Raw genomic sequence first — 49,200 nt, forward strand, 5'->3', positions numbered from 1 at the left:
GACGGTGATCGTCTTGAGCTGGGCCACCCCGCCGCCGTTGAGCAGCGCGGACAGCGCGGAGAGCACTTCCTCGATCTCGGGGTTGCGGCCGCTGCGGGACAGCGGGATGCGGTCGCCGTCGCCCAGCCGCCCGATCGGCGCGGCGCCGGGCGGCGGCGACAGGGCCACGTACTTCTCGCCGAGGATGCTGGTCTGCCGCAGCTCGGCGACCGCGTTGGCGGGCAGCTTCACCGAGTCGGCGATCCGCAGCCGCACCCGGGCGTGCCAGCCGGCCAGCTCCACCTTCTCGACGGCGCCCACCGTGACGTCGTTGACCTTCACCGCCGACTGCGGCACCAGGTCCAGGACGTCCCGGAACTCGACCGTGACGTGATAGGCGTGGCCGTCCGCGGCGGCGCCGCCGGGCAGCGGGACGTCGTACCAGCCGTTGACCTCGCAGCCGGACAGCAGCAGCGCGCCGACCGCCGTCCACGCCGCCGTGCCGCCCTTGCGCAGCATGCTCATGCCCTCGCCCCCAGGATTCCGCCGAGCGTCCGGTCGACCGTGCCGGACGCCGCCGGTGCGGTCGGCACCTCCGGCAGGGACTTGAACAGCTTCTCCAGATCCCGGCAGTCGGGGTTCTTGCCGCCCTCGTCGCCGGTCGTCTTCAGCAGGGAGCACAGCAGGGCGGCCGGGTCCTGCGGATGGTCGGGGTTGTTGCGGGTGTCGAGGGTGCCGGCGGAGGGGTTGTAGGCGTTCTGCAGGTTGGACAGACCGGCCGGGGCCACCTCCAGCAGCTCCTCCAGCGCGGCGCGTTGGGTGACCAGCACCTTGGTGACCTTGCTCAGCCCCTTGACGTTCGACGTCAGCGACTTCTTGTTCTTCTTCACGAAGTCGGACACGTCACCGAGGGCCGCACCGAGGTTCTTCAGCGCCGCTGCCAGGTCCTCGCGCTCCCCGGCGAGCTGCTCCGCGACCTTGGCGAGGCTGGAGTTGAAGGACCGTACGTCCTTGTCGTCGGCGGCGAGCGCGGCGGTGAACACCTGGAGGTTCCGCACGGTGCCGAACAGGTCGCCCCGGCCGCCGGACAGTGTGGTGACCGCCTGGGAGAGGTCCTCGACCGTCTGGTGGAGGTTCTCGCCCTGGCCTTCGAGGTTGTCCGCGCTCACGCCGAGCAGCCGCGACAGGGAGCCGTCCTTGTTGGCGCCCTTCGGGCCGAGCGCCTCGGCCGTGGTGTGCAGGCTGTCGAAGATCCGGTCCAGCTCGACGGGCACGGCCGTGCGCGTCTCTGGGATGACGTCGCCGTCCCGCAGGACCGGGCCCCTGCCCCGGTACACCGGCAGCAGCTGCACGTAACGGTCGCTGACCACCGAGGAGTTGACGATCGCCGCCTTGGCGTCCGCCGGGACCTTGCGGCCCTCGTCGTACTCCAGCTCGACCCGCACCCGGCCGCCCTCCGGCACGATCTCCTTGACCTGCCCGATCCGCACGCCGAGGACCCGGACGTCCGAGCCGGGGTAGATGCCGACCGTGCGCGGGAAGTACGCCGTCACGCGCACGGGTTCCGGGCGCGGCCACAGCACGTACGTCAGGGCGGCGACGAGGGCGAGGGCGGTGACCACAGCCACGCGCTTCTTCACTGGGGAGTTCACCGGGATCCTCCCGTGCGCGGCACCACGGGAGTGGCGACCATGTTCTGGATGTAGCTGTCGAACCAGCGGCCGTTGCCAAGGGTGTTGGTGAAGACCCGGACATAGGGCGCGAGCAGCTTCACGCTGCGGTCCAGGCTCGCCTGGTTGCGTTCGAGCATCTTCACGAAGGTGTTGAGGTTCTTCAGCGCGGGACCGATCTCCTTGCGGTTGTCCTCCACGAGGCCGGAGAGCTCGATGCCGAGCGCGGCGGAGGTCTTCAGGAGCTTGTGGATCGCCTTGCGGCGCTTGCTGATCTCCTGGAACAGCTGGTTGCCGTCCTTCACCAGGGCGGAGAAGTCCGACGAGCGTTCGGCCAGCACCCCGGTGACCCCGTTGGCGTGGTCGAGGAGTTCACCGAGGGCCTTGTCGCGCGAGGCCACCGTCCGAGAGATCCGCGACAGGCCCTTGATGGAGGCGCGGACCTCGGCGGGCGAGTCCTGGAAGGTGGTCGACAGGGTGTCCAGCGCCTTCGCCAGCCGCTCGGTGTCGACCTCCTCCGTCGTGGTCGTCAGATCGCTGAACGCCTGCACGACGTCGTACGCCGGGACCGTCCGCCGCAGCGGGATCTCACTGCCGGGCTTCAACTGCCCCGGGCCCTTGGGGTGCAGGGCGAGGTACTTCGCGCCGAGGATCGTCTTCACCCGGATCGACGCGCCGGTCCGGGTGCCGAACTCCGGGTCGTCCTTGAGCTTGAAGGTCACCTTGACGTGGTCGCCGTCCAGGTCGACGGTCTCCACCTTGCCGACCTTGACCCCGGCGATCCGCACCTCGTCGCCCGGCTTGAGCCCGCCCGCCTCGGAGAAGGCCGCGCTGTACGTCTCTCCGCCGCCGATCACCGGCAGGTCGTCGGCGTTGAACGCGGCGACGGTCAGCAGCGCCAGGGTGGTGAGGCCGGCGGCGCCGACGACCACCGGATTGCGCTCGCGGAAGGGCTTCAGGCGGGGCAGCCGCACGGTCCTGGGAAGTCGCAGTCTCATCCGCCGCACCTCGCCCGCGCCACGTGCAGCTCCGGAGTGAGGACCTGCTTGGTCTTCGGCAGCACGATCCGGCCGTCGAAGTCGCACAGGTAGAAGTTGAACCACGAGCCGTAGGACGCCGTCCCCGTCAGCTCGTTGAGCTTGTTCGGCAGCCGCTTCAGCACGCCCTCCACGGTCTTCTCGTTGTCGTTCAGCGTTCCGGTGAGCTCTTTGAGCTCGGTGATGTCGTCCTTGAGCGGCGGACGGGCGTCCTTCAGCAGCCCCGAGGTCGCCTCCGTCAGGTCGCCGATGCTCACCAGCGACTCGCCCAGCGGCTTGCGGTCGGCGGACAGCCCGGAGATCACCCGCCGCAGCTGCTTGAGCAGCGCGGAGAAACGGCCGCTGCGCTTGTCGAGCGTCTCCAGCACGGTGTTGAGGTTCTTGATCACCGAGCCGATCAGCTCGTCGCGGTCGGCGAGCGTCGTGGTGAGGGACGCGGTGTGCGCGAGCAGGCTGTTGACCGTGCCGCCCTCGCCCTGCAGGGTCTTGATGATCGAGGTGGCCAGGCGGTTGACGTCGTTCGGGCTGAGCGCGGCGAACAACGGCTTGAAACCGTCCAGCAGGACGTTGAGGTCCAGCGCGGGCTGCGTCCGGGACAGCGGGATGGTGCCGCCGGGCCGCAGCCGGGTGCCGTCGCCCGCGCCCTCGGTGAGCGCGATGTAGCGCTGCCCGACCAGGTTCCGGTAGCGCACCACCGCGTGGGTGCTGGCCAGCAGCGGGCGGTCGGCGCCGACGGTGAAGGTGACCTCGGCCAGCGTCCGGTCCTTGATCCGGATGTCCTCGACCTGGCCGACCCGCACCCCGGCGACCCGGATGTCGTCGCCCTCCTCCAGGCCGGTGACGTCGCTGAACACCGCCCGGTAGGTCTCCTTGGGGGTGAAGGAGATGTTGACGATGGTGGCGGCGAGCAGGGCCGTCGCCAGGATCGTGACCAGCGCGAAGAGGCTGAACTTGACCAGCGGTGCCGCGGTCTGCAGGGCTCCTGATCTCCTCATGCGACGTTCACCGCCGTTCCCCGGGCCAGCGGACCGAACAGCAGGGTCGCCACCGGCGGGACCTCGTCCGCGGGCACGCCCAGGACCGGGGCCACGAGCGAGCCGACGGCCCGCTGTTCGGCCCCGGTGGCGGACACCGGTGGCGGCGGACTGCTGGAACTGCCGGACTTCGTCCCGTCGTTGAGCTTGGTGTGCGGTGCGGGCACCTGCGGATGGGGCAGACCCCGGCAGTTCGGGCCGGACCGCTCGCCGTAGCGGGGCTCCTCGCCGGGCTCGTACCCGGGCCGCTGTCGTACGACTTCCAGCGTGATCCGCATCTCGCCGCCCCGGAACGTCTCCTCGGCCGCCTTGTTCTGCCGGACCAGGCCGGCCAGCAGGCACGGGTACTCGGGGGAGTAGCGGGCGAACAGCTGCAGCGTGGGCCGGGAGACCCGGCCCAGCGTGATCAGCCGGTCGCCGTTGTCGTCGAGGTAGCCGCGGGCGGTGTCGGCGACGGTCGCGGTGCTGCGCAGGCCCGAGGCCAGCCGGTCCTTCTTCTCCACGAGGGTGCGGCTGGTGGTGACCGTGTTGCGCAGGATCCTCATCAGGTCGGGTGCCGCGTCGCCGTACATCTCGGCGACGTCCGCGAACCGCGAGATGTCCTCCTGCAGGGACGGCAGATGCGGGTTGAGGCGGCGCAGATAGTCCTCGACCCGGGTGAGGTTGGCGCCGATCCGGTCGCCCCGGCCCTCCAGCGCGGTGGCGAACGCCGACAGCGTGGCGTTGAGTTCACCGGGCTCGACGGTCCGCAGCAGCGGCAGCAGGTCGTTCATCAGCTGCTGCAGCTCCATGCCGACCTTCGTACGGTCCTGCGGGATGACGTCCCCGGCCCGGATGGGCCGGGCCGAGGAACGGGCGGGCGCCACCAGGTCGACGTACTTCTCGCCGAACAGCGTCTTGGGCAGCAGCCGCGCCCGCACGTCGGACGGGATGAACGCCGTGTACTCCGGCTTCAGCGCGAGGTCGAGCGTCGCCTTCGTCCCGTCGGCGTGCACCGCCCGCACTTCGCCGACCAGCAGCCCGCGCAGCTTGACGTCGGCGCGCGGATCGAGCTGGTTGCCGAGCCGGTCGGCCTGGAGCGTGACACGCACGACGGGGGTGAACGCCTGCTGGTAGACGGCCACGGCAAGGGACAGCAGCAGCGCGAGCACGGCGAGGAAGACGACACCGTACAGCCGTAGTCTGATGGTTCTCACCGGCCTCACCCCGCGATCCGCACGGTCGTGTTGGCGCCCCAGATCGCGAGGCTCAGGAAGAAGTCCAGGACGTTGATCGCCACGATCGAGGTGCGCACCGCACGGCCCACGGCGACGCCGACCCCGGCCGGTCCGCCGCTCGCGTGGTAGCCGTGGTAGCAGTGCACGAGGATGATCAGGACCGCGAAGACGATCACCTTGCCGAACGACCAGAGCACGTCGACCGGCGGCAGGTACTGGTGGAAGTAGTGGTCGTACGTGCCCGTCGACTGCCCGTAGTAGACGGTGGTGATGGTCCGGGCGGCGAGGTACGAGGACAGCAGCCCGACCACGTACAGCGGGATCACGGCGACGAACCCGGCGATCATCCGGGTGGTGACCAGGAACGGCAGTGAGGGGACGCCCATCACCTCCAGGGCGTCGGTCTCCTCGCTGATCCGCATCGCGCCGAGCTGCGCGGTGAACCCGGCGCCGACCGTCGCCGACAGGGCGAGCCCGGCCACCAGCGGCGCGATCTCCCGGGTGTTGAAGTACGCCGACAGGAACGCCACGAAGTTGGAGGTGCCGAGCTGGTTGAGGGCCGCGTAGCCCTGCAGGCCCACCTCGGTGCCGGTGAAGAACGACAGGAAGGCGATCACGCCGACCGTGCCGCCCACGACGGCCAGCGCGCCCCGGCCGAAGCTCACCTCGGCCAGCAGCCGCAGGACCTCCTTCTTGTAGCGGCGCAGGGTGCGGCCCGTCCACGCCAGCGAGCGGCCGTAGAAGGCGAGCTGGCTCCCCAGCTCCTCCAGACGAATGAGCAGCGCCATGCCTCAGCCCCTCTGCGGAACGACTTGGAAGTACACGGCGGTCATCACGAAGTTCGTCACGAACAGCAACATGAAGGTGATCACCACGGACTGGTTGACCGCGTCGCCCACGCCCTTGGGACCGCCTTTGGCGTTCAGTCCCTTGTACGAGGCGACGATCGCGGCGATCGCCCCGAACACCAGCGCCTTCAGCTCGGCCGCCCACAGGTCGGAGAGCTGGGCGAGGGTGGTGAAGGAGGCGAGGTAGGCGCCCGGGGTGCCGTTCTGCAGGACGACGTTGAAGAAGTAGCCGCCCGCCACACCGACGACCGACACCAGCCCGTTGAGCAGGACGGCCACCACCATGGAGGCCAGCACGCGCGGCACCACCAGCCGGTGGATCGGGTCGATGCCGAGCACCTGCATCGCGTCGATCTCGTCCCGGATCTTGCGCGCCCCGAGGTCCGCGCAGATCGCCGTACCGCCCGCCCCCGCGATCAGCAGCGCGGTGACGATCGGCGAGGCCTCCCGCAGCACCGCGAGCACGGACGCGGCACCCGAGAACGACTGCGCCCCCAGCTGCCGGGTCAGGCTGCCGATCTGCAGCGCGATGACCGCCCCGAAGGGGATCGACACGAGGGCCGTCGGCAGGATCGTCACGCTCGCGATGAACCACGCCTGCTGGATGAACTCCCTTATCTGAAAGGGGCGTCGGGGAATGGTCCGTACGACGTCCAGCGCCAGGGCGAACAGGTCGCCGGAGTGCCGCAGCGCGCCGGTGGGGGAGAGGCTCATGCGTCGGCCACCTCCTTCCGGTCCTGCGGGTCCTTCCGGTCCTTCCGGTCCTGCGAGTCCTTCCGGTCCTGCGCTTCCTTCTGGTGCAGTTCGGCCTCGCGTCTGGCGATCGCCTCCCAGCGGGGCGGGCGGGGGATGCCGGGGCCCGGCAGCAGGCGGGGAGTCAGCTCCTGACCGCCGGGGGTCTGCGGAGGGCCGTCACCGATCTGCGCGAGCTCCTGCTCGACCTGCGCGGCGTCCTTCTCCTCCGCCATGCCGATCGGGCCCTGCATCCGTCCGTTCAGGAACTGCCGTACGACCGGCTCGTCGCTGGTCAGCAACTGCTCCCGGGGCCCGAACATCACCAGCTCACGGCGGAACAGCAGCCCGATGTTGTCCGGCACCTGGCGGGCCGAGGCGATGTCGTGCGTGACGATCAGGAACGTCGCGTCGATCTGGGCGTTGAGGTCGACGATCAGCTGGTTGAGATAGGCGACGCGGACGGGATCGAGGCCCGAGTCGGGCTCGTCGAAGAGGATGATCTCCGGGTCCAGCACCAGGGCCCGGGCCAGCCCGGCCCGCTTGCGCATGCCGCCGGAGATCTCCCCGGGCAGCTTCCCCTCCGCGCCGATCAGCCCGACCATGTCCATCTTCTCCAGCACGATGCGCCGGATCTCGCTCTCGGACTTGCGGGTGTGCTCGCGCAGTGGGAAGGCGATGTTGTCGTACAGGTTCATCGAGCCGAACAGCGCGCCGTCCTGGAACAGCACGCCGAACAGTTTGCGCACCTCGTACAGGTCGTGCTCGCGCAGCTTCGTGATGTCCCGGCCCGCGACCTTGATCGAGCCGCGTTCCGGCTTGAGCAGCCCGACGAGCGTCTTGAGGAACACCGACTTGCCCGTCCCCGAGGGGCCGAGCATGACCGAGACCTCCCCGGCGGGCAGCGTCAGCGACACGTCCTGCCAGATGACCTGGTGACCGAAGGACTTGGTCAGCCCCTCCACACAGATCTCGACACCCATCCGGTTCACCCTTCGCCCGTGCATTCGCCCTGGTGAGCAGCTCCGACATCTGCTCTACGGGGAGGGGCGGGGCGTCCGTCGCGGCGAAGGCCGGATTTTTTCGGACGGGTTTGCGGTCGCGGCTACGGCAGCCGCGTGTCCGGCGTGCCCATGGTGGGTGCGGGCAGGGAGGCCGACGGTACCGCCGGGGTCTCCGGGGCCGCCGGAACCGGTGAGGTCGCGGGAACCTTCGGGACCGACGGGACAGCGGACCCGGCCGGCAGCTCCGGCACGGCCGGCAGCTCCGGCACATCGGGCACGTCGGGCACATCAGTGACGTCGGGCACGTCGGGCACCTGCGGCAGCCCGGGCTCCGACAGCACCGGAAGCGGCGACACCTCCGGGAGCGACGGCACGGACAGCGGCAGCAGCGAACCGTCGGCAGGGGACTTTGTCGCACCCGGGCGGCCGGGGACCGCCGACCCGGGCGAGGACCCGCGCGTCTCCGGAGCCCGCATCCGGCCGGTGGTGCCGTCCGTCCGGAGCACCTCCACGCCCCGCGACGTGGACGGCCGTGGCGTCGCCGGATCGTTTCCGCTGCCATCGAGCGCGTACGGCAGGACGAACCCCGCCACCGCCAGCGTGGCCGCCGTCGAGGCGGCCGCCACGGCCTGCGCCTTGCCGCCCGACCGCGGCCGTCCCCGCCCGAGCAGGAACAGCGCCAGCCCGAGCGTCCCGGCCAGTGAGTTCCGCAGCGTGCGCCGGGCCCGGGCCAGCAGCGACTCGACGGTCCGGTAACTGAGCCCCATCCGCACGGCCACCTGGCCGACGTCGAGGTCCTGCGACTTCAGCCGCAGCGCCTCCGCCTGCCGGGCGGGCAGCTCCCCGCTGCGCACCGCCAGCCACCTGGCCTCGGCCCGGTCGCACACCGCCTCCTCGACGGGCACCGGACCCGGTGCGACGAGCGTCGGGCTGGTGCGTACCTCGGCCTCCCGGTTGACCTGGCGGTACCGGTCCACGCACAGCCGCATGGTCACGGTCGTCAGCCAGGCCCCCAGGCGCTCGTCGTCCAGGTCCGGGCGCTCGGCGGCGCGCAGCATCGCCTCGTGCACCGCGTCCTCGGCGTCCTCCAGGCTCATCGACCGGCGCCGGGCCACCTTGAGCAGCTGCTCGCGGTGACTCCACATGCGCTGCCACCGCTCCTGCGCCGCGTGCGCCTCCGCGGCCACGCCCGTAGGCATGGCCGCGGCCACGCCCGTAGGCATGGCCGCGGCCACGCCCGAAGGCATGTCCGCGGCCACGCCCGAAGGCATGTCCGAAGGCATGTCCGTAGCCATGTCCGCAGGCATGTCCGTCGCCATGAGGGCCCCTTCGCGCTCACCCGCCGGTTGGTGCTCCGGCGGGGCGCGACATTACCGCCCGGTAGCCATGCTTGTGGAGGGGGCGGAGGCCATCGAGTCCACATCGTTGCCGGTCAGCGGTCCGCCGCTGGGCAGCAGGTCGTCGCCGGGCACGTCGACGCCGGTGCCGGGCGCAGGGAGCGCGGGCGGCTCCGTCTCTCGCGCCCCGCCCGTCGGACGGGACGGGGTGGGGGTGGGGGAGGCGGGCGCGGAAGGGGTCCGGGAGGGGGCGGCGGCGCTCGGGCGGGGGGACGGAGTCGGCGAGGGCTTCGCCGGCGCCGGCTTCGACGGCGAGGGCTTCGGACGCGCCGAGGCCCGCTCGGAGCTGTCCGGCACCACCCGGTGCCCGGTCAGGAAGTACGCGTACCAGGCCCGGACCGTGCGCAGATACGCCGCCGAGTGGTTGTAGCCGAGGATCGCCCGGTCCAGCTCGGCCGGGTCGGAGAGGTCCCGCCCGCCCGCGCACAGATAGCGCCCGGCGGCGAGTGCCGCGTCGAAGACGTTGTTCGGATCCGCGCGCCCGTCGCCGTTGCCGTCCGCGCCCCAGCGGGCCCAGGTCGACGGGATGAACTGCATCGGCCCGACCGCGCGGTCGTACACCGCGTCCCCGTCGTACGCGCCGCCGTCGGTGTCCCGGATGACGGCGAAGGCGCCGCCGTCCAGCCGCGGCCCGCGGATCGGCGTCACGGTCGTCCCGTCCGCGTCCACCCGGCCGCCCCGGGCCTGCCCGGACTCCACCTGGCCGATCGCGGCCAGCAGCTGCCACCGCAGCCGGCACCCGGGAGCGGTTCGGGCGAGCTCCTCCTCGGCCTGCCGATAGGCGGCGAACACGCTCGCCGGCAGCGCGGCCCCCGTCGGCACGGCGCCGTGTGCCCCGCCCGCTCCGGCCTCTTCACCTGCTTCGGTCCGCAGCGGTGGAAGGTCGGTGCGGTACGGGCTGTCGCCGGACACACTCGGCCCGCGCTCGGCGGGCACCTTCGGTACCGGCGCCGAGGCGCGTGCCGGGAGTGCCCCCGGCGCCTGTGACGCGGTCAGCGCCGCCATCGCGGCCGCCGTGATCGCCGTAGCCCTGACCCCTCGCGCTCTGTGCCCTGCCACGTTCGTGTCCCCTCCTCGTGGGCTGTTGTCATGAGCTCTACGGGGAGGGGGTGGGGGGTCCGTCGGGCGGGACGGAGAATTCCCGGAGAATCCGGAGAATCCGAGGAAGCGGCCGGAGCGGCGGCACGGGCGAGGTCCGCGGCCGGGTCCGTTAAGGTCTCCCCAAGCGGCCGCGCCGGTCCGGTCCCGATCGCGGACCTGGCGGCACGCGCGGGTCGGAGCAGATGCCATGGGGGCACAGTGCGACTGAAAGTGGAGTTCACGACCGAGCCCTTCGACCTCGATCAGGCGCCCGCGCACGCGCTGGTCGCCCGCGAGGTCATCGAGGCGGCCGAGCTGGACGCGGTGGACGTCGGCCCGTTCGGCAACACCGCCGAGGGGGCCGCCGACACGGTGCTCACCGCCGTGGACGCGCTGCTGCGCAAGTCCCTGGAGGCCGGCGCCACCCGGATCTCGCTGCAGATCAACGTGGTCGGGGAGGGCGAGCGGTGACCGGCACCGGCGACGAGCCGTTCATCGCGGCCGTGAAACCGCTGGTCGACGCGATCGGCGGGGAGATGCTCCCGCCGGACGAGGCCGGCCCCGACGACGTCGTGCTGACCTGGGAGGGCACCGACGCCGTCGCCGTACGCCTGCCGCAGCTCGCGGACTCCCTGGACCACATCCTCGCCGCCATGGAGCGCCAGAAGGGCAAGCCGCTGTCCGAGCTGGACCGCAAGGCCAAGCAGGAGGTCGTACGGACCCTGGAGGCACGCGGTGCCTTCTCCGTGCGGCACGGCGTGGAGACCGTGGCGAGCGCGCTCGGAGTCAGCCGCTTCACCGTCTACAACTACCTCAACCGGCAGAAAGAGACCTGAGCGGGACGGGGCCCCGGTCGGCAGCGCCAGAGCGTTCGCCGCTCCGGCGGCACGCCGACGGCCTCGGAATTTTCAACAAAGTGTTGACGAGGTGTCGCTGAAGGGCGTTAGCTACTGCCACGCCCGTTCAGCACGAAGGCCGTATCCGGCCACGGAGGCTCCCGTGACGTCCACTTCCACGCCGCCGGGCCTGGCCCGTTTCAACGCCCTCGAGGAGCACGCGGCCTACGCTGCCCTCCACGAGGCGTGCGCCGCCACGGCGTGGGCGAAGCGGCTGCTGGCCGCCCGCCCCTACGCGACCTGCGAGGACCTGTACGCCGCCAGCGACGCCGCCATGGCGGAGCTGACCGCCGAGGACCTCGCAGAGGCCATGGCCGGGCACCCGCCGATCGGCCGCCCGAAGCCCGGCGACCCCACCTCGGCCCGGGAGCAGCGTGGCATGGCCGGCGCCTCCGAGGAGCTCAAGGCGGAGATGCTGGAGTTGAACCTGGCCTACCAGGAGAAGTTCGGCCATGTGTTCCTGATCTGCGCCACCGGCAGGACCGGCGAGCAGATGCGCGACGCGGTCAGGGAACGGATCGGGAACTCGCCCGAGCGGGAGCGGGAGATCGTCCGCACCGAACTGGGCAAGATCAACCGTATTCGCCTGGCCCGACTGCTCGAAGAGGAAACCGCATGAGCACCAGCACCACCGCCTCCGTGTCCACCCACATCCTGGACACCAGCATCGGCCGCCCCGCCGAGGGCGTCGCCGTCCACCTCTCCGCCCGCGCGGGCCGGGAGGCGCACTGGCAGGCGCTCGGCGGCTCCGCGACCGACGCGGACGGGCGGTGCAAGGACCTCCCGGCCCTGCCGGAGGGGACCACCCACGTACGGCTCGACTTCGCCGTCGAACCGTACTTCGAGAAGTTCGCGAACAAGCAAGCCGATGCGCAGCAGGACGCCCCCGCGAATCGGGACAGCGGTGCCGCAGGAGTGTTCTTCCCGGAGGTGGCGATCACGTTCGCCGTCGTGCCCGGCGAGCACTACCACGTACCGCTGCTGCTCAACCCGTTCGGCTACTCCGTTTACCGAGGGAGCTAGCTAAATGCCCACCATTCTGGGACAGAACCAGTACGGCAAGGCCGAGAACCGAGTCGTCAAGATCACGCGGGACGGCGCCACCCACCACATCAAGGACCTGAACGTCTCGGTCGCCCTGTCCGGCGACATGGACGAGGTCCACTACTCCGGCTCCAACGCCAACGTCCTGCCGACCGACACCACCAAGAACACGGTGTACGCGTTCGCCAAGGAGTACGGCATCGAGTCCGCCGAGCAGTTCGGCATCCACCTCGCCCGCCACTTCGTGACGAGTCAGGAGCCGATCCACCGGGCCCGGATCCGCATCGAGGAGTACGCCTGGGAGCGGATCGAGACCTCCGACGCCAACTCCAAGTTCATCGGCGCCGACGAGGTCAAGCACTCCTTCGTACGGAAGGGCCAGGAGGTCCGGCTGACCCAGATCACCTACGACGGCTCGTCGTGGGAGGTCATCTCCGGTCTGAAGGACCTCGTCGTGATGAACTCGACGAACTCCGAGTTCTGGGGCTACGTCAAGGACAGGTACACGACGCTGAAGGAGGCCTACGACCGCATCCTGGCCACCCAGGTCTCCGGCCGCTGGCGGTTCAACTGGACCGACGACGAGCAGAAGATGCCCAACTGGGAGAAGTCCTACGAGCAGACCAGGAAGCACATGCTCCAGGCCTTCGCCGAGACCTACTCCCTGTCGTTGCAGCAGACGCTGTACCAGATGGGCGCGCGCATCATCAACCACCGCAGCGAGATCGACGAGGTCCGCTTCTCCCTCCCGAACAAGCACCACTTCCTGGTGGACCTGGAGCCGTTCGGACTGAAGAACGACAACGAGGTGTACTTCGCCGCCGACCGTCCCTACGGCCTGATCGAGGCGACGATCCTGCGGGACGGCTGCGAGGCGAGGATCCCGGTGGACCTCACCAACCTCTGATCCACCCCCTCCTTTCGGCACCCGTGGCCGGGGAACCGCTTCTCCGGCCACGGCACTCAAAACTCCCCAGGGTCCTGCCGTGCCCTCTCCACAGACGCGAAAAGGACGAACCATGGCAGCAGCCCAGCGCATCGTCATCGAGAACTGCGCGATCGCGACCGTCGACGCGAACGACACCGAGTACGCCTCCGGGTACGTCGTCCTCGCCGGCAACCGCATCGAGTCGCTCGGCGCGGGCACCGCCCCCGAGGGCCTGGAGAACGTCGTACGCCGTATCGACGCCACTGGGCACCTCGTGACCCCCGGACTGATCAACACCCACCACCACTTCTACCAGTGGATCACCCGGGGTCTGGCCACGGACCACAACCTCTTCAACTGGCTCGTGGCGCTGTACCCGGTGTGGGCGCGCATCGACGAGGAGATGGTGTACGCGGCGGCCCAGGGCTCGCTCGCGATGATGGCCCGCGGCGGCGTCACCACCGCCATGGACCACCACTACGTCTTCCCGCAGGGCTCCGGCGACCTGTCCGGCGCGATCATCCGCGCCGCCCGCGAGATGGGGGTGCGCTTCACCCTCGCCCGCGGCTCCATGGACCGCAGCGAGAAGGACGGCGGCCTGCCGCCGGACTTCGCCGTCGAGACCCTGGAGGGCGCGCTGGCCGCCACCGAGGAGACCGTCAAGCAGCACCACGACGCCTCCTTCGACGCGATGACCCAGGTCGCCGTCGCCCCCTGCTCCCCGTTCTCCGTCTCCACCGAACTGCTCCGGGACGGCGCCCAGCTGGCCCGCCGCCTCGGCGTACGGCTCCACACCCACGGTTCGGAGACCGTGGAGGAGGAGAAGTTCTGCCACGAACTGTTCGGCATGGGCCCGACCGACTACTTCGAGTCCACCGGCTGGCTCGGCGAGGACGTGTGGATGGCGCACTGCGTCCACATGAAGGACTCCGACATCGCCGCCTTCGCCCGCACCAGGACCGGCGTCGCCCACTGCCCGTCCTCCAACGCCCGTCTGGCCGCCGGTATCGCCCGCGTGCCGGACATGCTGAAGGCCGGCGTCCCGGTCGGCCTCGGCGTCGACGGCACCGCGTCCAACGAGTCCGGCGAACTCCACACCGAGCTGCGCAACGCCCTCCTCATCAACCGCCTCGGCGCCCACCGCGAGGCCGCCCTGAACGCCCGCCAGGCCCTGCGCCTCGGCACCTACGGCGGCGCCCAGGTCCTGGGCCGCGCGGCCGAGACCGGCTCCCTGGAACCGGGCAAGCTCGCCGACCTGGTGCTGTGGAAGCTGGACACACTGGCCCACTCCTCCATCGCCGACCCGGTGACCGCCCTGGTCTTCGGCGCGGCGGCCCCGGTCACCGCCTCCTTCGTGAACGGCCGCCAGATCGTGGAGAACGGCCAGCTGCTCACCGTCGACGAGGACGCGATCGCCCGCTCGACGCGGGACGAGGCACAGCGGCTGGCAAGGATCGCCGCGCAGGGCTGACGGGTTCGCAGATCTCCGGCCGGGAGGGACGGCTCCCGGCCGGTGGCCGTGGACCCGAGCGGGGTCCACGGCGGCCGTCTCCGGGGCGCGCGTGGACGCGTGCGCCCCGGAACGGTCCCGTCCGCATGTCGATGTCCGGTCCCGCACGACCACCCGCACCACCTCCCTGAAACCCACGGCAGCTTTCCGGCGCTGCCGTGTAACCGACCGGAGGAGAGCCGCCGTGGCCGACCACCCAGCCGTACACCCCGTCGACGAGAAACTCCCCGCCCTGAGGATGGCGACCACCGGCCTTCAGCACGTGGCCGCCATGTATGCGGGAGTCGTCGCCCCACCCCTGATCGTCGGCGCGGCCATCGGCCTCACCGGCACCGAACTGACCTTCCTCACCGGCGCCTGCCTGTTCACCGCGGGCCTGGCCACCTTCCTCCAGACCCTCGGCATCTGGAAGATCGGCGCCCGCCTGCCGTTCGTCAACGGCGTCACCTTCGCGGGCGTCGCCCCGATGACCGCGATCGTCGCCTCCACCGACGACAAGTCCGACGCGTTGCCGATCATCTTCGGCGCGGTCATCGTCGCGGGCGTTCTGGGTTTCCTTGCGTCTGGCGTCTTCTGCAAGGCGGTCCGCTTCTTCCCACCGGTCGTCACCGGCACGGTGATCACCCTCATCGGCGTCTCCCTCCTGCCGGTCGCGTTCGGCTGGGCCCAGGGCCCGAGCCCCTCGGCCGAGGACTACGGGGCACCGACCAACCTGGGCCTGGCGGCGGCGACCCTCGTCATCGTCCTGCTCCTGCGCCGCTTCACCCGCGGCTTCGTCAAGCAGATCGCCGTGCTGCTGGGCCTGGTCGCGGGCACGCTCCTCGCGATCCCGTTCGGTGTCACGGACTTCGGGCCGGTCACCGAGGCCGATGTCGTCGGCTTCCCGACGCCGTTCCACTTCGGCGCCCCGCAGTTCCAGCTGGCCGCGATCCTGTCGATGTGCGTGGTCATGGTCGTGTCGATGACCGAGTCGACCGCCGACATGCTGGCGCTCGGCGAGATCGTCGACCGCCCGGCGGACGAGAAGACCATCGCCGCGGGCCTGCGCGCCGACACCCTGGGCTCGGCGATCAGCCCGCTGTTCAACGGCTTCATGTGCAGCGCCTTCGCCCAGAACATCGGCCTCGTCGCCATGACGAAGATCCGCAGCCGGTACGTCGTCGCCGCCGGCGGCGCCTTCCTGGTCCTCATGGGCCTGTGCCCCGTGGCCGCCTCGCTCATCGCCGTCGTACCGCGCCCGGTTCTCGGCGGCGCGGGCGTGGTCCTCTTCGGCTCGGTCGCGGCCAGCGGCATCCAGACCCTGGTCCGGGCCGGCCTGGACAAGGACAACAACGTCCTGATCGTGGCCGTCTCCCTGGCCGTGGGCATCATCCCGATCACGGCGCCGGAGTTCTACCACGCCTTCCCGGAGACGGCGAAGATCGTGCTCGACTCGGGCATCTCGACGGGGTGTGTGGCGGCGGTGCTGCTGAACCTGGTCTTCAACCACCTGGGCAGGGGCGGCCGGGACGCGCAGGACGTCACCCATCCCATGGAGGCGGGGGAGGAGATCACCGGGACGACCCGGGCCCCGGCCGCGCCCTGAGACGGGCGCACAGCCCCGCCTGCTCGATGGCGTCGCCCAGCGCATGGTGCGTGTGGCGGCGCCTCGACAACAGCTCGCGCGCCATCGTGCCTTGGCCACCGCCCGCAGCCGCAGCCCGGCCTGCGTCGCGCGTCAAGCACTCCTCCGGGGGCATCGCGCCGCTCGTTCGCCCCGGCAGAACTCCGTGAGTCCTGCCGGGGCGGGCCGGTCACTGTGGCGGGTCAGCGGGTGAAGGTCACCCGGTGCTCCTTCAGGGCGCCGCAGTTGGAGCCCGTCACCTGCACGTACACGTTGTCGATGTGGCCGCCCCAGTCGACGCAGTGGCCCTTGCCGTAGACGTAGGTCGGTCCGGCGTACGACGTGAACCGCCCGCTGTCCTCGTGGTACTCCCCGGTGTCGGGGACGTGGACCCACGCGGACATGTCCACCGCGGTGCCCGGGTTGTTACGGATGGTCGCCACGCAGTTCTCGCCGTTGGCGGCGTTGTACGTGAGGTAGACGGTGCCGAGCGAGCCGACGGGTGCCGAGTTCACGGTCTTGTAGCCGCTTCCGCAGACCTTCTGCGGCGTGGTGTTGGGCGCGGCGGAGGCGGGTGCCGTCAGGGCGGCCGTGGTCCCCAGCGTCAGAGCCGCTAACGCGGCGGCGGACAGAACAGAACGTGCGTATCGCATATTTCCCCCTGGTGGTCATTGGAGGTGGTAGCTCCTGCCTGATGTGACCCACGAGGTATCCGAATGGTTGTGCTCAGTTCCGCCGATTCCGCAATCCGGCCGCCGCCAGCACCAGCGCCCCCGCGGCGATGACCGTCGCCACCCGGAACGCCAGTTGATAGCCCTCCGCCGTGGCCGCCACCGGATCCGTGCCACCGGCGAGCATCCCGTCGGTGTGACTCGCCGCCAGCACCGACAGCACCGCGAGGCCCAGTGAACCGCCCACCACCTGCGTGGTGTTGAACAGCCCGGAGGCCAGCCCCGCGTCCTCCTCGCGGGCTCCCGACATGGCGAGCCCGGTCAGTGCGGGCATCGCGGCGGCGAAGCCGGTGGCGAGCAGGAGGAGGGGCGGGAGCACGTCCGTGAGGTACGAGCCGTCGACCGGCGCCCGGCTCAGCAGGGCCATGCCCGCGACAATGAGCGCCAGCCCGGCCAGCAGCACCCGGTACGCACCGAACCGGCCGACGGTACGGGCCGACAGGCCCAGCATCAGCACACCGATCGCGATCGGCGCCGGGAGGAACGCCGTGCCGGTGAGCAACTCGCCGTATCCGAGGACGCGTTGGACGTAGAGCGCGCCGATGAACTGGAAGCCGTACATCGTCGCGATCATCAGGATCTGCACGGCGTTCGCGCCGGTCAGCAGCCGGGAGCGGAACAGGCGCAGGCGCAACAGCGGGCGCGCGGCCCGCGCCTGGCGCAGGGTGAACACCACGAACAGGGCGAGGGCCACGGCCGCCAGGAGCAGGGTGGCGGTCAGGTCGCGGTCGCCGGCGCCGACGATGACGTACACCATGAGCATGAGCGCGCCCGTGACCAGTGCCGCCCCGGGATAGTCGGCGCCCTTGCCGAGCCCGGCGCCGCGGTCCGGTTCCAGCACCCGCACGGCCGCGAGCCACGCCACGACCCCGATCGGCAGGTTGATCAGGAAGATCCAGTGCCACCCGACGGCCTGCGTCAACGCCCCGCCGAGGAACGTGCCGAGCGCCCCGCCCCCCGCGCCGACCGCGCTGAACACCGCGATGGCCCGGGCCTGTTCGCGCGGCTCGGGGAACAGGGCGACCAGCATGCCGAGTACGACCGCCGAGGTCATCGCGCCGCCGACGCCCTGCAGAGCACGCGCCGCGATCAGCACGCCCTGGCTCGTCGCCACCCCGCACAGCACGGACGCCGCGGTGAACACGGCGAGGCCCGCGGTGAACATCCGCTTGCGGCCCACCAGGTCGCCGAGTCGGCCGGCCAGCAGGAGCAGTCCGCCGAAGGGGATGAGGTACGCGTTGACGACCCAGGCCAGCCCCGGCCCCGAGAACCCGAGGTCGCTCTGGATGGCGGGCATGGCGACCGTGACGATGTTGCCGTCCAGGATCGTCATCAGCGTCCCCGCGCACAGGACGACGAGCGCCGCCCAGCGGGAGTACGTTCGTCGCGGGGATGCCTGTGCCGGTGACTCGGTATCGGTCAAGGTCGACATGGGGGTGCTGCCTCCGCATTCTCCGTGGGTTCCACCGCATGCACTAGGTGCACGGCTTGTAACGGGGTACATCGTGGGAGACCATGGAGGCCGGTGGAAGGAGGCAGTTCGATGTCCCAGAGGAACACCGGTGTTACCCCGCAGGTCGTGAACGCGTACGCCTGCCCGGTCCGCGAAGTTCTTGACAGGGTCGCCGGGAAGTGGAGCGTGCAGATCCTTGTCGCGGCCGCGCACGGCCCGATCCGTTTCACCGAACTGGAGCGCGGTATCGAGGGCATCAGCCGCCGCATGCTGACCCTCACCCTGCGCAACCTGGAGCGCGACGGGCTCGTGACGCGCACCGTTCATCCGACGGTGCCGCCGAAGGTCGAGTACGAACTCACGCCGGTCGCCCGCGAGTTGCACGAGACCCTGCAGCGGCTGACGGACTGGGCCGAGCGCAACCGCGTCTACATCGCCGAGTCGCGCGCGGCCTATGACGCGGAGCGCGACCCGGAGTTGGCCGACGTGTAGGTTCTGCGGGTTCTGCGGGTCCCGCGGATCCTCAGAGGCCGAACAGGGCCGGATCCGCCGCCAGTTCCTTGAAGTACTCCTGGGGGCGGGCGACCAGCTTGCGTGCCTTGAGGTCCATCAGCCCGCCGACCGCCGTGATCACGGCGGCGACCGTGCCGTCCGTCCTGCGGATCGTCTGGTGGATGCGGAACGTCTTGCCCTCGCCCCACTCGAAGCCGCACGTCACCTCGACCTCGTCGCCCGCCAGCAGTTCCCGCCGGTAGCTGATGGTCGTCTCCAGGGCCACGGGGCCCACGCCCCTGGCGATGAGGCCGGTCTGGCTGATCCCCGCTGCCTGGAGCAGCGACCAGCGGGCGTGTTCCGCGTAGTTCAGGTACACCGCCTGGTTGAGGTGTCCCTGGACGTCCGTCTCGTACCCACGGACGGTCACCGGAACGGCAAACGGTTCGCTCACGGAGTCCTCTTCTCGTGCCATGGTTGCCGGGTTCAACCGATCCTGGCATGTGGCCGCTACACCCGTCTCGGAGACGCGAGCAGAAATCGAACCCTCGTCCGGGGCTCCGTGTACTCGCCGACCTGCCACCCGGCCCGCTCCAGCGTGGCCGCGCAGGCCCGCAGCGCCGCGCCGTCCGCCTCGTACACCGCGACGGCCTCCGGCTGCGGAGTCGTCCGCACCCGGTAGCCGCCTTCGCCGTCCCTCCCGGCGGGGCTGTGCCCGGCCGCCTCCAGGGCGAGCGCGGCGGCCTGCACCAGATGCGCCCGCTCCCAGCCGCACGGCCGGTCCGTGGCCCCGTCCGTATGCGTCATGCGGCGCAGCTCCAGCAGCCCCTGCCAGGCGCTGTGCACCTCACGGCGCCGAGCCGGTCCCGCCTCCGGTGTCGCGTCCTCGCCGCCGACGCGGGCGGCGAACACGCCTGCCGTCCCGGGAGCCTCCGCGGTGGGCTGGGGGGTCCGCGTCACGCCCTGCCGCACCCGATGGCCCTCCGGGGTCAGGAAGTGGTCGTGCGGCGGCCGCGGATGCCGGAAGGCCAGCCCCCGCTTCACCAGCGGCGCGAGCTGCGTCTCCGTCCCCTTCAGGCGCCCGGTGACGGGGTCGGCGGCGTCGATGACACGCCGCTGCGCGGCGGTGGGCGGTCGGGTCACGGCGTGCTCCTTTCCGGGTCCCGGGCCCCCGGGGTTCACCAGCGGACCGGGCGGCCCACTGCAACGCTACGACCCGCCACTGACAACCCGTCCTACTGCCGGTATCCGCTCAGGAACCGCCCGATCCGCCCGATCGCCGCCTCCAGATCCTCCGCGTAGGGCAGCGTGAGGATCCGGAAGTGATCGGGGGTCGGCCAGTTGAAGCCGGTCCCCTGGACCACCTGGATCTTCTCCCTGAGCAGCAGGTCCAGGACGAACTTCTCGTCGTCGTGGATCTTGTGCACCTTGGGATCGAGACGCGGGAACGCGTACAGCGCGCCCTTGGGCTTCACGCACGTCACACCCGGGATCTCGTTGAGCTTCTCCCAGGCCACGTCGCGCTGCTCGCGCAGCCGGCCGCCCGGCGCGGTGAGTTCCCGGATGGACTGGCGGCCGCCGAGCGCGGCCTGGATGGCGTACTGGGCGGGCGCATTGGCGCACAGCCGCATGGAGGCCAGCATGGTCAGGCCCTCCAGGTAGTCCTTCGCGTGCTGCTTGGGGCCCGTGATCACCAGCCAGCCGGAGCGGAAGCCCGCGACCCGGTACGTCTTCGACAGGCCGCAGAAGGTCAGGACCACCAGGTCGGGGGCGAGCGCCGCGGCCGAGTGGTGCACGGCGTCGTCGTACAGGATCTGGTCGTAGATCTCGTCGGCGAAGACCATCAGGCCGTGGCGGCGGGCGAGGTCGAGGATGCCCTCGACGATCTCCTTGGGGTAGACCGCGCCGGTGGGGTTGTTCGGGTTGATGATGACCACGGCCTTCGTACGGTCCGTGATCTTCGACGCCATGTCGTCCAGGTCCGGGTACCAGTCGGCCTGCTCGTCGCACAGGTAGTGCACCGCCTTGCCGCCCGCGAGGGTCGTCACCGCCGTCCACAGCGGGAAGTCCGGGGCCGGGATGAGGATTTCGTCGCCGTCCTCCACCAGCGCTTGTACGGCCATCGAGACCAGCTCGGAGACGCCGTTGCCGAGGAACACGTCGTCGACGCCGACCTCCAGGCCCAGCATCTCGTAGCGCTGGGCGACGGTCCGGCGGGCGGAGAGGATGCCCCGTGAGTCGGTGTACCCGTGCGCCTGCGGCAGCATCCGGATCATGTCCTGGAGGATCTCCTCCGGGGCCTCGAAACCGAACAGCGCGGGATTGCCGGTGTTCAGGCGCAGCACGCTGTGGCCCGCCTCCTCCAGCGCGTTGGCGTGCTCTATCACCGGGCCGCGGATCTCGTAACAGACTTCGCTGAGCTTGCTCGACTGCCGGAACTCCATGCGCCGCCACCTCTTCGGTATCTGGTGTTGCTTGGTTTTACCAAGTAGCAGCTTGGAAAGTCCAACGACATGTCTAGACTGCGTCACATGTCACACCGCGCTCGCCGAAGCTATGACCAGTACTGCTCCGTCGCCCGCGCCCTCGACTCCGTCGGGGACCGCTGGACCCTGCTGATCGTCCGGGAGTTGCTGGCCGGCCCCCGCCGCTACACGGACCTGCACGCGGACCTGCCGGGCGTCAGCACGGACGTACTGGCCTCGCGGCTGAAGGACATGGAGCGGGACGGCCTGGCGACCCGGCGCCGGCTGCCGCCGCCCGGCGCGGCCTACGTCTACGAACTCACCCCGCGAGGCCGGGAGTTGCTGCCGGTGCTCCAGGCGCTGGGGGAGTGGGGGCGGGCGGAACTGGGCGAGCGCCGGCCCACGGACGCGGTCCGCGCGCACTGGTTCGCGCTGCCTCTGCTGCGGGGGCTGGAGGGGCAGGGCCTCGTCGAAGTGCGGCTCGAGGAAGGGCAGTTCCACGTGTACGTCGGCGCGGAGGACGGGCCCGTGTACGGCGACGGACCCGCCCCCGGGGAGCCCGACGCCCGGCTGGTGCTGGACACCGGCACCTGTACGGCGATCAGCCGGGGAGAGGTGAGCGTGGCCGAGGCCGTGCTGGCCGGGCGTGTCGAGGTCAGCGGCGACGGCACCCTCGCCAAGGCGCTCCGGGAGGGATGAACAGGCCCGTGCTCTCGCCGGGCCCGAACAGCGAAAGGGCCCGCTGAACAGCGAGAGCGCTGATCAGCGAGCCCTCCGCGCGTGGGTCAGGCTCTCGGTGGCCGCCCCGAGCCGCGCGTCAGCGCGTACCCGGCGACCCCCGCCAGGGCGGCCAGCGCGCCACCCACCGCGGTCCACACCCACCGGTCGGACCACCAGCCGGACGCCCAGCCGTCCTCGGGCTCGATGCTCGACAGAACGGCAGACCTCTCGGAGTCCGTCTCCTGGGACGTCACCGCGACGCCCGGCACGAGCGGCTCGCCCAGCGAGCCGTCCACCGCCGCCGCCCCGCCGATGTCCTCGGCGTCCACCCGCACGTCGGCGCCAATCGGCAGGCCCAGGTCGGAGGCCGGGAGGTCCACGACCGTCAGCCGGACGTAGTACGTGCCCGGCAGCGGGTCGTTCGCCCACGGCTCCGACCAGGCGCGCACGGTGCGCAGCACGCAGGCCAGCTCCACGGAGGCCACGTCCGCCGCCGCGGCGCGTGTCTGCGCCCCGTACTGGCAGGCCTGGCGGCGGCGCAGCCCGTCGTACACGTCGAGCTGCCAGGTCTGGGCGGCGTGCGTCTCCGGCAGCTTCACCGTGGCCCGGACCGTGGGGCGCTGTCCGGCGTCCGCGGGGAACGACCAGTACAGGTAGGCGCCCGCGGAGCCGCTCGCCGTGGCCCGCCGGCCCTGTTCGATCTCCGTCGCCGTACGGAAGGACGTACCCGCCCGGGTCGGCGCCGCGTCGTCGTCGGCCGGACTCGGGGAGGAGTCGGCGGCCACGGGACCCGCGCCGAGCCCGAGCGCCAGCAGTGCGGCGCTCAACACACGTACGATCCGCATCAGTTGGTCCTCCAGACCGCGACCCGCCAGCGTGACAGCCAGCCCCAGAGGAGACCGGCGAGGAAGCCGGTGAGGATCAGCGCGCCGAGCAGCCACCAGCCGCGCCCGAGGCCGAAGGAGGCCACGTCGGCCGCCCTGTCCGGGCCGTCCACGACGTCGACGGTCAGCTCCAGCGGCAGACCGGGCGTGGTCTTCACGCCGGAGGCCGGGGAGAAGGAGTTGGTGACCGCCAGGCACACGGTCTCGGCCGCCGGCTTGTCGCTGTCGGTGTCCTCCCGCTCGGGCTTGGGATACCTGAGCCCGGTGGAGATGACGTCCGTCCGGCCGGAGCCGGCCCCCTCACCGCGCACGATCTCCCGGCCGTGCACGGTCACGGCCCGCAGCAGCACCCCGTGGTCCGGGTTCACCGCCCGGTCGGCCGCCACGCTCACCGAGGCGCGCAGCTCCTGGCCCGGCAGCACGTCCACGCGGTACCAGCGCTGCTGCCCGAACTCCTCCCGGTCCGTGTACAGACCGGACGTCACCTCCGGTGCCCGCGCGCACTCGGCGGCGCCCTCCACGGCCACCGGCGTCACCACCGGATCGGCGGCGCGGTCCACCAACTCGTTGACACGGTCGGTGAGTTCGTCCTGGTGCTCGACCGAGGCGTAGGTGCCGCCGGTGGCCTCGGCGATGCAGCTCAGCTGCCGGCTCAGTTTCGCGTTCGGCACCAGGCCCAGGGTGTCGATGGTCAGGCCGATGCCCTTGGCCGCGATCTCGCGGGCGACCTCGCACGGGTCGAGCGGGGCACAGGTGTCCTCGCCGTCGCTGATCAGCACGATGCGCTTGGAGCCGTTGCCGCCTTCCAGGTCGTCGGCGGCCTTCAGCAGGGCGGGGCCGATCGGTGTCCAGCCCGTCGGGGTGAGCGTGGCCACCGCCGTCTTGGCCTCGGTGCGGTTCAGCGGGCCGACCGGGTAGAGCTGCGCGGTGTCCTTGCAGCCTTCCTTCCGGTCGTCCCCGGCGTAATTCGCGCCGAGGGTGCGGATGCCGAGCTCGACCTCCTCGGGCGTCGCGTCGAGCACCTCGTTGAACGCCTGCTTCGCCGCGGCCATCCGCGACCGGCCGTCGATGTCGCGCGCCCGCATCGAGCCGCTCACATCCAGGACGAGGTCGACCTTGGGGGCGTCCTGGCCCGTGGGTTCACCGGCGGCCGCCCCGGCCGGGAGGACGAGCCCGGCCGTCAACGCGGCGAGCAGGGCACCGGCCCCTGCCGCCAGCCGTTTTCTTGTGATCATCGACGGATCCTAATGATCACCGGTGCCGTGCTTCAAAACGGGCCGTCACAGGAGGGGGTTGGGGAGCTCGGCCCACAGATCACCTGCCCTCCGCGGCGACAGCCGCATGAGCGTCAACGCCTTCGCGGGGAGCGGATCGGCGAGGAGTGCCGCCAGGTCCGCGCCGCGCGGCAGCTCTCGTACGGCCGTCTCCAGGGCCGTGCGCAGCGCCGCCCCGGACCCGGCCGTCCCGGCCAGCGCGCCCGCCACCAGGGAGCCGAACAGTTTGCGGCGCAGGGCGCGTTCGTCGTCCGTGACCATGCGGGCGGGCAGGTCGGGGGCGGGGATGCCGTGCCGGGCGAGGCGGGCGGGGCTGACGCGGATGTCGGCCAGGTCGCGGTAGACCAGCCGCAGCGGGTCTCCCGTCGGCGACAGCACCACCAGGAGGTTCTGGCCGTGTGCCTCCAGGGCCACGCCCATCTCAAGCAGGCGCAGCCCGACCGTGAGCGCGAGGCGGGCGAAACCGGCCAGCCAGGCGGGGGAGCGCGGCAGGCCGGTCGTCGCCAGGGCCGCCACCGGTACCACCCGCTCCCCGTCCGCCGCGTACACCTGCGGCGACTCGCGCAGGACGGCCGCGAGGTCCGGGGAGCCGGCCGCGGCCGCGCCCAGGGTGCGGGTGACGTGCAGCAGGCCGTCCGTGCGGGCTGCCAGGGCCTCCGCGAAGTCCGACAGCACCGCGGACGCGGCGATCGACGGGAGCGAGATGTCCCGCACCGAGGACGTCAGGCGGGCGCTCAGCGCGGTCTTGACGTGCGGCCCGCCGGGCAGCGCGAGCGTCCGCAGGGACATCAGCGGATGCGCGGCGACCCGCTCCTCGCACACCCGCTTCAGCACGTGCGCCGCCTGCCAGGGATGCACCGGGATCACCACCCGCCCACCGTCCCGCAGCTCGTCCGGCCACCCGCCCGTCACCAGGCACTCCCGGGCCGGAACCGGCACCAGGCCCAGCTCCACCACCGGCCGGTGCTCGGGCCCGTACGCGAGCTGCTCGGCCACCGAGAAACCGGGCCGGGACCGGCAGGTCGGGTGGAACGGATGCCCGTCCACCACCCTCTGCTCCCACTCCCAGTCGGTCACCGGCCACTCCGCCGAGGGAGCCCCCTGTGCCGCCCGCGACAGCGCCAGCGACGCCACACTGTGCCCGAGCTCGGCGGCGAAGCTCGCGGAGTGCGGTACGGCGAGGTCCGTCATCAGCCGGGCCGGATCGTCGTAGGGCGCCTCGTCGAGCCGCACGACCGTGACGTACGCGCCCGTCGCGTACGGATCCGGGTGCGGGCCGTGCAGCCGCCGGCCGTCCGACAGTCGCAGGACCGGCCCGTCCCGGCCCGGCTCGCGGCCGGCCAGCCAGGGCAGCGGCTCGTGCGTCAGCCCACGCCACAGCCGGGACAGCACGGCCGCACGGGCACCGGGCAGCGCGGCCGCGTACCGCGACACCAGGTCGGGGCGCAGCGCGGCCAGCTCGTCGGCGACCTCGGCCTCGGCGGTGGGGGGACGGTGCACGGGCGGGCTCCTCGGGTACGAATAGGGCGTCACGGGGGAGGGACGACGACCGACATACTGATCATCCCCGCCCGGACGGAACCGTAGGGAACAAGTGGAACGCGTGGATCTCATGCCTCTGCCCGCCGACGACGACGCCGCGGTGCGTGACGACGTCGCCGAGCGCGCCGACGCGTACGCGGCCGCGCCGCTGCTGAACTGCCTGCTGCGGGAGGTGGCGGAGCCGGTCCGGGGCAGGGGCGGACGCCGGGTGTACCGGCTGCCCGGCGGGGACCGCCTGCTGCGCGTGCGCGGCACCCGGCGGCCCGCCGAGCCCGAGCTGTATGCCGCGGGCGGCTGGCACCGCATCGGCCACACGGAGCTGGTGAAGCTGGTCGCCGAGGAGCTGCGCCGGCACACCGGTCTGTCCAACCACGAACTGCCCGCCGAGATGATCGACAGCCGGGACGCCGTGGCCGCCCTGCTGACCGCCCGCGCCCGGGCCACCCCGCCGGAGGATCCCTACCTGCGCTCGGAGCAGTCGCTCCTCACCGGCCACACCCACCATCCCGCTCCCAAGGCGCGCGGTGGTGGCCCGGCCGCCGGCTGGCTGCCGTACGCGCCCGAGGCGTACGCCCGTTTCCCGCTGGCGCTGCTCGGGCTGCGCGAGGACACCGTCGTCGAGGAGGGCGACACCTCGGCCCTCGACACCCTCGGCACCGCCCCGCCCGGGTACCGCCTGCTCCCCGCCCACCCCTGGCAGCTCGACCTGGCCGGCCGGGGCCTCACGGAGGCGTTCGCGGACGGCAGGCTCGTCCGGCTGGGCACGACCGCGTTCGACACCTGGCCCACGGCCGCGATCCGCACCCTGTACGCGCCCGAACGCGACCTGTTCCTGAAGTTCAGCCTGGACGTCCGCATCACCAACGACATCCGCCGCCTGTGGCGCCACGACCTGCTCAAGCTGCGCCGCACGGACGCGGCGGTGACGCGGGCCTTCGAGACCGGCCCGGGGGCCTGGCTGAGCGACCGCGGCTACCGCACCGCGGACTTCGCCTTCGAGGAACTGGCCGTTCTCGTCCGCGACGGCTTCGACGGCCACCTCCTGCCCGGTACGACCCCGCTGCTCGCCGCGGGCCTGGTGGAGGGCTTCGACGGCAGCCCGCTCGACGGCACACGCGACCCGGCGGCCTGGTGGGAGGCGTACCTGGGCCAGGTGATCCCCCCGGCCCTGACCGCCTTCGCCGACCACGGCGTCGTCCTGGAGGCCCACCTGCAGAACACCCTCGTCGCCGTCGACTCGGGCGGCACACCCGTCCAGGCGCTGTTCCGGGACGCCGAAGGCGTGAAACTGCTGCCGGACGTCTCGCGCGCCGCCGGCTGGGAGCGGCTGGTGTACTGCCTGGTCGTCAACCACCTCACCGAGCTCGCCGCCGCCCTCGCCGAACGCCACCCCGGCCTGAACCCCTGGCCCGCCGTACGCCGCGCACTGGCCGGCCACGACCTCCCCGAGGCCGCCGCCCTGCTCACCTCACCCACCCTCCCCGGCAAGACCAACCTCCTGCTGCGCTGGACCGGCGCGGACGGCGCCGACGCCCGCTACCTGCCGCTGCCCAACCCGCTGCTCGGCACATGACCCCGCCTACCGGCCCGCAGCCGACCGGGCTGCTCCGGCCGATGCCGCGGGGGCCGGAGCCGATGACGTCGTACGAACGTCGCACACGCCCGGGGAGTCCGGCGCGCTCGGTGACCGCGTAGGGGAGGCCGGAGCCGCCCGGGCCGCCCCGGGTCGAGCAGCAGGATGCCGCGCCGCTCGGCGGGGTGCCCGAGGCGCGCCCGTGAGACCGCGAACTCGATGCGCGGTCCCCGTGGGCGGTGCCAGTCGAGCGGGACGCCGAGCCGCCCGCACTCCACACGGTGGCGGCGGCCGCAAGGGCGCACAGCGTCGCGGTGGGGCGTACGGGAGCGGAGAAGGGTCTCCTCTGTCCGGAGTAGTGCGACGAGGGGATGACAATGAAAATGATAATCGATAACGTGCTCGCGTCTCAACCCGGCGTCCTCTCCGCGGAGGGCGTTCACCGCTACGACGGACGGTGTCCCGGAGGCCGACGATGACCACGACCGCCGTCCGCCCCACCGCCCGCCGGGAGCTTCTCTCCCTGCTGGGCCGCACCCCGCTGGTGCGCATCACCGCCGACCTGCCCGGGCCGCAGCCCGGCTTCTGGGCCAAGCTCGAAGGGCTCGCGGCGGGCGGCATGAAGGCACGGGCCGCCGTGTCGATGCTGCTCGGGTGTCGCCGCCGCCGTCGGCAACACCGTCGTCGGCTGGGCCATGGACACCGGCGAGCGCGGCGGCGACGCGTGGCTGCCCTGGGTGTGCTGCGCGCTGTTCGGCCTGGCATCGGCGGCCGGGGCGGCCTGGCTGCACCGGCTCGGGGCACTGCCCGCGAGCCCGGCCCCGGCCACCCCCGCTCCGGCCGGAGAGAGGAGCAAGGCGCGACGAGCCTGAGCGAGGAGCAGCGGACGACGAGCGGAAACCTGCTCACCGACAACCCCCGGCTGTACGAGATCCGTTTCCCCGACCCCGGCCGGCTGGCCGCACGCTGGACGGAGGACTGCCTGCGGCGACACGGCGCGGGCCCGCGCGTGCTGGACATGGGCTGCGGCACCGGCCGCGACGCCGCGTACCTGCACGGCGTCGGCCGGATCGTCACCGGCGCCGACCTCTCCGAGGCGATGCTCGCCCACGCGCGCACCCACCAACCCGGCCCGGAGAAAGCCCCGCCGGGACCGGGGAGAGAAGGAACGACGGCCGTGAACGACCAGAACACCCCACCCGTCCTGCCCGGACCCGACACGACCGGCCCGGCCGGCACCGAGACGGCGGCTCCCGTCGCGGAGATCCGCGACCTGCGCGTCGAGATCGACGGCCGGGCGATCGTCGACGGAGTGAATCTGCGGGCCCTGCCCGGCCAGGTGACGGCCCTGGTCGGCGCGTCCGGCAGCGGAAAGACCACCACCGGCCTCGCCCTGCTCGGCGAGTACCCGCCCGGCGCCCGCGTCACCGGCGAGGTACGCCTGGCGGCGGGCGGCCAGGCCGGCTATGTGCCGCAGCATCCGGCGGCCGTCCTCAACCCCGCCCGCCGCATCTCCGCACTGCTGACCGACATCGCCCGCGCCCAAGTACGCGACCTGCCCCGCAGCCAGCGGCGCACGGCCGCCCGCGAGCGCGTCCTGCGAGCCCTGTCCGAAGCGCAACTACCGGGCGGCGAAGCCCTGTTGCGGCGCTATCCCCACCAGCTCTCCGGCGGTCAGCAGCAGCGCGTCGTACTCGCCCAGGCCCTGCTGCTCGGCGCCCGTGTCATCGTCGCCGACGAACCCACCACCGGTCAGGACGCGCTGACCAAGAGCCGCATCGTCGACCAGCTGGCGGCGGTCGCGGCCCGTGGCATCGCCGTCGTCCTGCTCAGCCACGACCTGGACGTCGTCCGGGCCCTCGCCGACGACGTCCTCGTCATGCGCGCCGGCCAGGTCGTCGAGTCGGGCCCGGCCGAACGGCTGTGGCTCGCGCCCCGGCACGAATGGACCCGCCGACTCCTCGACGCCCAGGTCCCGTCCACGCACAACGAGCCTCCCGCCGGCACAGGGCAGCCCGCCCTGCTCGTACGGGACCTCACCGCCCGCCACCGCGACCCGCGGCTCCACAGTGGTGTTGCGCGCCCCGGAACTCGCGCTGCACCCGGGTACATCCCTGGCCGTCGTCGGCCGCTCGGGCAGCGGCAAGACCACCCTCGCCCGCTGCCTGGCCGGCCTCCACCGCGACCACGACGGCGAGATCCTCCTCGACGGCGCCCCGCTGCCGCGCAGCGTACGCCGCCGCACCCGCACCCAGCTGGCGGCCGTGCAGTACGTCTTCCAGGACGCCCGGGCCGCCTTCGACGAGTACCGCCCCGTCCTCGACCAGGTGGCCCGTACGGCGGTACGCCTGCGCGACACCGGCAACGCCACCGCCCGCGAGGAGTCCCTGGCCACACCGAACCGCCTCGGCCTCGCACCGGAACTGGCACACCGGCTCCCCGCCCAGCTCTCCGGCGGCGAACTCCAACGCGCGGCCCTCGCCCGCGCCCTGCTCGCCCGCCCCCGGGTCCTGATCTGCGACGAGATCACCTCCGGCCTCGACACGGTCACCCGCCGCGGCATCCTCGACGTCCTCGCCGGCCTCCTCCACGACCGCGACGACCTGTCCCTCGTCCTCATCACCCACGACCTGGACACGGCGCGCCTGGCCCACCGCATCGCGGTGCTGGAGGCGGGCGAGCTGGTCGAGCAGGGCCCGGCCCACCGGATCCTGACCGAGCCACGCCATCCGTTCACCGTCTCGCTCATGGACACGACGGCACGCCTGGAGGCAGGGACAGGACCGTGACGGCGGAGTCCGAAGACCGGCGACCAGCCGCCTGAGCCGGACCATGCCTCGATCATGCTGGAGGCGGGAGAGTCCGCAGTGACCATGGCGCGGTGGCTCGGGCACTCCTCGCCGACGGTCACCGTTGGTTACTATGCTCACTTCGTGCCGGAGACCGGCAGCAAGGGACGCGGCGCCCTTTGACGGACTGCTCGGAGGACCATTGCCGCTGCTGGCGGCTCTGCGGTTGGGTGTGGATGGCAAGGCTGAAGAGGCGGGTGGCCTGAGAAGATGCTGAGAGAGGTCTCCGCGACCCGTTACATCGCACCCCTACGGTCCGGTGGCTCCGTCCCCGGAGTCGTCGAGGCCGACGACCTGGGCACGTACGTCGTGAAGTTCACCGGCTCCGCGCAGGGCCGCAAGGCGCTGGTCGCCGAGGTCATCGTGGGCGAACTGGCCCGCGCCCTCGGGCTGCGGTTCCCCGAGCTGGTCCTCGTCCACTTCGACCCGGCGATCGCCGGGCACGAGGCCCACCGGGAGGTCCGGGACCTGCACACGTCCAGCGCCGGGGTCAACCTCGGCATGGACTACCTGCCGGGCGCGCGGGACTTCACCCCGGAGACCGCGAAGACCTTCCGCGTCGACCCGCTGGAAGCGGGGAAGGTCGTCTGGCTCGACGCCCTCACCGCGAACGTCGACCGTACGGTGCACAGCTCGAACCTGATGGTCTGGCCCACGCTCGGCGTCGCACCGCCGCGCCTGTGGCTGATCGACCACGGCGCCGCCCTCGTCTTCCACCACCGCTGGGACGCGTCCGCCCCCGACAAGGCGTACGACTTCCGGCACCACGCCCTCGGCCACTACGGCCCCGACGTCCGGGCCGCCGACGCGGAGCTGGCCTCCCGGGTGACGGAGAAGCTGCTGCGCGAGATCGTGGCGGAGGTCCCCGACGCCTGGCTCGCGGACGAGCCGGGCTTCGCGACACCGGCTGACGTCCGGGACGCCTACGTCGGCTACCTCCACGCGCGCGTGCAAGCCTCCGCGGCCTGGATCCCCACCGACTTCCCCTCCCGGGAGGAAATCGCCGCCGAGGAGGCCCGGCGGGCGGCGAGGACACAGCAAGGCCGGCCGGCCTGGCTCAAGCGGGTCCCCGACCTGCACGGCGAACCGGCCGCGGAACAGGATGGGGCGGTACACCTGTGATGACCACCGCTACGACCACGGAAGCGCACCGCGTCCAGATCGAGTACTGCACCCAGTGCCGCTGGCTGCCCCGTGCCGCCTGGCTGGCGCAGGAACTGCTCACGACCTTCGAGACCGAGCTGACGGAGCTGTCCCTGAAGCCGGGCACAGGCGGTGTCTTCGTCGTCCGCGTGAACGACGAGGTCGTCTGGGACCGCCGCGACCAGGGCTTCCCCGAACCGACGGCGGTGAAGAAGGCCGTACGCGACCGAGTGGCCCCGGGGAAGTCCCTGGGCCACTCGGAGCGGTAGCGCTCAGCCCTTGAGCTGCTCGTACGCCGGCAGCGTCAGGAAGTCCGCGTAGTCCTCGTCCAGGGCGACCTTCAGCAGCAGGTCGTGGGCCTGCTGCCAGTTGCCGGCCGCGAAGGCCTCGGCGCCGATCTCGGCGCGGATGTTCTCCAGTTCCTCGGCGGCGACCTTGCGGGCCAGGTCGGCGGTGACCTGCTCGCCGTTGTCGAGGACGACGCCCGCGTTGATCCACTGCCAGATCTGCGAGCGGGAGATCTCGGCGGTGGCGGCGTCCTCCATGAGGTTGAAGATGGCGACGGCGCCGAGGCCCCGCAGCCAGGCCTCGATGTAGCGGATGCCGACCTGGACGGCGTTGACCAGGCCCGCGTACGTGGGCTTCGCGTCGAGGGAGTCGATGGCGATCAGGTCGGCCGCCTTGACGTCGACGTCCTCGCGCAGGCGGTCCTTCTGGTTCGGCTTGTCGCCGAGGACCCGGTCGAAGGACTCCATGGCGATCGGCACCAGGTCGGGGTGGGCGACCCAGGAGCCGTCGAAGCCGTCGTTCGCCTCGCGGTCCTTGTCGGCGCGGACCTTCTCGAAGGCGACCTTGTTGACCTCGGGGTCCTTGCGGGAGGGGATGAAGGCCGCCATGCCGCCGATGGCGTGTGCGCCCCGCTTGTGGCAGGTGCGGACGAGCAGTTCGGTGTACGCGCGCATGAACGGGGCCGTCATCGTGACCGCGTTGCGGTCCGGGAGGACGAACTTCGGCCCGCCGTCGCGGAAGTTCTTGACGATGGAGAAGAGGTAGTCCCAGCGGCCGGCGTTCAAACCGGAGGCGTGGTCGCGCAGTTCGTAGAGGATCTCCTCCATCTCGTACGCGGCGGTGATCGTCTCGATCAGGACGGTCGCGCGGATGGTGCCCTGCGGGACGCCGAGGCAGTCCTGCGCGAAGACGAACACGTCGTTCCAGAGGCGGGCCTCCAGGTGCGACTCCGTCTTGGGCAGGTAGAAGTACGGGCCCTTGCCGAGGTCCAGCAGGCGCTGGGCGTTGTGGAAGAAGTACAGGCCGAAGTCGACGAGGGCGCCGGGGACCTGGGCGCCGGTCTCGTCGACGAGGTGGCGCTCGTCCAGGTGCCAGCCGCGCGGGCGCATGACGACCGTGGCGAGTTCCTCGTTCGGCTTCAGGGTGTACGACTTGCCGGACTTCGGGTCCGTGAAGTCGATGTTCCTCGTGTAGGCGTCGATGAGGTTGAGCTGGCCGAGGACCACGTTCTCCCAGGTGGGCGCCGAGGCGTCCTCGAAGTCCGCGAGCCAGACCCGGGCGCCCGAGTTGAGGGCGTTGATGGTCATCTTGCGGTCGGTGGGGCCGGTGATCTCGACCCGGCGGTCCTCCAGGGCCGGCGGGGCGGGAGCCACCTTCCAGGAGTCGTCCGCGCGGATCGCGGCCGTCTCGGGGAGGAAGTCGAGGGTGGAGGTGCGGGCGATCTCGGCGCGGCGCTCCGCGCGCCGGGCGAGGAGTTCGTCACGCCGGGGCGTGAACCGCCGGTGCAGCTCGGCCACGAAGGCGAGCGCCGCGTCGGTGAGGACCTCCTCCTGCCGGGGCAGGGGCTCGGCGTCGACGATGGCCAGCGGGGACGGCGCTGGTGCGGACATCAGCTGTCACTTCCTTCAGCGAGCTACGGAACGAGCCGTCTCCTCATGGCTTTGGCACCGGGTGCCAGTCGTCCGGATACGGCTGGGGACACCCTGGGGAGCGGCCGGGCGCTTCTGAACAGTGGATACTAGTTTCCTCATAGTGGAAGTTCAATGGTTTGTTGATGTCGAGATTCTCCGGGTCGAGGCAAGGTGGCGCTCGGTGCCATGCCGCTCACTCCAGGTGGGCGAGGTCGGCCTCGGTGTCGATGTCGTACGGCTGCGCCACATCCCCGCACTCCACGAGCGTGACCGCCTCCTCGTGCTCCTTCAGATAGGCGCGTGCCCCCCGGTCCCCGGTCGCAGTCGCGCCGATACCGGCCCAGTGCGCGGCGCCGAAGAGCACGGGGTGGCCGCGTACGCCGTCATAGGCGGCCGAGGCCAGGGAGTCCTCGGACCTGTACGCCTGGAGCACGCGGGCCACCGCCGCGGGGCCGATGCCCGGCTGGTCGACGAGGCAGACCAGCGCGGCGCGGGCGCCCGTGCCGGCGAGCGAGTCCAGCCCGGCCCGCAGCGACGATCCCATGCCGTCGGCCCAGTCGGGGTTGTCCACCAGCACGCATCCGCCCAGCTCCGCCCGTGCGCGCACCTCGTCGGCCCGGGCGCCCAGCACCACGTGCACCCGTGCGCAACCGCCCTCCCGCAGGACCCGCACCGCGTGCTCCACGAGCGGCCGCCCCCGGTGCTCCAGCAGCGCCTTGGGCCGTCCGCCGAGCCGCCGTCCGCCTCCGGCGGCGAGCAGCAGCCCGGCCACGGCGTTCGTCTCCCGTGTCGTCATGGGTCTTGCATACCGCACGCCCCGGGCAGGGGCGGGGTGGCGCGGGCGCTCGGCTGCCCTGGGCTGCGATGTCACGCAGCGGAGCAACTCGATGACGCAATGGACTGGCGCCGGGCGGCCCGGGTGGCGTTAACTGTCGCCCGCACCGACCGGCCGGGCGCCCGACCGACCTGAAGGGGTGGGGGGAGGGCGCTGGGAACGGAACGCGCACAACGGAGTGCGAGGGGGAGGACTGTGTTGCGGAGCGTGGAGCAGAGGCGGCAGAGGTCTGTGACCGGCACCGACGAGGATCCGCGGGTGACGGAGCTGCGCGTGGCCGTGTCCCGGTTGCGTCGCCAACTCGCCGCCCATCCCAAGGAGTTCGCGGACCGGAGTATCGCGGAGGAGGAACTCGCCGCACTGGACGCCATGGCGGCCGGCGGCGCCCCCGAGATCCCGCGGCTGCGCCGCTCCCTGCTGCTGATCGCCGGCGCGATCGGCTCGGTGAGCGCGCTGTCCCCGGGACTGTCGGAGGTCCGCCGCGCTGTGGATCTCTTCGGAGGGCCGGTGCACGGGCAAGGATAGGGCCGCGCGGGCAGGGACAGGGGCCGCGCGGGCGGGGTCGGGGCACCGTCACGGCCGTGCTGTGGAAACGGGCCCCGCCAGCCCGTCTGGGATGTCCGGGGCGCGAACTGCTCGCAGAGCCACGCCTCCTGGAGGAACTCGGGGTGCTCCGGCCAGAACGCGAAGAGGCCCCGCGGGCGGTGTTTGCCGTCGACCTGCCGGTAGCGGGCCTTGACGTCCCGGAAGCAGTCCGGCCCGGTCATCAGGCCGTGGTCGGGCCGGGTGGCAGTCGGACCAGGCGCACGCGATGCAGGCCTTCAGCCGCGCTCCCGGGGGCAGGGCGCGCTGGATCTCGTACGGGGGGCGTCCTCGCAGTCGGCGCGGCTCTCCGCGCTGCCGTGACCCCTGCCCGTCGAGGCGCAGGGTGACGATCAGGCTCTCCGTGTCCGGGCCGGGACGGGAGCTCGCCGGGTCCCCGAGCCGCAGAGCGGCATCCCCGTCCGGACGCCCTGCCCCGCGAACTCGACGGTCAGCGGCAACTCCCGCTCCGGCAGGCAGGAGCAGAGATCCGGCCGACGGCTGCGAAGACGACATCCTCGGAGCCGTGCCGGTCGGGGTACCGGCCGGGCGGGCGCGGTAACGCCGTCACGCGGGGCTCTGGCTCGCCAGGGCCTCGGACAGCTCCCCGGCGACCTGCTGCAGGACCGGCACGATCCGCTCCGTCACCGCCTCCGTCACCCGGCCCGCCGGACCCGAGATCGAAATGGCCGCCGCGGTGGGGGAGTTCGGTACGGAGACCGCGAGGCAGCGAACCCCCATCTCCTGCTCGTTGTCGTCGATGGCGTACCCCTGGCGGCGCACGTCCTCCAGCGCCGCGAGGAAACCCTCCGGCGTGGTGATCGTCTTGTCCGTCGCGGCGGGCATGCCCGTGCGGGCGAGCAGGGCGCGCACCTGGTCCGGCGGGAAGCCGGCGAGCAGAGCCTTGCCCACACCCGTGGAGTGCGGCAGGACACGGCGGCCGACCTCGGTGAACATGCGCATGGAGTGCTTGGACGGCACCTGCGCCACGTAGACGACCTCGTCGCCGTCCAGCAGCGCCATGTTGGCCGTCTCGCCGGTCTCCTCGACCAGACGTGCCAGGTACGGGCGCGCCCAGGTGCCCAGCAGCCGGGAGGCGGACTCGCCGAGCCGGATCAGGCGCGGGCCGAGGGCATAGCGGCGGTTGGTCTGCTGGCGTACGTATCCGCAGGCCACCAGGGTGCGCATGAGGCGGTGGATGGTCGGCAGGGGCAGCCCGCTGCTCGCGGACAGCTCGCTCAGGCCGACCTCGCCGCCCGCGTCCGCCATCCGTTCGAGCAGGTCGAAGGCGCGCTCCAGGGACTGGACACCGCCGTTGGCGGGCCGGGCGGAGTCGGTGGTGCTGGCGCTGGACGTCGGCACGGCGCGTTCCTTTCGGGGCTGGCGGGAAGGGCAGAAGCCTACCCGGCAGTCGGTTGACTCCCCGCTCGGGTGTAGCTACGTTCTGCTTGCTGGAATTCTAATTCCGCGTTGTGGAAAGGTCCAGAGTGCGGGCGTCACGCGTGCCTGCGAGAAGTGTGCCCTTGACGGCGCGGGAACGGGAGTGAAGACTCCTTCAACAGAACGTTGAATTCCGTTACGTGAAAGTAAATCCCGTGGCCCGGGGGCACACAACGGCTGAGAGAGGGGTTCGGGTGTCCGACGCTGAACTGGTGCTGCGCTCGACGCGCGTCATCACTCCCGAGGGGACGCGCGCCGCATCGGTCGCGGTCGCCGACGGCACGATCACGGCGGTCCTGCCCTACGACGCTCCCGTACCGGAGTCCGCCCGCCTGGAGGACGTCGGCGACCACGTCCTGCTGCCCGGGCTGGTCGACACCCACGTGCACGTCAACGACCCCGGACGCACCGAGTGGGAGGGCTTCTGGACCGCCACGCGCGCCGCGGCGGCCGGCGGCATCACCACCCTCGTCGACATGCCGCTCAACTCCCTGCCGCCCACCACGACGGTCGACAACCTCCGTACGAAGCAGGCGGTCGCCGCGGCCAAGGCGCACATCGATGTCGGCTTCTGGGGCGGCGCGCTGCCCGACAACGTCAAGGACCTGCGCCCGCTGCACGAGGCCGGCGTCTTCGGTTTCAAGGCGTTCCTGTCGCCGTCGGGCGTGGAGGAGTTCCCGCACCTCGACCAGGACCAGCTCGCCCGCTCCATGGCCGAGATCGCCGGCTTCGGCGGCCTGCTGATCGTGCACGCCGAGGACCCGCACCACCTGGCCGCCGCCCCGCAGCACGGCGGCCCGAAGTACGCCGACTTCCTCGCCTCCCGCCCCCGGGACGCCGAGGACACCGCCATCGCCCACCTCATAGCGCAGGCGACACGCCTCCACGCGCGCGTGCACGTCCTGCACCTGTCCTCCAGCGACGCGCTGCCGCTGATCGCCGAGGCCCGGGCCGAGGGCGTGCGCCTCACGGTCGAGACCTGCCCCCACTACCTCACCCTGACCGCCGAGGAGGTCCCGGACGGCGCCAGCGAGTTCAAGTGCTGCCCGCCGATCCGCGAGGCCGCCAACCAGGACCTGCTCTGGCAGGCCCTGGCGGACGGCACCATCGACTGCGTCGTCACCGACCACTCCCCGTCCACGGCCGACCTGAAGACCGACGACTTCGCCACCGCCTGGGGCGGCATCTCCGGCCTCCAGCTGAGCCTGTCGGCCGTGTGGACGGAAGCCCGCAGGCGCGGCCACGGCCTGGAGGACGTCGTCCGCTGGATGTCCACGCGGACGGCCGATCTGGTGGGCCTCAGCCGGAAGGGCGCCATCGAGGCCGGGCGCGACGCCGACTTCGCCGTCCTCGCGCCCGACGAGACCTTCACCGTGGACCCGGCGGCCCTCCAGCACCGCAACCGCGTCACGGCGTACGCGGGCCGGACCCTGTACGGCGTGGTGAAGTCCACCTGGCTGCGCGGGCAGCGCATCGTCGCGGACGGCGAGTTCACCGAGCCGAAGGGGCGGCTGCTCACCCGTACTTCCTGACCGCACCCCCGCACCGGCCGACCCCGAAAGGAACACCTGATCACCGTGACGGCGCAGCATCCATCCTTGGCGGCAGGCTTCACCGGCGACGCGAACCCCTACGGAGGCGGTGACCCGTACGCGGACTACCGCACCGCCGACTTCCCCTTCACCCAGTACGCCAACCTCGCCGACCGGCAGCTCGGCGCCGGTGTCATCGCCGCCAACGACGAGTTCTTCGCCCAGCGCGAGAACCTGCTGGTGCCCGAGCGCGCCGAGTTCGACCCCGAGCACTTCGGGCACAAGGGCAAGGTCATGGACGGCTGGGAGACCCGGCGCCGCCGCGGCGCCTCCGCCGAGCACCCCTGGCCGGCCGCCGACGACCACGACTGGGCGCTGATCCGCCTCGGCGCGCCCGGCGTCATCCGGGGCATCGTCGTCGACACCGCCCACTTCCGCGGCAACTACCCGCAGGCGGTGTCGATCGAAGGCACCTCGGTGCCGGGCTCCCCGTCGCCGCAGGAGCTGCTGTCGGACGACGTGAAGTGGACGACGCTGGTCCCGCGCACCCCGGTCGGCGGCCACGCGGCCAACGGCTTCGAGGTGGCCGTCGAGCAGCGCTTCACCCACCTGCGCCTCAACCAGCACCCCGACGGCGGCATCGCACGCCTGCGCGTGTACGGCGAGGTCGTCCCGGACCCGGCGTGGCTGGAGGTGCTGGGCACCTTCGACGTCGTCGCCCTGGAGAACGGCGGCCAGGTCGAGGACGCCTCCAACCTCTTCTACTCGCCCGCCACCAACACCATCCAGCCGGGCCGCTCCCGCAAGATGGACGACGGCTGGGAGACCCGGCGCCGCCGCGACCAGGGCCACGACTGGATCCGCTACCGCCTGGTGGCCCAGTCCCAGATCCGCGCCCTGGAGATCGACACGGCATACCTGAAGGGCAACAGCGCAGGCTGGGCCTCGGTGTCCGTGAAGGATGCCGATGACAGTGGGGCCGGCGACTGGCGGGAGATCCTGCCCCGCACCCGCCTCCAGCCCGACACCAACCACCGCTTCGTGCTCCCGGCCCCCGCCGTCGGCACGCACGCGCGCGTGGACATCTTCCCCGACGGCGGCATCTCCCGGCTCCGGCTGTTCGGCTCCCTCACGGAGCAGGGCGCGACCCGGCTGGCCGCCCGCCACCAGGAACTGGGCGGCTGAGCCGCCTTGGACCCGTGAGGGCCGAGTCACGACCGACCCCGTGAGGGCTGAGCGGCCACCGACCGTGAGGGTCGAGCGGCCACCGACCCGTGGGGCGCATCGGCCGGACAGCACCGGTGCGCCCCACGTGCCTCACGCCGCGTGCCCGTCGGCCGAATGCCTCACGCGGCGTGCCCGCCGTCCACGGCGAACTCCGCGCCGGTGACGTACGCGGCCCCGGCCAGGTGCACGACCGTGGCCGCCACCTCCTCGGCCGTCCCGAACCGGCCCAGCGCGGTCATCGCCGCCTGGCCGGCCGCGTACGGGCCGTCCGCCGGGTTCATGTCGGTGTCGGTCGGGCCCGGGTGGACGATGTTCGCCGTGATCCCGCGCGGGCCCAGCTCCCTCGCCAGGGCCTTCGTCAGACCGATCAGGGCCGCCTTGCTCATCGCGTAGAGCGTCCCGCCGGGGCCGGGCACCCGCTGGGTCATGCAGGTGCCGATCGTGATGATCCGGCCCCCGGATGCCATGCGGGCGGCCGCCGCCTGCGAGGTCAGGTAGACGCCGCGCACGTTCACGGCGAGGACCCGGTCGACGTCCGCCACCGACAGCGTCTCCAGCGGCCCCAGCACACCCACGCCCGCGTTGTTCACCAGCACGTCGAGCCCGCCCAGCTCCCGCGTCGTACGCTCCACGGCCCCGGCCGCCTCCTGCGGGTCGGCCAGGTCCGCGCGCAGGGCCACCGCCCGGCGCCCCAGCGCCTCCACGGCCCGCACCACGTCCTCGGCCGCCTCCTTGGCGCTGACGTAGGTGAGGGCGACGTCCGCGCCCTCACGGGCCAGGCGCAGGGCCGTCGCCGCGCCGATGCCACGGCTGCCGCCCGTCACGAGAGCGACCTTGCCGTCGAGAGTTCCTCGAGAAGTCACGTCGGTTCCTCGAGAAGTCATGTCGGGAGTTCCTTGAGAAGTCATGCGTCCATCTCAGCCGCCACCGCGTGCGAAGACCGGCGGCGAACGGACATCGACACCGAAAGCCAGGGACCGATGAGTTGCGGGGCCCGGTGGGGTCTGAGCTGATGACAGCTGACGACAACAGACCCCACCCGAGCCCGAGAGAAGGCACCCCCATGGGCAAGCTCGTGTCGATGGTTTGCCGCTGGGCGCGGCTGCCGAAGTCGGACAGTCATGGGGTGACGGTCGCTTTGGGGAGGGTGACGGAGATGCGGCCGGCCGGGGGGACGCCGACCGTGCCCCGGTCGAAGTCGACCCTTCAGGTCGCCGTCGGCGGTGAAGGCCATGTCGTCCAGGTGGGCGTCGCGGTTCTCCTCGTCGCCGAGCGCCGCGTCGACGGTCTCGGGAGTGACCCCCTCCCGCTTCTCCAGGCGCTTCTTCAGGGCCGCGACGAAGGCGTCCTGGGAACCGTCCGCGATGAGCCCGGGGGACGGCCGGTACTCCTCGGCGGCACCGTCGTACCAGTACGCCCTGGTACCCAGGCCATCCGCGTTCGACGTACGGTCGACCGTCGCCAGGCGTACGCTCAGCACTCGCCGGAGGCCACGAGGAACGAGAAGCTGACGTTCAGCTCGGGTCCCCCCGACCCGTCCGCGCCACCGCGGCTTGGGCGGGCCGCCGATGTCCTCGCCGAGGAAGCCCGTGAGACGCCCCTCCACGTCCTTCTTCATCGCGGCTGTCATCGCGCCGGCGCCGGGCACGTCCGGGTAGCTCACTGGTGGTCCCCGCGCAGGGGGATGATCCGGTCCGCCAGAACGCCCTCTCCGCATGGTCGTAGCGGTGACCGCGCGGGGGTGATCTGTGAGAGGAAGAGGCCCCACCGAAGTGCTCCCGTGGAGCCTCTTCCACTGACCCGCGCTCTCACACGGAAGCCCCTATAACGGGGGCCTTCGGAAGGCGAGGCGAATCCCGCCGCGCGGCGAAGCGTGCGAGCTTCTCGACGTCACCGCAAGGCAGGTCGGCGACAGTGTCCTCCGGCAGCGCGTGATCACGGTCCGCAGTTGCGCGCCGATGTCCGGCAGCAGCGCCCAGGCGGGAGCAGGGGCGTTAACGGGAGAGCGCGTGACCAGTCCTACTCGAACGCCGGCACACGGCAGACGGCTACCTCCCGTAGGCGTGCCGTCGGGGCAGCGGGCCGACGTCGGCGTGTCCGCCGGGCCGGACGGCGGCGTGACGCTGTCCCGGTCCCGGGCCGCCCCGGGCGGCGAGCGCATCGGCCACGGCGCCGGTGACGAAGGCGTAGACGGCCTTGTGCAGCACGTCCACCGTCAGTTCGGTGCGGGGCCAGGTGGACGGCGGAGCGCCGACACCCGTGGCGTTCTCCAGGATCTGGTCATTGGTGAGGCGGACCACGGTGAACTTCGCCGAAGCCACCGGCCCGCGCAGCCCGGCATGGGCCATGACCGAGCGCAGGATGCCCAGCAGCGCGGCCTGGCCGAAGTGCATGGCCCAGGTGACCGGCAGTGCCTGTTCGCCGTGCTGTTCGCGCATGCCCGTCAGGCGCTCGAGAACGCGCCCGGGAACGTGCGAGTCGGGCCGACCGGTGACCGCCTGCTCGATCTTCTCGCCGACCGTCATCACCACACCTCCGGCCGTGCCGGCCAGCAGTCCCTGCCACAGTGCGCGCTTGATCATGCCCTGCCGGGTACCCGGCATGCACCCCCTTCACCCCACCCGAGCGGACCGCCGACAAGACGGAGGGGTACCGGAAGCCGGCAGCTCCACTCGGAAATGGCTCAGCGCAGATGCGCTTCTCAGCGTCTTACGGCACCGTGCCGCGTTACACGGTCGCTCCTCCCACGCGCAGGCCGGGGCGGAGCCAGCTGCCGCAGTCCGTCGGCGTTGCCGCGACCAGGCCGGGCACGAGGAGCGGCCCGCCCATCCCGCCGCGGCCTCCTGTCCCGTCGGGATCGAGGTGCGGCATGAGCAATGGGGCGAGGGCACGGTGCTGAGCGAGGGCGGCGACGTAACGTGGGGCCATCGGCGACCGCTCGGCTGGAAACCCTTCGACGTCAGCCCCCGCCGCCTCCCGCCGGCCTGGCCGTGGGTTCGCCGCTGCCGGCATCGTTCGACTGGGGGTGGTCGCGCTGGAACGTGGCGTAGAGCCACCACAGGGACGGGATGAGGAGTACGGCGCCGGCTCCGAGCGCGCTCAGACTGGCGGCGAGGACGGCGTCGGTCGCGGCGGCGTCCTGAAGCGTCACGCCCGGCAGCAAGTGGGGGTACTGGGCCACGCCCCAGCCCCACAGCAGGCCGGTCACCGCCAGTGCGGCCGTCAGCCGTACGGCGAGGTAGTGCCGGCCCCGTACCAGCAGTGTCAGCGACACCAGCCCGGACGCGACCGAGAGCACGAGCAGGGGCAGTGCGCTGCCCGTGGTCAGTTCGTCGTAGAGCTCGCGGGCGTCGGCACGCAGTACGAGCAGGCCCGTGGCGGACAGTGCTCCGACGACGACTCCCGAGACGAGTGCGCGGCGCCGGAACCCTTCGGTCAGCTCGTCGTCGCCGGTGCGCTGGGCGTCGCGGGTGAGATACACGGCGGCGAGGTAGGTGGCAGTGCCCACGGCCAGGGCGCCGCTGACCAGGGAGGTGGGGTTGACCCAGCTGGTCAGTGTGTCGCCCTTCGCGATGCCTTCGGGCACCCTGCCGGAGGCCAGGGCTCCGGCCACGGCGCCCAGGAAGAAGGGGGTGACCAGGGAGGAGAAGGCGAAGGCGGCGCCGAAGAGCCGCTGCTGCCAGACCTCGGTGCTGACCTTGCGGAAGGCGAAGGCCGATCCGCGGGCGATGATTCCCAGTGCGGCCAGGGTGAGGGGGATGTAGAGGGTGGAGGCGACCGCGGCGAACACCGGCGGGATTCCGGTCCACATCAGCACGATGACGAAGATCAGCCACACGTGGTTGGCCTCCCACACGGGCCCGATGGAGTGCTCGATGAGGCGTCGCTGTGGTCGTCCCTTGCGAGTCCCGCCGGCCAGCAGATCCCATACCCCGCCGCCGAAGTCGGCGCCGCCGAAGAGTACGTATGCGGTCAGGCCGAGCCACAGCAGGGCCAGCATGATCTCCGGCAGTGGCATGGACGGTGTTCACCCACCTTCGGTCAGACGACCTTGTAGTCGGTCACGTCGCGCTCTTGGGGAGCGATGGGCACGGGCTGGTCCCGGGCCAGGCGACGCAGCACATAGACAGTGGCGATGGTCAGTACCAGGTAGACGAGGCTGACGAGGACGAATCCGTACACCAGTCCCGGTGCCGGGTTGACCGCTTCGGCGGTCCGCATCACGCGGTAGACGATCCAGGGTTGGCGCCCCACCTCGGTGACGACCCAGCCGGCTTCCAGGGCGAGGACCGCGGCCAGTCCCGACAGGGCGGAGGCGCGCAGGAACCAGGGCGTTGCCGGGAGTCGCTTGTGGCGTCGCCACGTCCAGGCCGGCCAGGCGGACAGGGCAAGCAGGGCGAGGCCGCAGCCGACCATGATCTGGAAGGACCAGTGGACGACGTTGACGGGCGGGCGGTCGGCGGGCGGAACCTCGTTGAGCCCGGTGATCTCCGCGTCCGGGTCGAAATGGGCCAGCAACGACAGACCGCGCGGGATTTCCACGTCGTAGCGCATCTCGCCGCCGACGGCGACGCCCCCGATATGGAGCGGGACACCGCGTTCGGTGTCGAAAACACCTTCCATGGCGGCGAGTTTGACCGGCTGGTTGTCGGCCACGAAGTGCGCCGCCCAGTCGCCGACACCGATTTGCACCGGCGTGAACAGGGCGGCGATGGTGAACGGCACCAGAAAGCCCAGACGGTGGTAGCGGTCACGGCGGCCGCGCAGCATGGCGACGGCATACACACTGGCCATCAGGAATCCCGCCACCATGAACGCCGCGAGAAGCATGTGCACGGTCTGCGGCGGAGTCGCCGGGTTGAACATCGCCTCCCACGGGTCGACGGCGACCACCCGGCCGTCCTCGACCTCGAAGCCCACCGGCTGCTGCATCCAGGCGTTCGCCGTGACGACGAAGAAGGCACTGGCCACACCGGCGATCACGATGGGGACCGCGCACAGCATGTGCCGCACGGGCGGCAGCCGGTCCCACGCGTAGAGGTAGATGCCCAGGAAGATCGCCTCGATGAAGAATGCGATCCCCTCCAGGGAGAACGGCAGTCCGATGACTTCCCCGTAGGTCCCCATCAGCCCAGGCCACAGCAGGCCCATCTCGAACGACAGGATCGTGCCGGAGACCGCTCCAACCGCGAAGAGCACGCCCATCGCCCTCGCCCAGCGGCGGGCCAGCAGCCGGTAATGGACGTCACCCGTACGGTGGCCGCGCCACTCGGCGAAGACGGTGATCGCCGGCATTCCCACGCCCAGACACGCCAGGACGATGTGCCAGCCGAGCGAGAGAGCCATCTGCGCTCGAGCCGCGCCCAAACCGCCGGCTTCCCCTGCGGCCAGCAGGTATCCCGGCAGGGCCGTGCCGCTCACCGCGCTGTCACGTCACGAACAGCCCACACATCGATGACCGGTCGGCACCGGCGCGCAATGCGGGGAGATTTCGGGGGCGATGTGCACATGGTCATCGGATACACCATCCGGCGTGGAAGTCATCCACAGCCACGCCGGGACGGCCCGGCGTGCGCCGGTACGTCCCGCCGAACAGCGTCGGCAGCGGGCGTCGGAGACCATGGAGGGAAACGAGGAGGACGTCCATGCAGCCCCCGGACCAGGAACTGTTGAACTTCGACACCAGTGCGCTCGAAGACTGGGACGAGCAGCGCGCGCGAGTGGCTCTCACCAGCGACAACGGCCCGCTGTACCGCAACCACTTGCACATCGCGATGCACCTGGACCGGTGGGCGAAGGCGGAGAACGAACGCACTGACACCGATGCGCGTTACAAGGCCGGTTACGTCCAAGCGCTTGAGGATATGGCCGCGTTTCTGAGACAGACCTACTACCTGCCCGAGGGTGGTCACCCCTCTTCGTGAGCCCGGCCGACCCGCGCTTTCGGGTCCTCGATCCCGTTTCCCCTCGCGGTACATGGGAAGTCGAGGGGCCCGTTCAAGGGCGCAAAGGAGGGACCATGAGCAGTCCTGAAGCCGAACGCGAGCCGGATTCCCCCTTGGAGCGGGAGACCGGTGAACGGGACATCCATCCGGAGGAGGAGGGACGTCCGAAGCCAGCCCCGGCCAGCGGCAGCGAGGCCGCGGACAGGCAGGAGCCGTCCGGCGAAGACACCGGATGACCCCGGCTGGAGCGTCAACGGCGGCGTCGGTTGTGGATGCGGTCCTTGCCGGGCGCAAGCACCGGTCCACGATCGGCCGGCCTCGCCCGTACACATACGCCGTCCTGACCGTTCCGGCCTCTGGGGTCTGCGGCGGTGTTACCTCCGCTTTCTCAGCAGAAGCGCGACTGCCGCAGCGGCGGACACGAGCAGTCCGGCCAGTGCGGTGAGCACTTTCTTGGTCACGGTCAGGGGGCCGCCGGGGCCGAGCGCGTCCCGTGTCCGGTCGAAAAGACTCAGCGGTACGCCCAGCGCCGCATTGCCCGGTGGCCGCCTGGGGACGACGGGGTGAGGGTGGGTGGGCGCCGTCCTTCGCACCGCCTCCCACGCCGCGCCGAGCCGACTCAGCTGAGCGGTGTCCATGGCTTTCTGCAGCCGGGGAAGCAGCAGGTCCTCCTCGTCCCTGATGTCCTGCCGGATGAGAGCGAAGACCCGCCGTACCTTCTCCTCGCGCTCCGGATCACCCGGTTCGAGGCCCTCGATGTCGGCCACGAGATCGTTGATCTGCTGATGCTCGTCCTCGACCCGGGCCGTCAGCTCCTCCCCGTCCGCGACCGAGCGTCGCGCGGCCGGCCACAGCACGGTCTCCTCCGCGAAGGCGTGGCTGAAAACCAGTTGGACGGTCTCCTTCAGAACCCGCTCACGGTCCTCACCGTCGACCAGGACCTGGTACTCGTTCATCAGTCGGTCCATCTCGACGTGGTCACGGCGCTGCCGGGCCAGAACGCTGTCCCGGCCGCCCAGTTGCTCGACCGTCTGCTCCGCGATGGTCCTCGGCATGGACCCGCTCCCTTCTGCGGACCGGCGACCAGGCCGGCGTTCCGCCGACCGTGTGCTGCCGCCGGCTCAGGCCGGGTGGTCACGTGTGCAGAAGTTCGTCGTCCGCCATCTCGGGCTCGCTCCGCATGCGGCTCCGAGTTCCCCTCACGGCCCTGGCTGAACGTTGCTGTGCGCGGCAGCCGGCCACTGCGAGGCCGGCGGACTCCGGGTGCGCCAAGCCGATCGGATGCCCGGAGAGCGCCCCTGGCATCCTGATCCCACAGCCAGCATCTACCCAGGTGCCCGCCCCACAGGGGCAGGCGGCGCCATCAAGCCGGCGGTTGCACCGTGGCCGTCATTTCCGTCCGACGGCGGGCCGACGTGATGCCCTACGAACCGCGCTGCCCGCTGATGGCTTTGATGAGTTCTTCCTTACGCATGTTGTGAACCCCGCTGAGGCCCTTCTCGCCGGCCATCTCGCGCAGTTCGTCCACGTTCATCTCACGGAGCTCGTCCTCGGACATGTCGGCTTCCTCCGCCGTCTGTGCTCCGCTGTCCATCGACGTTCCGGCCGGGGTCGTCGCGCTGGGCGGTGACGTCGGGTAGCCCTCTGCCGCCTCGCTCGAGTTCATCTGGTCGACCAGCTTCTCGAGGAGCTTCTCCGTCTCGCGGCAGGCTTTCGCGGACAAACCGAAGTAGGGGATCTCCTCGAACTCCTCGGCGGCGTCCGCACTCGCCCGCAGTACCGTGCGGGTCGCTTCGATGACGGCCATCGTCGTCGGTGCGTCGTAGCCCGTTTGCCGGGCCAGGATGCGGGCGGCAACGGTGCACAGGTCGGCGCAGTCGTTGTCGAGCCGCACGCACTTGATGGACATCACGATCTTTTCCGGGTCCTGCTCCGCGGCTGCCGCGTCGGCGCAGGTGAGACAGACACCCGCGCACTCGTACAACTTGTCGACCGCCTCGCCCAGGAGCCTGGGCGGCATTCCCGTCTCGGCGGGGTAGGCGTCGAGCAGTTTCTCGACCAAGGACATGGCGTTCTCCGTCTCGGCTGAATGCCGGCCCCCGTCCGGCGGCGTGCAGGCGTTCCGCAATCCACGCTGCCAGCCAGGCCGGACCCGTGCCACCGGAGCCGAGCAGTCTCACGGCTGTCGACGACTCCCGTACGTGACCAACCCGTGGAGTGTACGGCGATCCGCTAGCCATGCAGACGGTGTACCACCAGCAGACGAAGCCCGCTGCACCTTCCTTGCGCGTTCCAGATCACCGGGACCGAGGCGTTCGATGGACGCCCTTTGTCACGGCGGACGTGCGGCCTCCCGGCGTACCCGCCTGGGCGCCTGCGGTCCCTACCTTTGCGGAGACCCACCTGCGGACCTACGTCCGACGCCGGGACGGGCGGGACGGGCTGTGGTTTCTGTTTATCGAGGTCGCCTGTCCGCTGATGCTGGCCGCTCGTGCCGTCGGTGCGCCCCGTACAATCCCGGCACCCTCAGCGTCTTCACAGGCGACGACACCGTCTCCTACGCCGGTTCGCGATGGGGCGGTGGGTCCTCCTGTCGCCTGGTTGTCCGTCCCGGCGACCCATCGAGCCGACGGAGCGGGATGTGTGGCTGACCTCGCGCTGGCGGGCGTACACACGCCGACTCGGCACCTTTGGGAGACGCCCGTCGAGCACGAGCCGTGGCCGCTGGCCGACGCCACCGTCGACGTGCTGGAGGAGACCTTGACCACCGCGGCCGGCCTGCCCGCCCCGCTCACCGAGCCGGTGGTGCACTTCTCGCCGGGTGTCCGGCACGTACGGCCAGACCCTCCCTGCCCTGCGCCCCAGGCCCGGCCCGGGCTCGACATGAGCCGAAGAGCCTGATATTCAGCGTTTCAAGGCAGCCCTCGCGGCTGCGCTTCGACGGCCGGATCGCGGGCCTGGGCACGTCCTCCGGGACGCGCGTCGTGGTCGGACACTGGCCTCGGTCGCCTTCGGGCCGTTCAGCGATGTGATGCTGGAGCGGGCCGACGGGGAACGGGTGCTGATCGCCCCCACGCGGGAGACGGCGGACTTCGTCAGCGAGACCCACGTCTTCGACACCGTGCGTGTCGTCCCGGTCCACGTGAGTGTCGGCGGCGGCACCCGGACCGTCACCGCGGGCTCACTCGTCCTGCGCTTCACCACCGGCAGGGGAGGCCTTCTGGGCTCTTGCATGGAGCGCACTGATGGACCTTCCCGCCCGTGTGATCAGGAGACCGTCGGCGCGGCCCCCTTGGTGGCGGTCAGCCGGGCACGCTGTCCGTGACGGCAGTGGACGAGGCGATCGCCGAGCCCGCCGGCCTCCGCCTCGGCGAGGAACACGGCGAGCGGCGAGCGCATCACCGTGTAGTCGCCGTAGTGGACGGGCAGGATTAGCCGGGGGTCCAGGCGCCGGGCCAGTTCCGCTCCCTGTGCGCCGTCCATGGTCACCAGAAAGCCGCCGGGGAGGCGGGTACCGCCCAGGTGGAGGACGGCCAGATCGGCGGAGGGGAAACGCCGGGCGATCTCGTCGAGACCGTCGTACACCAGTGTGTCGCCCGAGACGTACAGCCGCAGCCGAGCCGGCCCGCGCACGGGACCGAACTCCAGCATGCTGCCCATGACCGGCGGCAGCAGACCGCGCAGCAGGCGCTGGCCGGCGTGCCGGCCCGGCAGCGCCGTGACCCGGACCTGTACGCCGCCGCGCTGCAGGGTGAGTCCCCGCCAGGTCCGCAGCCCCGCGGTGCGGTGAAAGCCATGCAGCGTCCTGAGACGGCGTGCGGCATGCGGCGTGGTCAGAATCGGCACCGTGTGGTCCAGGTGCCTGCGGGCCCGGCGGTCCCAGTGGTCCCCGTGCAGATGCGACAGGACGACCGCATCGAGGCGCGGAAGGTCACCGATGTCGACAGCCGGCTCTGTCAGGCGGCGGCTCAGCAGCCCGTACCCCAGGTAGGCGTACTGCCCGCGGTGCAGGAAATTGGGGTCGGTGAGCAGCGTGAGCTCCCCGTATCGCATCAGAACGGTCGCGTTGCCGATGAAGTGGACATCGAGCGCGTTGTCAGTGGCTTCGCCGGTGATCTGCGGCATGACCATCCCATCCGACGGGGCGGGAGAGCCCCCGTCCCACCACCGAGTGCCCCCCTTTCCCCCGGGGGGACGAAGTACCCCTGCCGGGCCTGATCACTACAGTGGCCCCGGTCGTACGGTTGCCGCGGGCCGGGCCGTCGGCCAGCGGGCGCGTTACTACGGCCGGGATCCAGTGGTTCCGAGGTGCCCCCGATGCCCCGATGCCCTTGTCACACGGCCCCGTTCGGCTCTGTGCGGTCGCGACCGGCCGTCGCCAGGGACACCCTGGAGGCAGCCCGCCATCTCGGGCGATGCCCTCGGCCGGCGCGGTCGAACCGCACCCCACCCGGTGGACCTCGTGACCGACGCCATGCCCCACATCGACGACACCGGCGAGAGCGACGACGTCGTGATCCTGCTGATGCGGCAGCACAGCCACATCCGTGACCTCTTCGCCAGGGTCGAGAACGCCACCGCCGACGACCGGCCGGAGGCCTTCCACAGACTGGTC

Annotated in this window: 46 protein-coding genes and 4 pseudogenes (1 of these 50 only partly in view); 22 read left to right on the top strand and 28 right to left on the bottom strand. The window is 71.6% G+C overall.

Annotation, left to right across the window (positions count from 1 at the left end; all coding sequences use genetic code 11):
- The 10 genes from ACYVMZ_RS14620 to ACYVMZ_RS14665 all read right to left on the bottom strand — a co-directional run.
- Positions 1 to 504: the 5' end (the start) of an MCE family protein gene (locus ACYVMZ_RS14620; RefSeq protein WP_461079479.1), read on the bottom strand. It extends 774 nt beyond the left edge of the window; 504 of the gene's 1,278 nt are visible here — the first part of the coding sequence; its start codon is at positions 502 to 504; the stop codon falls past the left edge of the window.
- A complete protein-coding gene (locus tag ACYVMZ_RS14625; protein WP_461079601.1) occupies positions 501 to 1,637 on the bottom strand; it encodes an MCE family protein in 1,137 nt (378 codons plus the stop codon). The genes ACYVMZ_RS14620 and ACYVMZ_RS14625 overlap by 4 nt, the downstream gene beginning before the upstream one ends.
- Positions 1,628 to 2,647 (bottom strand): MCE family protein, encoded by a 1,020-nt coding sequence (locus ACYVMZ_RS14630; protein ID WP_461079481.1) that lies wholly within the window; start codon positions 2,645 to 2,647, stop codon positions 1,628 to 1,630. The genes ACYVMZ_RS14625 and ACYVMZ_RS14630 overlap by 10 nt, the downstream gene beginning before the upstream one ends.
- The gene (locus ACYVMZ_RS14635) at positions 2,644 to 3,681 is read right to left on the bottom strand and encodes an MCE family protein (RefSeq protein WP_461079483.1); all 1,038 of its coding nucleotides are present in this window, start codon (positions 3,679 to 3,681) and stop codon (positions 2,644 to 2,646) included. Before ACYVMZ_RS14635 ends, ACYVMZ_RS14630 begins: the two co-directional genes overlap by 4 nt.
- On the bottom strand, positions 3,678 to 4,916 hold the full coding sequence (locus ACYVMZ_RS14640) for an MCE family protein (protein WP_461079485.1): 1,239 nt from the start codon (positions 4,914 to 4,916) through the stop codon (positions 3,678 to 3,680). The genes ACYVMZ_RS14635 and ACYVMZ_RS14640 overlap by 4 nt, the downstream gene beginning before the upstream one ends.
- Positions 4,917 to 4,921: 5 nt before the next feature.
- Entirely contained in the window at positions 4,922 to 5,725 is an 804-nt protein-coding gene (locus tag ACYVMZ_RS14645; protein ID WP_461079487.1) for an MlaE family ABC transporter permease, read from the bottom strand.
- 3 nt (positions 5,726 to 5,728) lie between these two features.
- Positions 5,729 to 6,499: an MlaE family ABC transporter permease gene (locus tag ACYVMZ_RS14650; RefSeq protein ID WP_461079489.1), complete on the bottom strand. Its 771-nt coding sequence runs from the start codon at positions 6,497 to 6,499 to the stop codon at positions 5,729 to 5,731.
- On the bottom strand, positions 6,496 to 7,500 hold the full coding sequence (locus ACYVMZ_RS14655; protein WP_461079491.1) for an ABC transporter ATP-binding protein: 1,005 nt from the start codon (positions 7,498 to 7,500) through the stop codon (positions 6,496 to 6,498). Before ACYVMZ_RS14655 ends, ACYVMZ_RS14650 begins: the two co-directional genes overlap by 4 nt.
- Positions 7,501 to 7,622: 122 nt before the next feature.
- Entirely contained in the window at positions 7,623 to 8,840 is a 1,218-nt protein-coding gene (locus ACYVMZ_RS14660) for an RNA polymerase sigma factor (protein WP_461079493.1), read from the bottom strand.
- A gap of 51 nt (positions 8,841 to 8,891) precedes the next feature.
- Positions 8,892 to 9,977: a lytic transglycosylase domain-containing protein gene (locus tag ACYVMZ_RS14665; RefSeq protein WP_461079495.1), complete on the bottom strand. Its 1,086-nt coding sequence runs from the start codon at positions 9,975 to 9,977 to the stop codon at positions 8,892 to 8,894.
- A 240-nt stretch (positions 9,978 to 10,217) separates the two neighbouring features.
- Between ACYVMZ_RS14665 and ACYVMZ_RS14670 the strand changes: the two genes are divergently transcribed.
- The 7 genes from ACYVMZ_RS14670 (at position 10,218) to ACYVMZ_RS14700 (ending at position 15,961) form a co-directional block, all read left to right on the top strand.
- A complete protein-coding gene (locus ACYVMZ_RS14670) occupies positions 10,218 to 10,469 on the top strand; it encodes a YkoF family thiamine-binding protein (RefSeq protein WP_461079497.1) in 252 nt (83 codons plus the stop codon).
- Positions 10,466 to 10,834, top strand: coding sequence for a helix-turn-helix domain-containing protein (locus ACYVMZ_RS14675; RefSeq protein ID WP_461079499.1), 369 nt, complete (start codon positions 10,466 to 10,468; stop codon positions 10,832 to 10,834). The genes ACYVMZ_RS14670 and ACYVMZ_RS14675 overlap by 4 nt, the downstream gene beginning before the upstream one ends.
- Positions 10,835 to 10,997: 163 nt before the next feature.
- Positions 10,998 to 11,513 (top strand): 2-oxo-4-hydroxy-4-carboxy-5-ureidoimidazoline decarboxylase, encoded by a 516-nt coding sequence (uraD, locus tag ACYVMZ_RS14680; RefSeq protein ID WP_461079501.1) that lies wholly within the window; start codon positions 10,998 to 11,000, stop codon positions 11,511 to 11,513.
- Positions 11,510 to 11,917 carry a hydroxyisourate hydrolase gene (gene uraH / locus ACYVMZ_RS14685; protein WP_461079503.1) on the top strand — a complete coding sequence of 136 codons (408 nt, stop codon included), beginning with the start codon at positions 11,510 to 11,512 and terminating at the stop codon, positions 11,915 to 11,917. The genes uraD and uraH overlap by 4 nt, the downstream gene beginning before the upstream one ends.
- A gap of 4 nt (positions 11,918 to 11,921) precedes the next feature.
- Positions 11,922 to 12,845: a factor-independent urate hydroxylase gene (pucL, locus tag ACYVMZ_RS14690; RefSeq protein ID WP_461079505.1), complete on the top strand. Its 924-nt coding sequence runs from the start codon at positions 11,922 to 11,924 to the stop codon at positions 12,843 to 12,845.
- A gap of 112 nt (positions 12,846 to 12,957) precedes the next feature.
- Positions 12,958 to 14,337, top strand: a complete 1,380-nt coding sequence (locus ACYVMZ_RS14695) for an 8-oxoguanine deaminase (RefSeq protein ID WP_461079507.1) — start codon at positions 12,958 to 12,960, stop codon at positions 14,335 to 14,337.
- 223 nt (positions 14,338 to 14,560) lie between these two features.
- Positions 14,561 to 15,961: a nucleobase:cation symporter-2 family protein gene (locus ACYVMZ_RS14700; RefSeq protein WP_461079509.1), complete on the top strand. Its 1,401-nt coding sequence runs from the start codon at positions 14,561 to 14,563 to the stop codon at positions 15,959 to 15,961.
- 221 nt (positions 15,962 to 16,182) lie between these two features.
- Here the strand turns inward: ACYVMZ_RS14700 and ACYVMZ_RS14705 are convergent, their stop codons facing one another.
- Together ACYVMZ_RS14705 and ACYVMZ_RS14710 are read right to left on the bottom strand one after the other, a co-directional pair.
- Positions 16,183 to 16,632 (bottom strand): spore-associated protein, encoded by a 450-nt coding sequence (locus ACYVMZ_RS14705; protein WP_461079511.1) that lies wholly within the window; start codon positions 16,630 to 16,632, stop codon positions 16,183 to 16,185.
- Between the two features lie 73 nt (positions 16,633 to 16,705).
- Positions 16,706 to 18,142, bottom strand: coding sequence for an MFS transporter (locus ACYVMZ_RS14710; protein WP_461079513.1), 1,437 nt, complete (start codon positions 18,140 to 18,142; stop codon positions 16,706 to 16,708).
- Between the two features lie 111 nt (positions 18,143 to 18,253).
- Between ACYVMZ_RS14710 and ACYVMZ_RS14715 the strand changes: the two genes are divergently transcribed.
- Positions 18,254 to 18,655: a winged helix-turn-helix transcriptional regulator gene (locus ACYVMZ_RS14715; protein WP_461079515.1), complete on the top strand. Its 402-nt coding sequence runs from the start codon at positions 18,254 to 18,256 to the stop codon at positions 18,653 to 18,655.
- Positions 18,656 to 18,686: 31 nt separating this feature from the next.
- On the opposite strand, the gene ACYVMZ_RS14720 is transcribed toward ACYVMZ_RS14715, so the two are convergent.
- From ACYVMZ_RS14720 to ACYVMZ_RS14730, 3 genes are all read right to left on the bottom strand, one after another.
- Positions 18,687 to 19,109: an acyl-CoA thioesterase gene (locus tag ACYVMZ_RS14720; RefSeq protein WP_461079517.1), complete on the bottom strand. Its 423-nt coding sequence runs from the start codon at positions 19,107 to 19,109 to the stop codon at positions 18,687 to 18,689.
- 56 nt (positions 19,110 to 19,165) lie between these two features.
- Complete coding sequence (locus tag ACYVMZ_RS14725) at positions 19,166 to 19,798, bottom strand: hypothetical protein (protein WP_461079519.1); 633 nt, start codon at positions 19,796 to 19,798, stop codon at positions 19,166 to 19,168.
- Between the two features lie 92 nt (positions 19,799 to 19,890).
- Positions 19,891 to 21,099 (bottom strand): pyridoxal phosphate-dependent aminotransferase, encoded by a 1,209-nt coding sequence (locus ACYVMZ_RS14730; RefSeq protein WP_461079521.1) that lies wholly within the window; start codon positions 21,097 to 21,099, stop codon positions 19,891 to 19,893.
- A 69-nt stretch (positions 21,100 to 21,168) separates the two neighbouring features.
- Between ACYVMZ_RS14730 and ACYVMZ_RS14735 the strand changes: the two genes are divergently transcribed.
- On the top strand, positions 21,169 to 21,819 hold the full coding sequence (locus ACYVMZ_RS14735; RefSeq protein WP_461079523.1) for a winged helix-turn-helix transcriptional regulator: 651 nt from the start codon (positions 21,169 to 21,171) through the stop codon (positions 21,817 to 21,819).
- 86 nt (positions 21,820 to 21,905) lie between these two features.
- Here ACYVMZ_RS14735 and ACYVMZ_RS14740 read toward each other — a convergent pair whose 3' ends face one another.
- Genes ACYVMZ_RS14740 through ACYVMZ_RS14750 form a run of 3 tightly spaced genes read right to left on the bottom strand, consistent with a single transcriptional unit; the run spans position 21,906 to position 25,498 of the window.
- A complete protein-coding gene (locus ACYVMZ_RS14740) occupies positions 21,906 to 22,685 on the bottom strand; it encodes a hypothetical protein (protein ID WP_461079525.1) in 780 nt (259 codons plus the stop codon).
- The gene (locus ACYVMZ_RS14745) at positions 22,685 to 23,959 is read right to left on the bottom strand and encodes a VWA domain-containing protein (RefSeq protein WP_461079527.1); all 1,275 of its coding nucleotides are present in this window, start codon (positions 23,957 to 23,959) and stop codon (positions 22,685 to 22,687) included. The genes ACYVMZ_RS14740 and ACYVMZ_RS14745 overlap by 1 nt, the downstream gene beginning before the upstream one ends.
- 45 nt (positions 23,960 to 24,004) lie before the next feature.
- Entirely contained in the window at positions 24,005 to 25,498 is a 1,494-nt protein-coding gene (locus tag ACYVMZ_RS14750; RefSeq protein ID WP_461079529.1) for an IucA/IucC family protein, read from the bottom strand.
- 94 nt (positions 25,499 to 25,592) lie between these two features.
- Between ACYVMZ_RS14750 and ACYVMZ_RS14755 the strand changes: the two genes are divergently transcribed.
- From ACYVMZ_RS14755 to ACYVMZ_RS14780, 6 genes and pseudogenes are all read left to right on the top strand, one after another.
- Entirely contained in the window at positions 25,593 to 27,113 is a 1,521-nt protein-coding gene (locus tag ACYVMZ_RS14755) for an IucA/IucC family protein (RefSeq protein WP_461079531.1), read from the top strand.
- A 650-nt stretch (positions 27,114 to 27,763) separates the two neighbouring features.
- Positions 27,764 to 27,985 (top strand): annotated as a pseudogene (locus ACYVMZ_RS14760) (MFS transporter); the annotation flags it as partial.
- A 146-nt stretch (positions 27,986 to 28,131) separates the two neighbouring features.
- Positions 28,132 to 28,191, top strand: a pseudogene (locus tag ACYVMZ_RS14765) (hypothetical protein); the annotation flags it as partial.
- A 126-nt stretch (positions 28,192 to 28,317) separates the two neighbouring features.
- Positions 28,318 to 29,902, top strand: a pseudogene (locus ACYVMZ_RS14770) (ABC transporter ATP-binding protein).
- A 270-nt stretch (positions 29,903 to 30,172) separates the two neighbouring features.
- Positions 30,173 to 31,084, top strand: a complete 912-nt coding sequence (locus ACYVMZ_RS14775; protein ID WP_461079533.1) for a HipA family kinase — start codon at positions 30,173 to 30,175, stop codon at positions 31,082 to 31,084.
- Positions 31,084 to 31,374: an Rdx family protein gene (locus tag ACYVMZ_RS14780; protein ID WP_461079535.1), complete on the top strand. Its 291-nt coding sequence runs from the start codon at positions 31,084 to 31,086 to the stop codon at positions 31,372 to 31,374. The genes ACYVMZ_RS14775 and ACYVMZ_RS14780 overlap by 1 nt, the downstream gene beginning before the upstream one ends.
- A gap of 3 nt (positions 31,375 to 31,377) precedes the next feature.
- Here the strand turns inward: ACYVMZ_RS14780 and aceB are convergent, their stop codons facing one another.
- Together aceB and ACYVMZ_RS14790 are read right to left on the bottom strand one after the other, a co-directional pair.
- Positions 31,378 to 33,003 carry a malate synthase A gene (gene aceB / locus ACYVMZ_RS14785; protein ID WP_461079537.1) on the bottom strand — a complete coding sequence of 542 codons (1,626 nt, stop codon included), beginning with the start codon at positions 33,001 to 33,003 and terminating at the stop codon, positions 31,378 to 31,380.
- Positions 33,004 to 33,217: 214 nt separating this feature from the next.
- Positions 33,218 to 33,820, bottom strand: a complete 603-nt coding sequence (locus ACYVMZ_RS14790) for a nucleotidyltransferase family protein (protein ID WP_461079539.1) — start codon at positions 33,818 to 33,820, stop codon at positions 33,218 to 33,220.
- 270 nt (positions 33,821 to 34,090) lie between these two features.
- Here ACYVMZ_RS14790 and ACYVMZ_RS14795 point away from each other — a divergent pair, with 270 nt between their 5' ends.
- On the top strand, positions 34,091 to 34,384 hold the full coding sequence (locus tag ACYVMZ_RS14795; protein ID WP_461079541.1) for a DUF5955 family protein: 294 nt from the start codon (positions 34,091 to 34,093) through the stop codon (positions 34,382 to 34,384).
- Between the two features lie 624 nt (positions 34,385 to 35,008).
- On the opposite strand, the gene ACYVMZ_RS14800 is transcribed toward ACYVMZ_RS14795, so the two are convergent.
- A complete protein-coding gene (locus ACYVMZ_RS14800; RefSeq protein ID WP_461079543.1) occupies positions 35,009 to 35,803 on the bottom strand; it encodes an IclR family transcriptional regulator in 795 nt (264 codons plus the stop codon).
- 272 nt (positions 35,804 to 36,075) lie between these two features.
- On the opposite strand from ACYVMZ_RS14800, the gene allB reads away from it, so the two are divergent.
- Positions 36,076 to 37,413, top strand: a complete 1,338-nt coding sequence (gene allB, locus ACYVMZ_RS14805; RefSeq protein ID WP_461079545.1) for an allantoinase AllB — start codon at positions 36,076 to 36,078, stop codon at positions 37,411 to 37,413.
- Between the two features lie 66 nt (positions 37,414 to 37,479).
- On the top strand, positions 37,480 to 38,598 hold the full coding sequence (gene alc, locus ACYVMZ_RS14810) for an allantoicase (RefSeq protein WP_461079547.1): 1,119 nt from the start codon (positions 37,480 to 37,482) through the stop codon (positions 38,596 to 38,598).
- A gap of 161 nt (positions 38,599 to 38,759) precedes the next feature.
- Here alc and ACYVMZ_RS14815 read toward each other — a convergent pair whose 3' ends face one another.
- From ACYVMZ_RS14815 to ACYVMZ_RS14830, 4 genes are all read right to left on the bottom strand, one after another.
- On the bottom strand, positions 38,760 to 39,524 hold the full coding sequence (locus ACYVMZ_RS14815; RefSeq protein WP_461079549.1) for a 3-oxoacyl-ACP reductase family protein: 765 nt from the start codon (positions 39,522 to 39,524) through the stop codon (positions 38,760 to 38,762).
- 1,164 nt (positions 39,525 to 40,688) lie between these two features.
- Positions 40,689 to 41,222, bottom strand: coding sequence for a hypothetical protein (locus ACYVMZ_RS14820; protein ID WP_461079551.1), 534 nt, complete (start codon positions 41,220 to 41,222; stop codon positions 40,689 to 40,691).
- A 377-nt stretch (positions 41,223 to 41,599) separates the two neighbouring features.
- On the bottom strand, positions 41,600 to 42,658 hold the full coding sequence (locus ACYVMZ_RS14825) for a cytochrome d ubiquinol oxidase subunit II (protein ID WP_461079553.1): 1,059 nt from the start codon (positions 42,656 to 42,658) through the stop codon (positions 41,600 to 41,602).
- Between the two features lie 23 nt (positions 42,659 to 42,681).
- A complete protein-coding gene (locus ACYVMZ_RS14830) occupies positions 42,682 to 43,986 on the bottom strand; it encodes a cytochrome ubiquinol oxidase subunit I (protein ID WP_461079555.1) in 1,305 nt (434 codons plus the stop codon).
- Between the two features lie 299 nt (positions 43,987 to 44,285).
- Between ACYVMZ_RS14830 and ACYVMZ_RS14835 the strand changes: the two genes are divergently transcribed.
- Together ACYVMZ_RS14835 and ACYVMZ_RS14840 are read left to right on the top strand one after the other, a co-directional pair.
- The gene (locus ACYVMZ_RS14835) at positions 44,286 to 44,564 is read left to right on the top strand and encodes a hypothetical protein (protein ID WP_461079557.1); all 279 of its coding nucleotides are present in this window, start codon (positions 44,286 to 44,288) and stop codon (positions 44,562 to 44,564) included.
- A 95-nt stretch (positions 44,565 to 44,659) separates the two neighbouring features.
- Positions 44,660 to 44,821: a hypothetical protein gene (locus ACYVMZ_RS14840; protein WP_461079559.1), complete on the top strand. Its 162-nt coding sequence runs from the start codon at positions 44,660 to 44,662 to the stop codon at positions 44,819 to 44,821.
- A gap of 138 nt (positions 44,822 to 44,959) precedes the next feature.
- Here the strand turns inward: ACYVMZ_RS14840 and ACYVMZ_RS14845 are convergent, their stop codons facing one another.
- Both ACYVMZ_RS14845 and ACYVMZ_RS14850 read right to left on the bottom strand, forming a co-directional pair.
- Positions 44,960 to 45,640 carry a hemerythrin domain-containing protein gene (locus ACYVMZ_RS14845; protein WP_461079561.1) on the bottom strand — a complete coding sequence of 227 codons (681 nt, stop codon included), beginning with the start codon at positions 45,638 to 45,640 and terminating at the stop codon, positions 44,960 to 44,962.
- A 368-nt stretch (positions 45,641 to 46,008) separates the two neighbouring features.
- The gene (locus tag ACYVMZ_RS14850) at positions 46,009 to 46,653 is read right to left on the bottom strand and encodes a Rho termination factor N-terminal domain-containing protein (RefSeq protein ID WP_461079563.1); all 645 of its coding nucleotides are present in this window, start codon (positions 46,651 to 46,653) and stop codon (positions 46,009 to 46,011) included.
- A gap of 170 nt (positions 46,654 to 46,823) precedes the next feature.
- On the opposite strand from ACYVMZ_RS14850, the pseudogene ACYVMZ_RS14855 reads away from it, so the two are divergent.
- Together ACYVMZ_RS14855 and ACYVMZ_RS14860 are read left to right on the top strand one after the other, a co-directional pair.
- Positions 46,824 to 47,069 (top strand): annotated as a pseudogene (locus tag ACYVMZ_RS14855) (DUF2071 domain-containing protein); the annotation flags it as partial.
- Between the two features lie 159 nt (positions 47,070 to 47,228).
- Positions 47,229 to 47,486, top strand: a complete 258-nt coding sequence (locus ACYVMZ_RS14860; RefSeq protein ID WP_461079603.1) for a DUF2071 domain-containing protein — start codon at positions 47,229 to 47,231, stop codon at positions 47,484 to 47,486.
- A 366-nt stretch (positions 47,487 to 47,852) separates the two neighbouring features.
- Here the strand turns inward: ACYVMZ_RS14860 and ACYVMZ_RS14865 are convergent, their stop codons facing one another.
- Positions 47,853 to 48,710, bottom strand: coding sequence for an MBL fold metallo-hydrolase (locus tag ACYVMZ_RS14865; RefSeq protein ID WP_461079565.1), 858 nt, complete (start codon positions 48,708 to 48,710; stop codon positions 47,853 to 47,855).
- Positions 48,711 to 49,200 lie beyond the last annotated feature (490 nt).

It is taken from the genome of Streptomyces deserti, from assembly GCF_054782695.1.

Excerpts from the sequence above, each read along its gene's own strand:
- ACYVMZ_RS14630 (WP_461079481.1), bottom strand. The coding sequence starts at position 2,647 with ATGAGACTGCGACTTCCCAGGACCGTGCGGCTGCCCCGCCTGAAGCCC.
- ACYVMZ_RS14635 (WP_461079483.1), bottom strand. The coding sequence starts at position 3,681 with ATGAGGAGATCAGGAGCCCTGCAGACCGCGGCACCGCTGGTCAAGTTC.
- ACYVMZ_RS14645 (WP_461079487.1), bottom strand. The coding sequence starts at position 5,725 with ATGGCGCTGCTCATTCGTCTGGAGGAGCTGGGGAGCCAGCTCGCCTTC.
- ACYVMZ_RS14650 (WP_461079489.1), bottom strand. The coding sequence starts at position 6,499 with ATGAGCCTCTCCCCCACCGGCGCGCTGCGGCACTCCGGCGACCTGTTC.
- ACYVMZ_RS14655 (WP_461079491.1), bottom strand. The coding sequence starts at position 7,500 with ATGGGTGTCGAGATCTGTGTGGAGGGGCTGACCAAGTCCTTCGGTCAC.
- ACYVMZ_RS14660 (WP_461079493.1), bottom strand. The coding sequence starts at position 8,840 with ATGGCGACGGACATGCCTGCGGACATGGCTACGGACATGCCTTCGGAC.
- uraH (WP_461079503.1), top strand. The coding sequence starts at position 11,510 with ATGAGCACCAGCACCACCGCCTCCGTGTCCACCCACATCCTGGACACC.
- pucL (WP_461079505.1), top strand. The coding sequence starts at position 11,922 with ATGCCCACCATTCTGGGACAGAACCAGTACGGCAAGGCCGAGAACCGA.
- ACYVMZ_RS14695 (WP_461079507.1), top strand. The coding sequence starts at position 12,958 with ATGGCAGCAGCCCAGCGCATCGTCATCGAGAACTGCGCGATCGCGACC.
- ACYVMZ_RS14705 (WP_461079511.1), bottom strand. The coding sequence starts at position 16,632 with ATGCGATACGCACGTTCTGTTCTGTCCGCCGCCGCGTTAGCGGCTCTG.
- ACYVMZ_RS14710 (WP_461079513.1), bottom strand. The coding sequence starts at position 18,142 with ATGTCGACCTTGACCGATACCGAGTCACCGGCACAGGCATCCCCGCGA.
- ACYVMZ_RS14715 (WP_461079515.1), top strand. The coding sequence starts at position 18,254 with ATGTCCCAGAGGAACACCGGTGTTACCCCGCAGGTCGTGAACGCGTAC.
- ACYVMZ_RS14730 (WP_461079521.1), bottom strand. The coding sequence starts at position 21,099 with ATGGAGTTCCGGCAGTCGAGCAAGCTCAGCGAAGTCTGTTACGAGATC.
- ACYVMZ_RS14735 (WP_461079523.1), top strand. The coding sequence starts at position 21,169 with ATGTCTAGACTGCGTCACATGTCACACCGCGCTCGCCGAAGCTATGAC.
- ACYVMZ_RS14740 (WP_461079525.1), bottom strand. The coding sequence starts at position 22,685 with ATGCGGATCGTACGTGTGTTGAGCGCCGCACTGCTGGCGCTCGGGCTC.
- ACYVMZ_RS14745 (WP_461079527.1), bottom strand. The coding sequence starts at position 23,959 with ATGATCACAAGAAAACGGCTGGCGGCAGGGGCCGGTGCCCTGCTCGCC.
- ACYVMZ_RS14775 (WP_461079533.1), top strand. The coding sequence starts at position 30,173 with ATGCTGAGAGAGGTCTCCGCGACCCGTTACATCGCACCCCTACGGTCC.
- ACYVMZ_RS14780 (WP_461079535.1), top strand. The coding sequence starts at position 31,084 with ATGACCACCGCTACGACCACGGAAGCGCACCGCGTCCAGATCGAGTAC.
- aceB (WP_461079537.1), bottom strand. The coding sequence starts at position 33,003 with ATGTCCGCACCAGCGCCGTCCCCGCTGGCCATCGTCGACGCCGAGCCC.
- ACYVMZ_RS14790 (WP_461079539.1), bottom strand. The coding sequence starts at position 33,820 with ATGACGACACGGGAGACGAACGCCGTGGCCGGGCTGCTGCTCGCCGCC.
- ACYVMZ_RS14815 (WP_461079549.1), bottom strand. The coding sequence starts at position 39,524 with ATGACTTCTCGAGGAACCGACGTGACTTCTCGAGGAACTCTCGACGGC.
- ACYVMZ_RS14820 (WP_461079551.1), bottom strand. The coding sequence starts at position 41,222 with ATGATCAAGCGCGCACTGTGGCAGGGACTGCTGGCCGGCACGGCCGGA.
- ACYVMZ_RS14825 (WP_461079553.1), bottom strand. The coding sequence starts at position 42,658 with ATGCCACTGCCGGAGATCATGCTGGCCCTGCTGTGGCTCGGCCTGACC.
- ACYVMZ_RS14830 (WP_461079555.1), bottom strand. The coding sequence starts at position 43,986 with ATGGCTCTCTCGCTCGGCTGGCACATCGTCCTGGCGTGTCTGGGCGTG.
- ACYVMZ_RS14835 (WP_461079557.1), top strand. The coding sequence starts at position 44,286 with ATGCAGCCCCCGGACCAGGAACTGTTGAACTTCGACACCAGTGCGCTC.
- ACYVMZ_RS14840 (WP_461079559.1), top strand. The coding sequence starts at position 44,660 with ATGAGCAGTCCTGAAGCCGAACGCGAGCCGGATTCCCCCTTGGAGCGG.
- ACYVMZ_RS14845 (WP_461079561.1), bottom strand. The coding sequence starts at position 45,640 with ATGCCGAGGACCATCGCGGAGCAGACGGTCGAGCAACTGGGCGGCCGG.
- ACYVMZ_RS14850 (WP_461079563.1), bottom strand. The coding sequence starts at position 46,653 with ATGTCCTTGGTCGAGAAACTGCTCGACGCCTACCCCGCCGAGACGGGA.
- ACYVMZ_RS14865 (WP_461079565.1), bottom strand. The coding sequence starts at position 48,710 with ATGCCGCAGATCACCGGCGAAGCCACTGACAACGCGCTCGATGTCCAC.